50 protein-coding genes and 1 pseudogene (2 of these 51 cut by a window edge) are annotated in these 57671 nt (G+C 65.5%); 30 read left to right on the top strand and 21 right to left on the bottom strand.

Going from position 1 to position 57671, the window contains the following annotated elements; genetic code table 11:
- Window positions 1-3838, bottom strand: partial view of a non-ribosomal peptide synthetase gene (locus CAG41_RS23640; protein WP_085707533.1) — the 5' end (the start) only. 9161 nt of this gene lie to the left of the window's left edge; the window shows 3838 of its 12999 coding nt (coding positions 1-3838); the start codon lies at window positions 3836-3838; its stop codon lies off the left edge, out of view.
- Window positions 3839-4218: 380 nt separating this feature from the next.
- On the opposite strand from CAG41_RS23640, the gene CAG41_RS23635 reads away from it, so the two are divergent.
- Window positions 4219-4767 carry an RNA polymerase factor sigma-70 gene (locus tag CAG41_RS23635; protein WP_085577927.1) on the top strand — a complete coding sequence of 183 codons (549 nt, stop codon included), beginning with the start codon at window positions 4219-4221 and terminating at the stop codon, window positions 4765-4767.
- Between the two features lie 200 nt (window positions 4768-4967).
- Here the strand turns inward: CAG41_RS23635 and CAG41_RS23630 are convergent, their stop codons facing one another.
- The 3 genes from CAG41_RS23630 to CAG41_RS23620 all read right to left on the bottom strand — a co-directional run bounded on the left by CAG41_RS23630 (window position 4968) and on the right by CAG41_RS23620 (window position 7578).
- A complete protein-coding gene (locus CAG41_RS23630; RefSeq protein ID WP_085656870.1) occupies window positions 4968-5981 on the bottom strand; it encodes a GNAT family N-acetyltransferase in 1014 nt (337 codons plus the stop codon).
- A gap of 87 nt (window positions 5982-6068) precedes the next feature.
- Window positions 6069-6863 carry an ABC transporter substrate-binding protein gene (locus CAG41_RS23625; protein ID WP_085577929.1) on the bottom strand — a complete coding sequence of 265 codons (795 nt, stop codon included), beginning with the start codon at window positions 6861-6863 and terminating at the stop codon, window positions 6069-6071.
- 91 nt (window positions 6864-6954) lie between these two features.
- Window positions 6955-7578 (bottom strand): TetR/AcrR family transcriptional regulator, encoded by a 624-nt coding sequence (locus tag CAG41_RS23620; RefSeq protein ID WP_085577930.1) that lies wholly within the window; start codon window positions 7576-7578, stop codon window positions 6955-6957.
- A 184-nt stretch (window positions 7579-7762) separates the two neighbouring features.
- Here CAG41_RS23620 and CAG41_RS23615 point away from each other — a divergent pair, with 184 nt between their 5' ends.
- The 8 genes from CAG41_RS23615 (at window position 7763) to CAG41_RS23580 (ending at window position 17079) form a co-directional block, all read left to right on the top strand.
- Window positions 7763-9562, top strand: coding sequence for an acyclic terpene utilization AtuA family protein (locus CAG41_RS23615; protein ID WP_371917486.1), 1800 nt, complete (start codon window positions 7763-7765; stop codon window positions 9560-9562).
- Window positions 9563-9574: 12 nt separating this feature from the next.
- Window positions 9575-10444 carry an SDR family oxidoreductase gene (locus CAG41_RS23610; RefSeq protein WP_085629858.1) on the top strand — a complete coding sequence of 290 codons (870 nt, stop codon included), beginning with the start codon at window positions 9575-9577 and terminating at the stop codon, window positions 10442-10444.
- A 3-nt stretch (window positions 10445-10447) separates the two neighbouring features.
- Complete coding sequence (atuC, locus tag CAG41_RS23605) at window positions 10448-12064, top strand: geranyl-CoA carboxylase subunit beta (RefSeq protein ID WP_085629856.1); 1617 nt, start codon at window positions 10448-10450, stop codon at window positions 12062-12064.
- Window positions 12065-12095: 31 nt separating this feature from the next.
- Window positions 12096-13253 carry a citronellyl-CoA dehydrogenase gene (gene atuD, locus CAG41_RS23600; RefSeq protein WP_085640448.1) on the top strand — a complete coding sequence of 386 codons (1158 nt, stop codon included), beginning with the start codon at window positions 12096-12098 and terminating at the stop codon, window positions 13251-13253.
- Complete coding sequence (locus CAG41_RS23595) at window positions 13250-14047, top strand: enoyl-CoA hydratase/isomerase family protein (protein ID WP_085707532.1); 798 nt, start codon at window positions 13250-13252, stop codon at window positions 14045-14047. The genes atuD and CAG41_RS23595 overlap by 4 nt, the downstream gene beginning before the upstream one ends.
- A 103-nt stretch (window positions 14048-14150) precedes the next feature.
- Window positions 14151-16112 carry an acetyl/propionyl/methylcrotonyl-CoA carboxylase subunit alpha gene (locus CAG41_RS23590; RefSeq protein ID WP_085707531.1) on the top strand — a complete coding sequence of 654 codons (1962 nt, stop codon included), beginning with the start codon at window positions 14151-14153 and terminating at the stop codon, window positions 16110-16112.
- Between the two features lie 70 nt (window positions 16113-16182).
- Window positions 16183-16725 carry an exonuclease domain-containing protein gene (locus CAG41_RS23585; protein WP_085707530.1) on the top strand — a complete coding sequence of 181 codons (543 nt, stop codon included), beginning with the start codon at window positions 16183-16185 and terminating at the stop codon, window positions 16723-16725.
- A gap of 69 nt (window positions 16726-16794) precedes the next feature.
- Window positions 16795-17079: a pyrimidine/purine nucleoside phosphorylase gene (locus tag CAG41_RS23580; RefSeq protein WP_085577937.1), complete on the top strand. Its 285-nt coding sequence runs from the start codon at window positions 16795-16797 to the stop codon at window positions 17077-17079.
- Window positions 17080-17148: 69 nt separating this feature from the next.
- Here CAG41_RS23580 and CAG41_RS23575 read toward each other — a convergent pair whose 3' ends face one another.
- Together CAG41_RS23575 and CAG41_RS23570 are read right to left on the bottom strand one after the other, a co-directional pair.
- Window positions 17149-17955 carry an MOSC domain-containing protein gene (locus tag CAG41_RS23575; RefSeq protein ID WP_085629850.1) on the bottom strand — a complete coding sequence of 269 codons (807 nt, stop codon included), beginning with the start codon at window positions 17953-17955 and terminating at the stop codon, window positions 17149-17151.
- A gap of 91 nt (window positions 17956-18046) precedes the next feature.
- Window positions 18047-18982, bottom strand: coding sequence for a chemotaxis protein CheV (locus CAG41_RS23570; protein ID WP_085577939.1), 936 nt, complete (start codon window positions 18980-18982; stop codon window positions 18047-18049).
- Between the two features lie 451 nt (window positions 18983-19433).
- On the opposite strand from CAG41_RS23570, the gene CAG41_RS23565 reads away from it, so the two are divergent.
- The 3 genes from CAG41_RS23565 (at window position 19434) to CAG41_RS23555 (ending at window position 21943) form a co-directional block, all read left to right on the top strand.
- Entirely contained in the window at window positions 19434-19916 is a 483-nt protein-coding gene (locus CAG41_RS23565) for a hypothetical protein (RefSeq protein WP_085640454.1), read from the top strand.
- Window positions 19917-20393: 477 nt separating this feature from the next.
- Complete coding sequence (locus CAG41_RS23560; protein WP_085577941.1) at window positions 20394-21287, top strand: sensor histidine kinase; 894 nt, start codon at window positions 20394-20396, stop codon at window positions 21285-21287.
- Complete coding sequence (locus tag CAG41_RS23555) at window positions 21284-21943, top strand: response regulator transcription factor (protein ID WP_085577942.1); 660 nt, start codon at window positions 21284-21286, stop codon at window positions 21941-21943. Before CAG41_RS23560 ends, CAG41_RS23555 begins: the two co-directional genes overlap by 4 nt.
- On the opposite strand, the gene yegS is transcribed toward CAG41_RS23555, so the two are convergent.
- On the bottom strand, window positions 21927-22841 hold the full coding sequence (yegS, locus tag CAG41_RS23550) for a lipid kinase YegS (protein ID WP_085707529.1): 915 nt from the start codon (window positions 22839-22841) through the stop codon (window positions 21927-21929). The two genes, CAG41_RS23555 and yegS, sit on opposite strands and share 17 nt — an antisense overlap.
- A 317-nt stretch (window positions 22842-23158) precedes the next feature.
- Here yegS and CAG41_RS28680 point away from each other — a divergent pair, with 317 nt between their 5' ends.
- Window positions 23159-23479, top strand: coding sequence for a hypothetical protein (locus CAG41_RS28680; protein ID WP_170930300.1), 321 nt, complete (start codon window positions 23159-23161; stop codon window positions 23477-23479).
- A 41-nt stretch (window positions 23480-23520) separates the two neighbouring features.
- Here CAG41_RS28680 and glp read toward each other — a convergent pair whose 3' ends face one another.
- A complete protein-coding gene (glp, locus tag CAG41_RS23540) occupies window positions 23521-24747 on the bottom strand; it encodes a gephyrin-like molybdotransferase Glp (protein WP_085707528.1) in 1227 nt (408 codons plus the stop codon).
- The gene (moaB, locus tag CAG41_RS23535) at window positions 24731-25270 is read right to left on the bottom strand and encodes a molybdenum cofactor biosynthesis protein B (protein WP_085577945.1); all 540 of its coding nucleotides are present in this window, start codon (window positions 25268-25270) and stop codon (window positions 24731-24733) included. Before moaB ends, glp begins: the two co-directional genes overlap by 17 nt.
- 78 nt (window positions 25271-25348) lie before the next feature.
- On the opposite strand from moaB, the gene mobA reads away from it, so the two are divergent.
- Entirely contained in the window at window positions 25349-25951 is a 603-nt protein-coding gene (gene mobA, locus CAG41_RS23530; protein ID WP_085629844.1) for a molybdenum cofactor guanylyltransferase MobA, read from the top strand.
- Between the two features lie 78 nt (window positions 25952-26029).
- Entirely contained in the window at window positions 26030-26251 is a 222-nt protein-coding gene (locus CAG41_RS23525; RefSeq protein ID WP_085577947.1) for a YgdI/YgdR family lipoprotein, read from the top strand.
- Window positions 26252-26331: 80 nt separating this feature from the next.
- Here CAG41_RS23525 and CAG41_RS23520 read toward each other — a convergent pair whose 3' ends face one another.
- From CAG41_RS23520 to CAG41_RS23510, 3 genes are all read right to left on the bottom strand, one after another.
- A complete protein-coding gene (locus tag CAG41_RS23520) occupies window positions 26332-27228 on the bottom strand; it encodes a pseudouridine synthase (RefSeq protein WP_085707527.1) in 897 nt (298 codons plus the stop codon).
- Between the two features lie 80 nt (window positions 27229-27308).
- Window positions 27309-27626, bottom strand: a complete 318-nt coding sequence (locus tag CAG41_RS23515; protein ID WP_085707526.1) for a transcriptional regulator — start codon at window positions 27624-27626, stop codon at window positions 27309-27311.
- A gap of 169 nt (window positions 27627-27795) precedes the next feature.
- Window positions 27796-28032: a glutaredoxin family protein gene (locus CAG41_RS23510; RefSeq protein WP_085577950.1), complete on the bottom strand. Its 237-nt coding sequence runs from the start codon at window positions 28030-28032 to the stop codon at window positions 27796-27798.
- A 201-nt stretch (window positions 28033-28233) separates the two neighbouring features.
- Here CAG41_RS23510 and CAG41_RS23505 point away from each other — a divergent pair, with 201 nt between their 5' ends.
- Window positions 28234-29946, top strand: coding sequence for a monovalent cation:proton antiporter-2 (CPA2) family protein (locus CAG41_RS23505; protein ID WP_085640462.1), 1713 nt, complete (start codon window positions 28234-28236; stop codon window positions 29944-29946).
- Here the strand turns inward: CAG41_RS23505 and CAG41_RS23500 are convergent.
- Window positions 29943-31151 carry an ammonium transporter gene (locus CAG41_RS23500; RefSeq protein WP_085640464.1) on the bottom strand — a complete coding sequence of 403 codons (1209 nt, stop codon included), beginning with the start codon at window positions 31149-31151 and terminating at the stop codon, window positions 29943-29945. The two genes, CAG41_RS23505 and CAG41_RS23500, sit on opposite strands and share 4 nt — an antisense overlap.
- A 304-nt stretch (window positions 31152-31455) precedes the next feature.
- Here CAG41_RS23500 and CAG41_RS23495 point away from each other — a divergent pair, with 304 nt between their 5' ends.
- The 8 genes from CAG41_RS23495 to CAG41_RS23460 all read left to right on the top strand — a co-directional run bounded on the left by CAG41_RS23495 (window position 31456) and on the right by CAG41_RS23460 (window position 42805).
- The gene (locus CAG41_RS23495; RefSeq protein ID WP_085577953.1) at window positions 31456-31770 is read left to right on the top strand and encodes a YqjD family protein; all 315 of its coding nucleotides are present in this window, start codon (window positions 31456-31458) and stop codon (window positions 31768-31770) included.
- Between the two features lie 2 nt (window positions 31771-31772).
- A complete protein-coding gene (locus tag CAG41_RS23490; RefSeq protein ID WP_085577954.1) occupies window positions 31773-32162 on the top strand; it encodes a phage holin family protein in 390 nt (129 codons plus the stop codon).
- On the top strand, window positions 32159-32497 hold the full coding sequence (locus CAG41_RS23485) for a hypothetical protein (RefSeq protein WP_085577955.1): 339 nt from the start codon (window positions 32159-32161) through the stop codon (window positions 32495-32497). Before CAG41_RS23490 ends, CAG41_RS23485 begins: the two co-directional genes overlap by 4 nt.
- A 121-nt stretch (window positions 32498-32618) precedes the next feature.
- Complete coding sequence (locus CAG41_RS23480) at window positions 32619-33782, top strand: EAL domain-containing protein (protein WP_085577956.1); 1164 nt, start codon at window positions 32619-32621, stop codon at window positions 33780-33782.
- Window positions 33783-33850: 68 nt separating this feature from the next.
- Window positions 33851-35179 carry a deoxyguanosinetriphosphate triphosphohydrolase gene (locus tag CAG41_RS23475; protein ID WP_085577957.1) on the top strand — a complete coding sequence of 443 codons (1329 nt, stop codon included), beginning with the start codon at window positions 33851-33853 and terminating at the stop codon, window positions 35177-35179.
- Window positions 35180-35522: 343 nt separating this feature from the next.
- Window positions 35523-36149 carry a response regulator transcription factor gene (locus CAG41_RS23470; protein WP_085577958.1) on the top strand — a complete coding sequence of 209 codons (627 nt, stop codon included), beginning with the start codon at window positions 35523-35525 and terminating at the stop codon, window positions 36147-36149.
- Window positions 36150-36157: 8 nt separating this feature from the next.
- Window positions 36158-39811, top strand: coding sequence for a transporter substrate-binding domain-containing protein (locus CAG41_RS23465; protein WP_085707525.1), 3654 nt, complete (start codon window positions 36158-36160; stop codon window positions 39809-39811).
- 48 nt (window positions 39812-39859) lie between these two features.
- Window positions 39860-42805: an HD domain-containing phosphohydrolase gene (locus tag CAG41_RS23460; RefSeq protein ID WP_085707524.1), complete on the top strand. Its 2946-nt coding sequence runs from the start codon at window positions 39860-39862 to the stop codon at window positions 42803-42805.
- On the opposite strand, the gene CAG41_RS23455 is transcribed toward CAG41_RS23460, so the two are convergent.
- Both CAG41_RS23455 and CAG41_RS23450 read right to left on the bottom strand, forming a co-directional pair.
- Window positions 42806-43288, bottom strand: coding sequence for a GAF domain-containing protein (locus CAG41_RS23455; RefSeq protein ID WP_085577961.1), 483 nt, complete (start codon window positions 43286-43288; stop codon window positions 42806-42808).
- Entirely contained in the window at window positions 43285-44175 is an 891-nt protein-coding gene (locus CAG41_RS23450) for an ATP-binding protein (RefSeq protein WP_085577962.1), read from the bottom strand. The genes CAG41_RS23455 and CAG41_RS23450 overlap by 4 nt, the downstream gene beginning before the upstream one ends.
- Before the next feature lie 170 nt (window positions 44176-44345).
- On the opposite strand from CAG41_RS23450, the gene CAG41_RS23445 reads away from it, so the two are divergent.
- Window positions 44346-46667 carry a response regulator gene (locus CAG41_RS23445; RefSeq protein ID WP_085577963.1) on the top strand — a complete coding sequence of 774 codons (2322 nt, stop codon included), beginning with the start codon at window positions 44346-44348 and terminating at the stop codon, window positions 46665-46667.
- Here CAG41_RS23445 and CAG41_RS23440 read toward each other — a convergent pair.
- The 3 genes from CAG41_RS23440 to msrB form a co-directional block, all read right to left on the bottom strand.
- Window positions 46651-47112 (bottom strand): MarR family winged helix-turn-helix transcriptional regulator, encoded by a 462-nt coding sequence (locus tag CAG41_RS23440; RefSeq protein WP_085577964.1) that lies wholly within the window; start codon window positions 47110-47112, stop codon window positions 46651-46653. The two genes, CAG41_RS23445 and CAG41_RS23440, sit on opposite strands and share 17 nt — an antisense overlap.
- Window positions 47109-47594, bottom strand: a complete 486-nt coding sequence (locus CAG41_RS23435; protein WP_085707523.1) for a glutathione peroxidase — start codon at window positions 47592-47594, stop codon at window positions 47109-47111. The genes CAG41_RS23440 and CAG41_RS23435 overlap by 4 nt, the downstream gene beginning before the upstream one ends.
- Before the next feature lie 101 nt (window positions 47595-47695).
- Complete coding sequence (msrB, locus tag CAG41_RS23430) at window positions 47696-48091, bottom strand: peptide-methionine (R)-S-oxide reductase MsrB (RefSeq protein ID WP_085656881.1); 396 nt, start codon at window positions 48089-48091, stop codon at window positions 47696-47698.
- A 224-nt stretch (window positions 48092-48315) separates the two neighbouring features.
- Between msrB and CAG41_RS23425 the strand changes: the two genes are divergently transcribed.
- Window positions 48316-49527 carry a pyridoxal phosphate-dependent aminotransferase gene (locus CAG41_RS23425; protein ID WP_007955711.1) on the top strand — a complete coding sequence of 404 codons (1212 nt, stop codon included), beginning with the start codon at window positions 48316-48318 and terminating at the stop codon, window positions 49525-49527.
- Between the two features lie 305 nt (window positions 49528-49832).
- The gene (gene htpX, locus CAG41_RS23420; RefSeq protein WP_085577966.1) at window positions 49833-50720 is read left to right on the top strand and encodes a protease HtpX; all 888 of its coding nucleotides are present in this window, start codon (window positions 49833-49835) and stop codon (window positions 50718-50720) included.
- Window positions 50721-50941: 221 nt separating this feature from the next.
- On the opposite strand, the gene CAG41_RS23415 is transcribed toward htpX, so the two are convergent.
- Window positions 50942-51607: a thiopurine S-methyltransferase gene (locus CAG41_RS23415; RefSeq protein WP_085577967.1), complete on the bottom strand. Its 666-nt coding sequence runs from the start codon at window positions 51605-51607 to the stop codon at window positions 50942-50944.
- 104 nt (window positions 51608-51711) lie between these two features.
- Between CAG41_RS23415 and CAG41_RS23410 the strand changes: the two genes are divergently transcribed.
- Window positions 51712-52479, top strand: a complete 768-nt coding sequence (locus CAG41_RS23410) for a class III extradiol ring-cleavage dioxygenase (protein ID WP_085577968.1) — start codon at window positions 51712-51714, stop codon at window positions 52477-52479.
- A 127-nt stretch (window positions 52480-52606) separates the two neighbouring features.
- Here CAG41_RS23410 and CAG41_RS23405 read toward each other — a convergent pair.
- A pseudogene (locus CAG41_RS23405) lies at window positions 52607-54311 on the bottom strand (DEAD/DEAH box helicase).
- Window positions 54312-54698: 387 nt separating this feature from the next.
- Between CAG41_RS23405 and CAG41_RS23395 the strand changes: the two are divergent.
- Window positions 54699-55490: a crotonase/enoyl-CoA hydratase family protein gene (locus CAG41_RS23395; protein ID WP_085629831.1), complete on the top strand. Its 792-nt coding sequence runs from the start codon at window positions 54699-54701 to the stop codon at window positions 55488-55490.
- Window positions 55491-55600: 110 nt separating this feature from the next.
- Here the strand turns inward: CAG41_RS23395 and CAG41_RS23390 are convergent, their stop codons facing one another.
- On the bottom strand, window positions 55601-56356 hold the full coding sequence (locus CAG41_RS23390; protein WP_085577971.1) for a spermidine synthase: 756 nt from the start codon (window positions 56354-56356) through the stop codon (window positions 55601-55603).
- A gap of 150 nt (window positions 56357-56506) precedes the next feature.
- Between CAG41_RS23390 and CAG41_RS23385 the strand changes: the two genes are divergently transcribed.
- On the top strand, window positions 56507-57671 hold the 5' portion of the coding sequence (locus tag CAG41_RS23385) for a class II 3-deoxy-7-phosphoheptulonate synthase (RefSeq protein WP_085577972.1). 182 nt of this gene lie beyond the right edge of the window; only the first 1165 of its 1347 coding nucleotides appear in the window; it begins with the start codon at window positions 56507-56509; its stop codon lies off the right edge, out of view.

Below are 57671 nucleotides of genomic sequence, written 5' to 3'. Positions count from 1 at the left end.
CGGTGGAGCCGGAGGTGTAGATCACGTAAGCAAGGTTGTCGCCGTGCAGGTGCAGGCCCGGCGCCTGGCTCGGCCAAGTGTCCAGGTGCAGGCTGTCCATGGCGATGACGCTGACGCCGTCGCAGGCCGGCAGGCGGTCGAGCAACGTGGTCTGGGTCAGCAGCAGCCCGACGCCGCTGTCGGCCAGCATGTAGGCCAGGCGTTCGGCGGGGTAGTCCGGATCCAGCGGCACATAGGCGCCGCCGGCCTTGATGATCGCAAGCAAGCCGATCAGCAACTGCGGCGAACGCTCGGCGGCGATGGCCACGCAGACGTCCGGGCCGACGCCCTTGTCGCGCAGGTAATGGGCCAGGCGGTTGGCGCGGGCGTGCAGCTCGGCGAGGTCGAGACTGCCGCCGTCCCACACCAGCGCGGTGCGTTCCGGGGTTTGCCGCACCTGCTCGTTGAGCAGCTCCGGCAGCCATTGCTGCGCGGCGGCGCACGGCGCGCTGCTCCACTCATCCTGGCGCGACAGTTCGTGGGCCGTCAGCAGTTGCAGGTCGCCGATGGCCGCTTGCGGGCGCTCGCAGGCATCGGCCAGCAGACGGGTGAAATGCTCCGCCAGGCGCTCGACGGTGGCGAGGTCGAACAGTTCGTCGGCGTAGTCGAACGACAGGGTCAGACGCCCGTTGCGGTCTTCCTCGCTGTGCAGCTGCAGGTCGAACTTGGCCTCGCGGCTGTGCCACGGCAGCTCTTCGGCGAGCAGGCCCGGCAGGCGCTTGAGTGCGCTCAGGTCGCGTTGCTGATGGTTGAACATGACCTGGAACAGGCCTTGCTCGCGGGCCTTGGGGAAGGCTTCGAGCAGTTGCTCGAACGGCAGGTCCTGGTGGGCCTGGGCGCCGAGCGCGGCCTCACGGGTGCGGGCCAGCAGTTCGCTGAACGGCAGGCGCGGCTCCACTTCGGCGCGCAGCACCTGGGTGTTGATGAAGAAGCCGATCAGGCCTTGGGTCTCCAGGCGCGGACGGTTGGCGTTGGGCACGCCGATGCGGATGTCGCGCTGGCCGCTGTAGCGGTGCAGCAGACTCTGGAACGCCGACAGCAACAGCATGAACGGTGTCGCCGCCTGAGCCTGTGCGGCGTTGCGCACCGCCTCGCTGAGGCTGACGCTCAGCCGCACGGTATGGCGGGCGGCGCTGCCGGCCTGACGGGCCGAGCGCGGGTGGTCGGTGGCCAGCTCCAGGGTCGGTTGCTCGTCTCCCAACTGCGCTTTCCAGTAGGCCAGTTGCCGCTCGCCTTCGCCCTGGGCCAGCCACTGGCGCTGCCAGTTGCCGTAGTCGGCGTAGCGGGTCGGCAGCGGCGCCAGCTCCGCCCGCTGGCCTTGGGACGCGGCGGCGTACAGGCGCGAGAACTCGTCGATCAGCACGTTCAGCGACCAGCCGTCGGCGATGATGTGGTGCAGCGTCACCAGCAGTAGGTGGTCTTCATCGTCGAGGCGGATCAGGGTCACCCACAGCAGCGGGCCCTTCTCCAGGTCGAACTGGGTGCACGCCTCGTCTTCGCGGATCTGCTGCGCACGGGCCTCGCGCTCGGCGCCCGGCAGGTCGCTGAGGTCGATCCGCTGCAGCTCGAACCCGCCGGCAGGCAGCACCTGCTGCAGGGCCACGCCGTCGCGCTCGAAGAAGCGGGTGCGCAGGGATTCGTGGCGCTCGACCAGTTGCTGGAAGCTGGCGTTCAGGGCGTCCTCATCGAGTTCGCCGCGCAGGCGCAGGCCGCCGGGAATGTTGTAGGCGCTGCTGTGCGGGTCGAGTTGCCAGGTGATCCACAGACGGTTCTGCGCCAAGGACTGCGGCAACACTTCGTGAAGCGGCAACGCGGTGATTTCGCCCTGGGCGCTGCCGCCGTCCTGTTGCTGCTGCGCCACGGCAACGGCGAACGCGCTCAGGGTCGGGGCTTCGAACAGCAGGCGCAGGTTGAGCTCCAGGCCCAGCGCTTCGCGCACCTTGGCGATCACCTGGGCGGCGGCGATGGAGTTGCCGCCGAGCAGGAAGAAATGGTCGTCGGCGTTGACCTGTTTGACATTCAAGTGTTCGGCCCAGATCTGGCCGATGCGCGCCTCAAGTTCAGAGGCCGAGGCAACCGGTGCCTGACCTTCTGCGGTCGCGGACGGGAACACCGCGTAGCTGTCGAGGCTGCCGTCGGCCAAGCGGTTACGGCATGCCGAGCGTTGCAGCTTGCCGCTGGAGGTCTTCGGCAATGCGCCCGGATTGAGCAGCACCACCACGCTCGGCGCTTCCTGATAGGCCTCGGCCACGGCCTGGCGGATCGCTTTGATCAGCGCCTCCGGCGGCAGGATTTTCTGTACGCTGCGGCTGATCTCCGCCGCGATGCCGATGCCCTCCTCGCCGTTCCGGGTGACCGCGAACGCCGCCACGCGGCCCTTGCGCACCACTTCCACTTCGTTCTCGACGGTCTTCTCGATGTCCTGCGGGTACAGGTTGTGGCCGCGCACGATCAGCATGTCTTTCAGGCGGCCGGTGATGAACAGCTCACCCTCGCGGAAAAAGCCCAGGTCGCCGGTGCGCAGCCAGGTCTGGCCGGCGTGCTGGACGAAGGTCTTGGCGGTGGCCTCGGGGTTGCGCCAGTAGCCGTGGGCGATGCTCGGCCCGGCCGCCCAGACTTCGCCGACGGCGTTGTCGGCCAGCTCTTGCAGGGTGACCGGATCGACGATCAGCACCGCGTGCTGCGGCTGGCTGATGCCGCAGCTCATCACCGGGCTGCCCTCTCCCGCTTCGGCGCGGTTCTGCGCCAGTGCCGCGTCGTCCACGCGCAGGGCCGGAATGCCCTGGCCGCGCGGCGTGCCGGCGACGAACAGGGTCGCTTCGGCCAAGCCGTAGGACGCCATGAAGCTGTCCTCGCTGAAGCCGCAGGCGGTGAATTTCTCGGCAAAACGCTCCAGGGTGTCGAGGCGGATCGGCTCGGAGCCGGAGTACGCCACGCGCCAGCGGCTCAGGTCCAGGCGCTCAAGCGCCGATTCGCTGACCCGCTCGCTGCACAGCCGGTAGGCGAAGTCCGGGCCGCCACTGATGGTGCCGCCGTATTGGCTGATCGCTTCGAGCCAGCGCAGCGGACGGCCGAGAAAGTACGCCGGCGACATCAGGATGCACGGCACGCCGCTGAAGATCGGCTGCAGCAGGCCGCCGATCAGGCCCATGTCGTGGTACAGCGGCAGCCAGCTGACGATCACATCGTCCGGGTTCACGTCGATGCCGAAGCCGTGGCGGATCAGCAATTCGTTGGCCACCAGGTTGCCGTGGCTGACCTGCACGCCCTTGGGCAGCGCGGTGGAGCCGGAGGTGTATTGCAGGAAGGCGATGTGGTCGCCAGGCAACACCGGCTCGACCCAGCGTTCGGCCAGCGCGTCGTCGAGGGTGTCGACGCACAGCAGCGGCGGCGCGCCTTCGATCTGCTGCAAGGCGTCGCGCAGGCCGGCGCTGGTCAGCAGCAGGCGCGGCTCGGCGTCGGCGATGATCGACAGCAGGCGTTCCTGGTGATGGCGCTTGGCAGACTCCGGCGGATAGGCCGGCACGGCGATGACGCCGGCATACAGGCAGCCGAAGAACGCCGCGACGTAATCCGGGCCGCTGGGAAACAACAGCACCGCACGCTCGCCGAACCCGGCCTCGGCCTGCAGCGCCGCGGCGATCGTGCGCGCACGCCGGTCGAGTTCGGCAAAGCTGAGCACCACGGCCTGTTCCTCGGATTCGGCGAGAAAGCGCAAGGCCAGCCGGTCCGGCGTCAGGGCCGCCCGGCGCTGAAGGGCTTGGACCAGGGTGCTGGGGAGTTCGAACGCGTCGGTCATGAGGTTTCCTGCCTGAATTCGGCTTGCTAGTGGAATCGGGTTCTGCGTCACGCCCGGCGAGGGCGTGCAGGGCGCGGTCTGTGCCGACCGCGCAAGGCATGGGAATGCTGTGTGGCCGGGGCTGCGTGCCCGGAACCATTCACCAATGAGAACGGATGACGTCTTGAAATAATTAGTCGGCAGGCTGGAACCCCCAATGGGGCCGGGAGAGGGGCAATCGCTGCGGCGGTGTGTCGCAGTTCTCGGTTTGCACCGTCATGGATCATTAGTTCTCTTTCTCAATTGACAATCATTATCATTCAACATAATTTGTCGCTCGATGTGTAGGACGGCCCCGTCCCCAGGCGTCCCACTAACCTATTGGCAGCAAGGTGATTTCCATGACGGAACAAGTATCCACAAGCAGGTGCGATTCACCGCTACTTCAGGCCTTCGTCGACAACCGACTGATCCTGGTCAAGATTGCAGCCCGAATCACCGGCTGCCGGTCACGTGCCGAAGATGTGGTGCAGGATGCGTTCTTCCGACTGCAGTCGGCGCCGCCGATCACGTCGTCGATCAAGGCGCAATTGAGTTATCTGTTCCAGATCGTGCGCAACCTGGCCATCGACCACTACCGCAAGCAGGCGCTGGAGCAGAAGTACGCCGGCCCCGAAGAGGAAGGACTGAACGTGGTCATCCAGGGCGCTTCGCCGGAAACCTCGCACATCAACTTCTCGACCCTCGAAAACATTGCCGATGCGCTGACCGAGCTGCCCAGCCGCACCCGCTACGCCTTCGAGATGTACCGCCTGCACGGCGTGCCGCAGAAGGACATCGCCAAGGAACTGGGCGTATCGCCGACCCTGGTCAACTTCATGATCCGCGACGCCCTGGTGCACTGTCGCAAAGTGTCGGGCAGCCGTCCCGCCATGGCCGCCCGCGGCTGACCGCACAAGCCTGCCCGCGAAAGCCTGCGGCCAGGCATCGCTGCACCGGCCGCCGATCTGCCTTCAACCAAGATCCCTGCGGGAGCCAGCCTGCCGGCGATGGCGTCACCGAAAACGCCATCGCCAGCCGTTGCTTGCGCAGGGATTTCGCTCACCTGCGGCAGCGGCAAAACCAGGCCCGGGAATCCCGGGCCCGCCCCTCACGCCAACGAACACCGGTCGAAGAACCGCTCACGCCCCAGAATCATCAGCGCCGCGCGCTTGTGCGGGAAATCGAATTCCTTTTCGCAGTGGAAGCACTGGTTGTGCATGTGGCCGATCATCTTCGCGTTGTCGGCACGCGGCTCGGCGACCACCCGCTGGGTGCGCGGATCGTCCAGGAACAGGTAATGCACCAGCGCCGACAGCCAGCTCGCCACCTTGTGCGGCCCGCGGTGGTTTTCCTCGCCGACCAGCATGTGGATGCCGCGGTCGTAGTTGTCCGCCTCGTAGAAAGGAGCGATCCGGTCTTCCTTGGCCCAATAGGCCTCGAAATAGGCGAACGGCTGATCGTCGAAGCAACCGATCAGGGTCAGGGTGTGCGGATCGGCATCGAGTTTGGTCAGGTACTCGCGGTGCTGTTCGAGCGTGCCCTCCTCCTGCCAGAAGCTGGCCACCCGCGGGCTGTTCTGCCAACGGTTGAAACGCGCCAGATCCCGTTCGATCTCCACGGTGCGCAAGGAAATCCACGCGCCCAGGCGCGCATCGAAACGCCGGTACACCTCGCCGCGGGGCTTGGGCGGACGAAGCGGATGGCGCTTGCCTTGGCTGATGACCATCTGCTGCGGGTAGCTGCCGGTCATCGATGCCCCCAGCCAGGGCTGCGGCAATTGCCAGAACAGCGTGCGTTCGCAGCGGTATTCGCCGGCGGTCTCGGTGGCCACCAGCAGGCCGCTGAGCAAGGCCTCGGTCGGCGGCTGCTCCAGTTGCCAGACCAGTTGCCGGCGTGCCGGGTCACGGGCGAACAGCCAATAGCAGGCCGCCCACAACGCTTGCCCCAGCGGCAGCGCAAAGCGCTCATCGATCCGGATCGGCCCCTGCAGCTCGATGTCGACGCGCAGGCGGATCAAGGGTTGTCCGTCCAGGCTCAGGCTCAGACGGCTTTCGGTGGCATCGGCTATCAATTGGCTGCCCGAAGGCAAGGCCAAGGCAACCAGATCATTCAGATTGGACATGGGTCGGGCTCACGGTAATCGTCGACAGTTCAACGATGGGACGTGAGCCGGGGCAGGAAATTTAGGCTGCAGGCAAAAACCTGCGGGTCAGGGGTGAGGCACCGGCACCACGGCGATCTTGTACGGATCGAAGATCTTCAGCATCTGCCCGTTGTCGCGCAGCCCTTGCAGCAGCTTGCCGAAGGTCTCACCGGTGATCGGCGCCACCGGTCGCAGGATGGCGTAGTGGTGGTAGATCTGGTCGATGCGCTGCGACACCAGCAGCTCGCCGCGCACCTTCTCGTTGCGCAGCAGGTAATCGCTCAGGTAGGAACGGGTAACCAGCGCGATGTCGGCGCGCCCGCGCAGCACCATCAGCAGGTTGCTGTCGTGGGAGTAGGTCAGCGTGGCGTTGTAGTTCTGCGCCAGGTACTTGGGGTCGGCATTGAAGTTGGCGAATTCGTAGTGGTAGCCGCTGTACAGCGCCAAACGCTTGCCGCCGAGGTCGGCGAAGTAGCTTTGCTGCCGCCCGGGCGCCTGCTGGGCGACGAATATCTCGGCGTCCTCCAGGCCCATGTCGACGCTGGTGTGGGGAATGTCCTTCCAGCCCCACTCGGGGTTCTCGAAGATGGCCATGTCGATCCGGCCTTGCTCGAAATCGCCGAAGCGCCGGGGAATCGACGTCGGCACCAGGACAAACTGATAGTCGCCCTGCAAGCGGTTCAGCGCCTCGACCAGTTGCGGCAGCAGGCCGGTGTCGGCCCCGTTCTCCGGGCGGATGGTGTACGGCGGAAAGTGCGCAGCGCCCACCCGCACCAATTGCGCCGCCTCAACCGGCAGCACCGAACACGCGAGCGCTGCGAGCAGAAACCCGGCGGCCTTGCGAACTGGCAAAGACTTCAAATCACCCCACTCCCCGAAAAAGAAACGTTCCCTGCATTCAAACTAGGCGTTTTCGCCCAGTTAGCCAGTTTCCCGGCCCCATAGAAAGCGCTCAGCGCTCTTCGAGCACCAGGATCAAGGCCTCTTCGGCCAACTGATCCAGGCTCAGGCCGCCGCCTTCGCGGAACCAGGTAGTGGTCCACGACAACGCCCCCGTGAGAAAACGTCGGGTCACGAACACGTCGCCGCGGATGAACCCGGCCGCCTTGGCTTCGCCCAGCACCTGCAGCCAGAGGGCCTCGTAGATGTCGCGCAGGGCCAGCACCCGCGCCTGGCCTTCGTCCGACAGCGAACGCCATTCATAGACCAGCACCGCCATGGCCTCGCCGCTGCCGCCCATGATGGACTGGAGTTCGCAGCGGATCAGCGCCAGCACCCGTTCGCGCACGTTGCCGGCCTCGGCCAGCGAGGCGCGCATCAGGGCGGTGTTGTAGCGGATGGTCTCTTCCATCACCGCCCGCAGGATCTCGTCCTTGCTCTTGAAGTGATGGAAGATGCTGCCCGACTGGATGCCCACGGCACCGGCCAGGTCGCGCACGGTGGTGCGTTCGTAGCCTTTGTTGCGAAACAGGTGGGCCGCCACTTGCAGCAGCTTGCCGCGGGCGCTGTCCGGGTCGGTCAACTGGCCTGCGTCGACCAGTTCACGCATGACCCCCAGGGCTTTTTGCTCGTCCACCCGTTCTCTCCTACAGTCGATCAGTCTGCTGCGCCGGGAAACGCAGGGTTGCGCGGGCAATTTAAGCCGCCGGCCGCGCCCAAGCAAGCGCTTGGGCGGAAGATGATTCCACTGTTTACAAACCAAGCGCTTGCTTGGTAGCCTCGACGCACTTCTGTCGCAGGTTCCTGAGTCGGAGACAACGATGCCAACTGTGCCCACCGCTATCCGCATCGGATGCGCCAGCGCCTTCTGGGGCGACACCTCGACCGCCGCCGAGCAACTGGTCAAGGGCGGACGCCTGGACTACCTGGTGTTCGACTACCTGGCCGAAATCACCATGTCCATCATGGCCGGCGCCCGCCTGAAAGACCCCCAAGCCGGCTTCGCCGGCGACTTCATCGACATCCTCACTCCGCTGTTGCCGCAGTTGGCGCAGCAGCGCATCCGCGTCATCAGCAATGCCGGCGGGGTCAACCCCACCGCGTGCGCCGCCGCGCTGCAGGCCGCCTGCGACCGGGCCGGCGTGGACCTGAAGATCGCCGTGCTGCTGGGCGATGACCTGCAACCGCAGTTCAAGGGGCTCGGCACCCAAGGCATCACCGAGATGTTCAGCGGCGCCCCGCTGCCGCCCCTGTGCGTCTCGACCAACGCCTACCTCGGCGCGCCGGGCATCGTCGAGGCCCTGCGCCTGGGCGCCGACATCGTCATCACCGGGCGGGTGGTCGACAGCGCCGTGGTCAGCGCGGCGCTGGTGCACGGCTTCGGCTGGTCGTGGCACGACTACGACCGGCTGGCCCAGGCCGCCCTGGCCGGGCACATCATCGAATGCGGCGCCCAGTGCACCGGCGGCAACTTCACCGACTGGCGCGAGGTGCCGGACTACGAGCACATCGGCTTTCCGATCGTCGAAGTCGGCGCCGACGGCCAGTTCACCGTCAGCAAGCCCGAAGGCTCCGGCGGGCTGGTGACGCCGCTGACCGTGGGCGAGCAGATGCTGTACGAGATCGGCGATCCGCAGGCCTATCTGCTGCCCGATGTGATCTGCGACTTCACCCAGGTCAAACTCCAGCAGCAAGGCAAGAACGCCGTCCGCGTGCACGGCGCCAAAGGCCTGCCGCCCAGCGGCAAGTACAAGGTCAGCGCGACGTATCCGGACGGTTTCCGCTGCACCGCCAGTTGCCTGATCGCCGGCCTCGATGCGGTGGACAAGGCGCGGCGGGTCAGCCAGGCGATCATCGGCAAGACCGCGCAGATGCTGGAGCAGCGCGGCTGGGGCCCCTACAGCGAAGTCAACGTCGAATTGCTGGGCAGCGAAGCCACCTACGGCCCCCACGGCCGGCGCCGCGACAGCCGCGAAGTGGTGATCAAGCTCGCGGTGCGCCACCCGAACAAGCAGGCGCTGGTGCTGTTCTCCCGGGAAATCGCCCAGGCCGCCACCGGCATGGCGCCGGGGCTGACCGGCATCGTCGGCGGACGGCCGACGGTGTATCCGCTGATCCGGCTGTTCTCGTTCCTGATCGACAAGGACGCCTGCACCCTGCAGGTCGACATCGCCGGCGAACGTCATCCCTGCACGTTGCCACCCCCGGACACCTTCAGCAGCGGCGACCTGCCCGTGCCCCACGAACCGCCCAAGCCCCAGGGCCGCGCCGACGCCAGCGTGCCGCTGGTGAAACTGGCCGTGGCGCGCTCCGGCGACAAGGGCGACCACAGCAACATCGGCGTGATGCCGCGCCGCCCCGAATACCTGCCGTGGATCGCCGAAGCGCTGACCCCGGCGGTGGTGGTGGACTGGATGGGCCATGTCCTCGACCCGATCCACGGGCGGGTCGAACGCTGGTACCTGCCTGGCACCCACAGCCTGAACTTTCTGCTGGAGAACGCCCTGGGCGGCGGCGGTGTGGCCAGCCTGCGGATCGACCCGCAAGGCAAGGCCTTCGCCCAGCAACTGCTGGAGATCCAGATCCCGGTGCCGCGAAGCATCGCCGAACAATTCGAATAAAAGGATGGCGCCATGGCTTACCGATCGATATTCAACGCCGGGCTGTTCGACGGCCAGACGGTCATCGTCACCGGCGGCGGCAGCGGCATCGGCCGCTGCACGGCCCATGAGCTGGCCGCCCTCGGGGCCACGGTGCTGCTGATCGGCCGCAAGCCCGAGAAGCTGCAGAAGGTCGCCGCCGAAATCACCGAGGACGGCGGCCGCGCACACTGGAAAGCCTGCGACATCCGCGACGAAGAAGCCGTGAAGGCAACGGTCGGCGAAATCATCCGCGAGCACGGGCCGATCCACGGCCTGGTCAACAACGCCGGCGGCCAGTACCCGTCGCCGCTGGCCTCGATCAATCAGAAAGGCTTCGAGACCGTGCTGCGCACCAACCTGGTCGGCGGTTTCCTGATGGCCCGGGAAGTGTTCAACCAGTCGATGGGCAAGCACGGCGGCAGCATCGTCAACATGCTCGCCGACATGTGGGGCGGCATGCCCGGCATGGGTCACTCCGGCGCTGCGCGCTCGGGCATGGAAAACTTCACCAAGACTGCCGCCTTCGAATGGGGCTGCGCCGGCGTGCGGGTCAACGCCGTGGCGCCGGGCTGGATCGCCTCCAGCGGCATGGACACCTATGAAGGCGCGTTCAAGGCCGTGATCCCGACCCTGCGCGAGCACGTGCCACTCAAACGCATCGGCACCGAATCAGAGGTCAGCGCAGCGATCGTGTTCCTGTTGAGCCCGGCCGCCGCGTTCATCAGCGGCAGCACCGTGCGCATCGACGGCGCCGCCAGCCTCGGCAACCGCGCCTGGCCGCTGCACAAGGCAAGCCACAGCGAACCGTTCAACGGCTTCCACCGCGCCTACCTGCCCGACGTGCTCAAGGACAAGGAATAAGCCATGCCGTCCATTCAGTCCCTTCTCGATCCCCACAGCGAAGCCTTCACCCGCAACCGCGCCGCGATGCTGGCCGCCGTCGAGCACGTGCAGCAGCTCGAACGCAACCTGCTGGACAAGGCCGCCGAAGCCAAGCCGAAATTCGACAAGCGCGGCCAGTTGCTGCCCCGCGAACGCCTCAACCTGCTGCTCGACCCCGGCTCGCCGTTCCTCGAACTGGCCAGCCTGGCCGGCTACAAGCTGCATGACGACAAGGACGGCAGCGCCGCCGGCGGCGGCCTGATCGCCGGGATCGGCCAGGTGTCCGGCGTGCGGGTGCTGGTGGTGGCCAACAACAGCGCGATCAAGGGCGGCACCATCTCCCCTTCCGGCCTGAAGAAATCCCTGCGCCTGCAACAGATCGCCCAGGAAAACAAACTGCCGGTGATCACCCTCGCCGAAAGCGGCGGCGCCAACCTCAACTATGCGGCGGAGATTTTCGTCGAAGGCGCGCGCAGCTTCGCCAACCAGGCGCGGATGTCGGCCATGGGCCTGCCGCAGATCACCGTGGTGCACGGCTCGGCCACCGCCGGCGGCGCCTACCAGCCGGGGCTGTCGGATTACGTGGTGGTGGTGCGGGGCAAGGCCAAGCTGTTCCTCGCCGGCCCTCCGCTGCTCAAGGCGGCCACCGGCGAAGTGGCCACGGACGAAGAACTGGGCGGCGCCGAAATGCACGCGCAGGTGGCGGGCACCGCCGAATACCTGGCGGAAAACGACGCCGACGGCATCCGTCAGGTGCGCGAGATCGTCAGCCTGCTGAACTGGAACGAACACCTGCCGTGGCGGCCCGCGCCGCCGTACAAGGAACCGCTCTACCCCATCGACGAACTGCTCGGCCTGATCCCGGACGACCCGAAGAAGCCCTATGACGTGCGCGAGATCATTGCGCGGATCGCCGACGAATCGCGCTTCCTGGAATTCAAGGGCGAGTTCGACTCGCAAACGGTCTGTGGCCACCTGAAGATCCAGGGCCGGGCCTGCGGCTTCATCGGCAACAACGGCCCGATCACCCCGGACGGCGCAAGCAAGGCGGCGCAGTTCATTCAACTGTGCGACCAGAGCCGCACGCCGTTGCTGTTCTTCCACAACACCACCGGCTTCATGGTCGGCACCGAGTCGGAACAGCGCGGGGTGATCAAGCACGGTTCCAAGCTGATCCAGGCGGTGGCCAACGCGCGGGTGCCGAAGCTGACCCTGGTCGTCGGCGGCTCCTACGGCGCCGGCAACTACGCGATGTGCGGGCGCGGCCTCGACCCGCGCTTCATCTTCGCCTGGCCCAACAGCCGCACCGCCGTGATGGGCGGCGCCCAGGCCGGCAAGGTGCTGCGCATCGTCACCGAAGCCCGGCAGCTCAAGGACGGTCTGGAGCCCGACCCGAAAATGCTCGACATGCTCGAACAGGCCACCGCGCAGAAACTCGACAGCCAGTCCACCGCCCTCTACGGCAGCGCCAACCTGTGGGACGACGGCCTGATCGACCCCCGCGACACCCGCATCCTGCTCGGCTACCTGCTGGACATCTGCCACGAGGCCGATCTGCGCACGTTGCAGCCCAACAGCTTCGGCGTCAGCCGGTTCTGACCCCCAACGGATCCTGAGGAGAACAACAACAATGATCTTCACCCCGGAACACGAAGCCCTGCGCCGCACCGTGCGCCAGTTCGTCGAACACGAGATCAACCCCCACGTCGAGGAATGGGAAAGGGCCGGACGCTTCCCGATCCACGAGATCTTCCGCAAGGCCGGCGAGCTGGGCCTGCTGGGCATCTCCAAGCCGGAGAAGTTCGGCGGCATGGGGCTGGACTACAGCTATTCGATCGTCGCCGCCGAAGAGTTCGGCACCATCCATTGCGGCGGCATCCCGATGTCCATCGGCGTGCAGACCGACATGTGCACCCCGGCCCTGGCCCGCTTCGGCTCCGATGAGCTGCGCGAGCAGTTCCTGCGCCCGGCCATCAGCGGCGAACAGGTGGGCTGCATCGGCGTCTCGGAGGTCGGCGCCGGGTCCGACGTCGCCGGGCTCAAGACCACCGCCCGCAAGGACGGCGACGACTACGTGATCAACGGCAGCAAGATGTGGATCACCAACTCGCCGAGCGCCGACTTCATCTGCCTGCTGGCCAACACCTCGGACGACAAGCCCCACGTCAACAAATCCCTGATCATGGTGCCGATGGACACGCCCGGTATCAGCCTCAGCCCGCACCTGGACAAACTCGGCATGCGCAGCTCGGAGACCGCCCAGGTGTTCTTCGACGACGTGCGCGTGCCGCAGCGCAACCGCATCGGCCACGAAGGCGCCGGGTTCATGATGCAGATGCTGCAGTTCCAGGAAGAACGCCTGTTCGGCGCGGCGAACATGATCAAGGGGCTGGAGTATTGCGTCGACAGCACCATCGAGTACTGCAAGGAACGCAAGACCTTCGGCAACGCGCTGATCGACAACCAGGTGATCCACTTCCGCCTCGCTGAGCTGCAGACCGAAATCGAATGCCTGCGGGCACTGGTCTACCAGGCCACCGAACAGTACGTGAAAGGTCAGGACGTCACCCGCCTGGCGTCGATGGCCAAGCTCAAGGCCGGGCGCCTCGGGCGCGAGGTCAGCGACAGCTGCCTGCAGTACTGGGGCGGCATGGGCTACATGTGGGACAACCCGGTGGCCCGCGCCTACCGCGACGTGCGGCTGGTGTCGATCGGCGGCGGCGCCGACGAGATCATGCTGGGGATCATCTGCAAGCTGATGGGCATCCTGCCGGGGAAACGCCCATGAGCGCCCTGCCCGATTGCGCGACGCTGCTGCTGGAGCCGCACAACGGCGTGCTGCACATCACCCTCAACCGCCCCGACAGCCGCAATGCCATGAGCCTGCAGATGGTCGCCGAACTGCGCGCCGCACTGGCGGCGGTGCGGGACGACCGCAGCGTGCGGGCGATCGTGCTCAGCGGCGCCGGCGGCCATTTCTGCGCCGGCGGCGACATCAAGGACATGGCCAACGCCCGCGCACAAGGCGGCCAAGCCTACCGCGACCTGAACCGTGCGTTCGGCGCCCTGCTGCAAGAGGCCCAGCACGTGCCGCAAGTGCTGATCACCGTGCTGCAAGGCGCCGTGCTGGGCGGCGGTTTCGGCCTGGCCTGCGTCAGCGACATCGCCATGGCCGACCATCAGGCCCAGTTCGGCCTGCCGGAAACCAGCCTCGGCCTGCTGCCGGCGCAGATCGCACCGTTCGTGGTGCAGCGCATCGGCCTCACCGAAACCCGGCGCCTGGCCCTGACCGCCGCCCGCTTCGACGGCCACCAGGCCCGGCGCATGGGGCTGGTGCACTTCGTCGAGCAGGATCCGCAGGCCCTGGCCGAGCGGCTGGATGAAGTGCTCGAGCACGTGCTGTGCTGCGCCCCGGAAGCGAACGCCATGACCAAAAAACTATTGCTGGCCAGCGCCGGGCAACCTGGCACCGAGTTGCTGGACGAAGCGGCGCAATGGTTCAGCGAGGCGGTGACCGGCGCCGAAGGCACCGAAGGCACGTTGGCCTTCCTGCAAAAGCGCAAGCCGAAGTGGGCGACTTGAACCACGCTCCCGCCGTGCCGACCTGCACCGCAAACCCATGTGGGAGCGCGCCTGCTTGCGATGAGGCCCGCCCTTCCAACGCGACATTCCAGGGAAAACCGTCATGCCCGCCCTCCACAAGATCCTGATCGCCAACCGCGGCGAGATCGCCTGCCGGATCCAGCGCACCGCCCAGTCCCTCGGCTATCGCACGGTGGCGGTGTTCAGCGACGCCGACGCCAACGCCCTGCATGTGCAGATGGCCGACCAGGCCGTGCACATCGGTCCTGCGCCGGTGCAGCAGTCTTACCTGAACATCGCCGCGATCCTCGACGCGGCCCGGCGCAGCGGCGCCGATGCGGTGCATCCCGGCTACGGCTTCCTTTCGGAGAACGCCGACTTCGCCCGGGCCTGCGAACAGGCCGGCCTGACCTTCATCGGCCCGGACGCCGACGCCATCGAACTGATGGGCAGCAAGCGCCGCTCGAAAATCGCCATGCTCGCCGCCGGCGTCCCCTGCGTCGCCGGCTACCAAGGCGCGGAACAGGACGACGCCACGCTGCTGCGCGAAGCCGAGCGCATCGGCTATCCGCTGATGATCAAGGCCAGCGCCGGCGGCGGCGGACGCGGCATGCGCCTGGTGGAGGACGCGCAAGCGCTGCCCGCGCAACTGCGCACCGCCCGCTCCGAAGCGCTCAACGCCTTCGGCAGCGACGAGCTGATCCTGGAACAGGCGCTGGTGGAGCCGCGCCACGTCGAGTTTCAAGTGTTCGGTGACCGCCACGGCCACCTGATCCACCTGGGCGAACGCGATTGCTCGGTCCAGCGCCGCCATCAGAAGGTCATCGAAGAAGCCCCTTGCCCGGTGATGACCCCGGCCCTGCGCGAAGCCATGGGCGCGGCGGCGATCAAGGCCGCACGCGCCGTCGACTACGTGGGGGCCGGCACCGTGGAGTTTCTGCTCGACGCCCAGGGGCGCTTCTACTTTCTGGAGATGAACACCCGGTTGCAGGTCGAGCACCCGGTGACCGAACTCATCACCGGACAAGACCTGGTGGCCTGGCAATTGGCGGTCGCCGAGGGCCGGCCGCTGCCGCTGACCCAGGAACAGGTCAGGCTCGACGGCCATGCGATGGAGGTGCGCCTGTATGCCGAAGACCCGGCACAGGGCTTTCTGCCGCAGACCGGGCGCGTCCTGGCCTGGGAGCCGGCGCTGGGGCACGGTGCGCGCATCGATCACGGCCTGACGGAAAACCGGCTCATCAGCCCCTTCTACGACCCGATGCTCGGCAAACTGATCGCCCATGGCGCCACGCGGGAAGAGGCGCGGCGCAAGTTGCTGCGGGCGGTGCAGGACAGCGTGCTGCTCGGCGTGCACAGCAACCAGCGCCTGCTGGCCGGCCTGCTGCAGCACCCGCAGTTCATCGACGGCCGTTTCGACACCGGGTTCATCCCCCGGCATTTCACCGATCACCCCTGCCTGCGGCCGCAGACGCCGGGCGCCGAGGAACTGGCCATCGCCACCGTGCTGTTCCATCGGCGCAGCGCCCAGGCGCATCGCCCGGCGCTGGCCGACTGGCGCAACAACACGGGCGTGGCGGTCGGCTACCGGCTCGGCCTGGAGGAACAGACCTGGAACGTGCAACTGCTGGCCGGCCCCGGTGGCCGGTTTGAGGTCGAGACGCCCGGACGCCGCCTCCAGGCGATACTCGTCGAACAGGACGAACGCCACGTGACGCTGCAGATCGACGGCCTGCGCCAGCGCCATGCCTATCGCCTGGAGGACGAGCGGCTCTGGCTGTTCACCGACGCCTGCAGCCTGTGCCTGGCGGATCGAACTCATGCGGTGATCGACAGTCAGACCAGCGTCGGTTCCGGCACGCTGAAGGCACCCATGGACGGCGCCATCGTCGACGTGCTGGTCAGCGAGGGCAGCCCGGTCAGCAAGGGGCAGCTGCTGGTGGTGCTGGAGGCGATGAAAATGGAGCACCCGCTCAAGGCCGGCATCGACGGCGTGCTCAAGCGGGTGCAGGTCAAGGTCGGCGATCAGGTGAAGAATCGTCAGGTTCTGTTGCAGGTCGAGTGAGTCGCCAGGCGCATCCGCAGGGTTTGGCTACGCTCTGAACTATCGGAACGTACACATCAGGAACCCTGCGATGCCCCATTGGCTGGTCATTGATCTGGAAGCCACCACCGACGAGGGTGGCTGGCCGGTTACGGAAATGGAGATCATCGAGATCGGCGCCACCCTGGTCGACCGCGCCGGCCGCGAGCGCGATCACTTCCAGCGCTTCGTCAAACCGCTGCGCCGGCCCTTGCTGACGCCGTTCTGCCGCGAACTCACCCACATCACCCAGGCCAACATCGATTCGGCGCAGATCTTGAGCGAGGTCTGGCCGGCCTTCGAACGCTGGCTCGGCCAGCACCGCACGCGCCTGGAAGGCTGGGCCAGCTGGGGCGACTACGACCGCAAGCAGCTGCTCCAGGAATGGCAGCGCCTGCAACTCGACAGCGCCCTGAGCCAGGTGCCGCACATGAACCTCAAGCAGCGCTTCGCCAAGGCCCGGCGCCTGGAACGGCCCCTGGGGCTCAACGGCGCCCTGCAACTGGCCGGCCTGCAGTTCAGTGGCCAGCAGCACCGGGCCCTGGAAGACGCCCGCAACACCGCCCGTTTGCTGCCGCTGGTGCTGCCGCTTTAGACAGATGACGGCGTCGGATGCCTTGTGCATACTGGCCGGCCCTTTTTGACCCTTTTCGAGGAATCGCCCATGTTCAAAGTCAACGAGTACTTCGACGGCACCGTCAAGTCGATCGCGTTCGGCACCGCTGAAGGCCCCGCGACCATCGGCGTCATGGCTCCGGGCGAATACGAATTCGGCACGGCCCAGCGCGAAATCATGCACGTGGTGTCGGGTGCGCTGACCGTCAAGCTGCCGGACAGCAACGAGTGGGAAACCTTCGCCGCCGGCAGCCAGTTCAACGTACCGGCCAACAGCAAGTTCCAGCTGAAAGTGGCCGTCGACACCGCCTACCTCTGCGAATACCGCGGCTGATCTGACGGATCGCGCCACAAACAAAAATGCCCGTGTCCAAGGACACGGGCATTTTTGTTCAGGGGCCGGTTACTCGAGGATTTCCACCGGCATGCCGACTTCCAGCCGGCCGTTGCCGTCGTTCACCAGGTTCTGCCCGAACATCGCGCCGTCGGCCTGGGCGCGGGTCTTCTGCAGGGTCGCAAGCGGTTCGCGGTCGGCGCTGCGCTCGCCGGTCTTGGGATCGATCGTCGTCAGAATGCAGCGGGAGCAGGACTTGACCACGCGCAACTCCACCTCACCGATGCGGATCCGCTTCCAGCCGTCCTCGGCATAGGCCTCGCTGCCTTCGATCACCAGGTTGGGCCGAAAGCGCAGCATTTCCAGGGGACGCCCGACCTCTTGCGACAAATGCTGCAAGGACGCTTCACCGATCAGCAACAGCGGGAAGCCGTCGGCGAACGCCACCTGGTCATCATCCTTGCCGTAGCCGGCCTGGGTGATGCGGGCGCGATCCAGGGGCACCTGCACCAGCCGCGTCGGTTTGCCGATGAAGTCGCTGACCCACCGGGCCGCCTCGTCGCCGGCATCCGGCACGCGCAGGGTGTCGCGCCAGATGGTCACGCCGCGCAGCTCGGCCGCGTCGCCGGGCACCGCGACATCGATGGCCCCGTGGCCCGCAGCGCTGAGGGTCAGCCCGCCTGCGGGATTCCACAGCGCCGACAGCTGGCTCATCTTCGCTTCGGCGCGCTGGGTGAGGAAACGCCCGCTGGGCTCGTCCACCAGCATCCAGCGTCGGTCCCCTTCAAGCCCCAGCTTGTCCAGGCCGATCCCTTGCAGGACCTCGGCCTTGCCGGATTTCAACGGGTAACGGTAAAGCGCGCTCAGACGCAGCATGGCCAACTCCCTGGAGGGTAAAGAACGCCACCCTATACGAGCCGGCCGTTGAATCAAAGCCCCAATGCGGCGACGCAGAACCCGCCCGTGATCAGGCCGGCACTTCGTCGAGCATCAGCCGTTGGCGCACCACGTCGACCAGCTTGTCCGGCTGGAACTTGGAGAGGAAGTTGTCGCAGCCCACCTTCTTCACCATCGAGTCGTTGAAGCTGCCGGACAGCGAGGTGTGCAGTACCACATACAGGCCACGCAGGCGCGGGTCGTTGCGGATTTCGGTGGTCAGACGGTAGCCGTCCATTTCCGGCATTTCCGCGTCGGTGAAGACCATCAGCAGTTTGTCGGTCATGTTCGCGCCGCTGTCGGCCCAGGACTTGAGCAGGTTCAGGGCCTTGAGGCCGTCGCTGGCGATGTGCATCTTCACGCCCAACTGGCCGAGGGTGTCGCGCAGTTGCGACAGGGCGACGTTGGAGTCGTCCACCAGCAGTACTTCGCGGCCCCGGGCACGTTCCAGCACCGGATCGTCAAGCTTGTCCCGCGACACTTTGGCGTTGTAGGGCACGATTTCGGCCAGCACCTTTTCGACGTCGATGATTTCCACCAGTTGATCGTCGACCTTGCTGATCGCGGTCAGGTAATGCTGGCGGCCGGCGCTGGTCGGCGGCGGCAGGATGGCTTCCCAGTTCATGTTGACGATGCGGTCCACGCCGCCCACCAGGAACGCCTGCACCGAACGGTTGTATTCGGTGACGATGATGGTGCTGTTCGGGCCCGGCACCAGCGGGCGCATGCCGATGGCCTGGGACAGGTCGATCACCGGCAGGGTCTGGCCGCGCAGGTTGACCACGCCGCAGACGAACGGGTGACGCTGGGGCATCAGGGTCAGCTTGGGCAGTTGCAGGACTTCCTGCACCTTGAATACGTTGATCGCGAACAGTTGGCGCCCGGCCAGCCGAAACATGAGAATTTCCAGGCGATTCTCACCCACCAGTTGCGTGCGTTGGTCTACCGTGTCGAGAATGCCGGCCATCAATGACTCCTGGGCTTGTTCTGATGAATTCACTAAAAGGGGTTATCGGCTGCACGGGCCGGATCTTGATCCCCGGCCGCAAGACTGCAAAATGCCACGTCAAAGCATTGATGTCACATTAACATCATGGTTTACTGGCCCCGTGTTTTCATCTGCTGAACTCCCACAGGCGCGACCTCGATTTTCGCGCCAGGTTCCCGTGCCTAAGGGAATCCCCTAGTAACAATCAGGCCCAACCTGATGTTCGCAGTATCCAATAGCCATTAATGTGACGCCATTCTCATTGCATGAACGGAGTCAGGCTTTTGTGTGCGATCGCAGGTCAGTGGTTCACCACCCTCCCAAAGTCCCCAGCCCCTGCCCGGGCGCACCGGGGTGCGGCCACTCGACGGTGCATGATCGGCGGCACACACGACATTCGCTCATCCGACACGACGTTGCGGAGATAAGCATGCCGATCGACCGTAAAGAGTGGGCGCAGCGGTTCCCCGAATTTCTTGTCGAAGCCGAAACGCTCCTGGCCAAGTCCGAAGAATGCCTCAGCCATCTGCAACTGATCAGCAACGACCGGGACGCCATCGACTGCATGCTCGGCACGCTCCTCAAGCTGGCGCACAAGGCCAACGACCTGGCGCTCAAGGCGATCTCCGAGTTTTCGTTGACCCTTCACCGGCTGCTCAACCAGGCGCTGGAACAGGTGAACCTGCACGCCGAGGCGCTGGGCGCCCTGCAGGACTGCTTCACCCTGATGGCCTGGCAACTGGAGTTGGTCGATCAGCACACCGGCCAACTGGGCCTCGATGAAAGCGAGCAGACGTCGCTGATCGAAGCCTTTGCGTTTCAAGTCGGTCAGCCGTGCTTTCCGTCGCCCCTCGGCGCCAAGCCGATGACCCGGGTCGGTTACCCGGAGCGACAGGCCCAAATCGGCCGCTGACCCTGACGCGCAGGCGCATGCCACCCGCCTGATGTGCCCATGCGCAGGTCGCATTCAGACCGTTCGCATATCTACCAGCGACAAATCCACAAAAACAATAATCGCCGTCCGACAAAACTTTCCTTGTCGACATCGGGGATTGCCTGTACATGAAACTTCGGAAAAAGCCGATATCTATCGAGTCTTGAATATCAACTTTTCCATTATGGAACAGGCGTCCAACAAAGCATGTTTCCTGACTTGCTGGACATATATCGCAAACGCGACCAACGGTATCCGAAGTGGTATTATGCCGCCCGCTAGTTGCTTTCAATTAATGGCACGGTGACGCCCACCGCAACATAGACCGAAGTTAACGATCACTTTCGCCCGGTCGCCACGTTGAAGCATTGAACCGAACGACAATATTTAAGACAGAGATCCGCCAGCCCCCATGGCCGGTCTGCCCGCAGCGATCATCCATTGGCTCCATCCGCTATGCACGCCAGCCTCAAGTCAATCACCACATGGCCGCCCTCCCGGGAAAACGCACGCCGGTTCACCCTGACGCTGTGCATTTGCTCTGCGGCAGGCTGCGCGCTGACCTATGGCCTGTCGGCGCCGATGTCGCTCGGCCTGCTGCTGGTCAATGTCGTGGCCGCCGGTTGCGTCGCGGTGCAGTACCGGCTTTCGCGCAAGTCGATCAAGTTTCAGCCCCAGGAACTGGCCGACCGCTTGCTGGAAGTCCAGGAAAACGAGCGCCATCGCCTCAGTCGCGAACTGCACGACGACATCGGCCAATTGCTGACCGCCGCCAAACTGCAGAGCGAATGGCTCAAGCGGCGCCTGCCGGACGACCTGCAGACCTCCTGCTCGGCGCTGTGCGACACCCTCGAAGAGACCCTGAACAAAGTGCGGGACGTGTCGGCGATCCTCAACCCGCGGCAATTGACCAGCCTGGGCCTGGAAGCCAGTTTGCGCGCCCACCTGCTCAAGACCCTGGGCAGCACGGCCATTCACTGGAGCCTGGACTGCCAGCAGCGCCTGAACGGCATTCCCGAGGAAATGGCGGTGGCCGCGTTCCGCATCACCCAGGAAGCCGTGACCAACATCCTGCGCCATGCGAACGCCCGCAACCTGCTGATCCGCATCCAGCGCTTGCCCCAGGGCCTCACCCTGATGATCAGCGATGACGGCCAAGGGTTTTCGCCGGCGCAGAACCCCGGCCGCGAAGGGCAGCGTGGCATGGCGGGCATGTCCGAACGGATCGAACAGCTGGGCGGCAAACTGACCGTCACCAGCGAGCCAGGCAAAGGCACTCAAATCGAAGCACTTTTCCCCTGGGCGCCCCGCGCGCTTGAGCGGGCCAGCACCCATAAGGTTTTGCGTTGACTTGTAACTTACTCCTGGTGGATGACCACTCGCTGATCAGGGCCGGCGTGCGCGCTCTGGTGCTCGACATTCCCGGCTACGCCGTCATCGGCGAGGCCAGCGACGGCTCGCAGTTGCTCGAACTCGTCGAACGGCTGATTCCGGATATCGTGCTGCTGGACATCTCGATGAAGGAGACCGGCGGCCTGGAAGCCTTGCAGCAGCTCAAGCGGGTGCGCCCGCAAAGCAAGGTGCTGATCCTGTCGATGCACACCGATCCTGCGCTGATCATGCAGGCGCTGGAGTCCGGCGCCCACGGCTACCTGCTCAAGGACACCACGGCCACCGAACTGGAACACGCCCTGGAGGCCCTGCGCAACAACGAGCGCTACCTGAGCCCGGCCATCGCCCACACGGTGATCAACCAGGCGCTTATCCGCACCCAGAAGAGCCAGCCCGAGACGACCGACACCCACAACCTGACGGCCCGTCAGCTGGAGATCCTGCGGCTGATCGTCCGGGGCAAGTCCACCCGGGAAATCGCCAACGGCCTGGGGCTGAGCATCAAGACCGTGGAGACCCACCGCTCACAGATCATGAAACGCCTGCAGATCTACGACGTGGCCGGCCTCGTGCTGTTCGCGGTGCGCGAGCAGATCATCAGCCTGGACGATTGACCGCCGCACCGCCCAGCAAGGGCGAGTCCGGCGGCAGGTGCACCCGCAACGCACCGGGGCGTGCCTCGAACCGCAGGTTGTCGCCCTCCAGCGGCTCGCCGTCGAGGTTGATGCACAGCCCCTCGGCGACCTTGATCTCGACCCAGGGCAGGCGGGTCCTGACGAACAGGTTGTCCAGGCCGAAACCATCGCTGAGCAATGTCTTCAGCGTGCCCACCACCTCCTGCGGCGCCGGCAGGATGCCGATGTCCAGCATCCCGTCGTCGACCACCGCCTGCGGGCACAGCACATGCCCGCCGCCGGCCTGTCGGCCGTTGCCGATGCCCAGCGCCAGCAGCTCGCCGCTCCAGTAGAAATCCGGCCCCTGCAGTTCGCCGTAGGCGGCGTGCAGCTCACTGAACCGCGACAATCCGGTGAACAGGTAAGCGGCGCCGCCGAGCACCTTCTTCAGGTCTTCGGACGTATTGGCGGTCACCTGGCTGCCGAAGCCGCCGGTGGCCATGTTGAGGAACACCTGCCCCCCCACTTCGCCCAGGTCGATGTCGCACGCCGGCACATCCAGCAAAGCCAATGCATCCGCCACCTCCAGCGGAATGCCGGCGGCACGGGAAAAGTCATTGGCGGTGCCCAACGGAAGCAGGACCAGACTTGCCTTGCGCCCATGGCCCGCCAACGCCTGGGCCACATCGCGCAACGTGCCGTCCCCTCCGCCGGCGATGATCTGCGTGTAGCCGGCCTCCAGCGCCTCCTCCACGATCCGCTGCGCATCTCCGGCTTCCCAGGTCAGGCGCACCGCCAGCGTCCAGCCGTCCTTGCGCCTGCTTTCTACAGCGGCACGCACCTGCTCGTTGAGTGCCTGTTTGCCATGCAATATCAAAAGCGCCTTGCGTTCACTCATGCCAGTCTCCCTCCGGACAAAGACGGTACAGGCCATGTTGACCATCGTTGAAGGCAAAAATCCCGAACGCGTTCGGCAGGCCGGGAAGCTCAACGGCCTCGTCCTACAGAACAAAGATCTTTCTTACAAAACCTGAGGAATCGGCTCAATTGACCTGATTCCGGCAATGGGAGACCGTGTGCGGGCTGTATCAATCACAATCTGACCACAACACAAGGATGTGCATGAAATGAGCGTAGACACCTCATGGGCGCTTGAAGGGTTGGGCGACCTCAACGGTTGCCCAGGCGACAACCAGGCAGAAGGCGGGCGCTGTCATGTTGAGCCATGAAGCCAGAATGCCGTTGAGCCCTGTGCCCTCCCTCACCGAGAACCGCCCCGGTCAAAAGAGCGAACACAAGAACAACGACAGGAAAACCGGAGAGGCCGAAATGGAACCACGTGTCGTCGAACTGGAAACCCACCTCAAGTACATCCGCCGGGATATGGACGAGATCCGTGAGGACGTCAAATCCATCAAGTACCGATTGGCCTATTCGGCGGGAGCGACAGCGGTTGTGCTGGGGATGCTGGGATGGGTGGCCAACAGCCGGTTCGACCAGCTCGTATCGCTGCTGAGCCCTTTAATGTCCGGGTGAGTGCCAAGCCTTGCCGACGGCTTCGCACCCACCCGGAAAGATCAGGCCAACAGCTCGCTCAGGGGGATGAAGGACACTTCGTCTCCCGCAGACAGGGTGCGTCCCTCCATGACTTCCACCAGCCCATCGGCCCACGCCGCACTGCGCAGGACGCCTGAGCTTTGGTTGCGGTAAATGATTGCGCCGCCCTGATCGAGGCGGCCACGCAGATACTCGCGGCGGTTACCGGCCTGAGGCCAGTCAAACCGTGCAGGCACCCGGAACTTCAAGGGCGTGACATCCTGAACGCCTTGTCGCCGCAAGATGTAGGGTCGCGCCAGCAAGGCAAACGTCACCAGCGTCGAGGCCGGGTTTCCGGGCAGGCCAATCACCGGCACGCCCCGGAAATGGCCGAACGTCAGCGGTTTTCCAGGTTTGATCGCCAGTTTCCAAAGCGCCAGCTCACCCTCTTCCCTCAAGGCGACCCCAAGGAAATCGGCCTCCCCCACCGAGACCCCGCCCGTGGACAGAATCAGGTCGACGTCCTGCAACTGCCCCAGACGCACACGGGTGGCATCGAGGTCGTCCGGAAGAATGCCGGCATCGATCACCTCGCAGCCCATGCGCTGCAGCCAACTGCACAGCAGCACCCGATTGCTGTTGTAGATCTGCCCCGCCCCCAGAGGCTGGCCAGGTTCGATCAACTCGTCCCCCGTCGACAGCACGGCGACACGCACCTTGCGCACCACATCCAGCCCGGCGCATCCCAAGGACGCCGCGAGGCCCTGCTCAATCGGCCCGAGGCGGGTTCCCGTCGTGAGGATCAACTCGCCGGCAGTGGTTTCCTGACCTTGGGGCCGGATGTTCTGCCCGGCCACCAGGGGTTCGAGGAAACGCACGCGCCCGTCGGCCTGAACCTCGCTGTTTTCCTGCATCTCCACGCAATCGGCACCGGCCGGCACGGGAGCCCCGGTAAAGATCCGTGCGCAGGTGCCGGGCTGCAAGGGTGCCGGCGCCTGCCCCGCGAACACCTTCTGGCTGACCGGCAGGGGCTGCCCTGTCCAGTCGCTCAGGTTCAGGGCATAACCGTCCATGGCGCTGTTGGGCCAAGGCGGCAGATCCAGCGTCGACAGCAGGTCGGCGGCCAGCACCCGCCCCTCCACCTGCGCCAACGGCAAATGCTCGCGCTCAACGATCGGTGCGGCTTCGGCCATGTCCAGCAATCGCGCCAACGCCGTTTCCACGGGCATCAGGCTGCCGGTCTTGCCCGGCTTACCCGCGGGATTCACAAGGCACCGCCTGTTTCAGGTGAGGCACGAAGTTGCACGGGCGGTGCCGTGCATCCAGCTGCTCCGCGAGAATGCCGTCCCAACCGGTGCGCACCGCGTTGGTCGACCCCGGCAGGCAGCAGACCAGCGTGCCGTTGGCCAGGCCCGCCAGCGCCCGAGACTGCACAGTGGACGTGCCGATGTCCGCCACCGAGATCTGACGGAACAGCTCGCCGAACCCGTCGACCTGCTTGTCGAGCAGACACGCGACGGCCTCCGGGGTGCTGTCGCGACCGGTGAAGCCGGTGCCCCCGGTGATCAGCACCACCTGCACGACATCGTCGGCGATCCACCCGGCCACTTGCGCGCGGATTTTGTACAGGTCATCTTTGAGCAGCACCCGCTCGGCCAGACGATGGCCGGCCGCCGTCAGCCGATCGACGAAGACCTGGCCTGACGTGTCGGTTTCCAGGGTGCGGGTATCGCTGACAGTCAGCACCGCGATGTTGAGCGGTGCGAAAGGTACATCGGCCTTGGCTTTCATAGGCTCGTCCAGTTGTGGGAGAAACAGCCCGGTGTTATATCACAGCGCCCCCTTTTTCTGCCCCACCGGAGAGCCGCCATGAACACCAACCCGCCGTTGCCGCCCTGCTCCATCCTGTTGCTGGCCGGTGGTCGCGGCCAACGCATGGGCGGCCAGGACAAGGGGCTGGTGGAGTGGCAGGGCGCGCCCCTGATCGCTCACCTGCACCGCAAGGTGCGCCCGCTGACGGACGACCTGATCATCTCCTGCAACCGCAACCGGGAACGCTATGCGCCATTCGCCGACCAATTGGTGACGGACGACGAAACCGACTTTCCCGGCCCGTTGGCCGGGATCCGCGCGGGCCTGATGGCTGCGCGCCACCCGCACCTGTTGGTGCTGCCCTGCGATGTGCCGGGCATCGATGCGGCGTTGCTGCACAGCATGCGCGAAGCCGCCGCCCTGGATTCTGACAAACCTTTAATGTTGCGCCATGACGGGCACTGGGAACCCCTGCTCTGCGTGATTCCCACCCGCCTCTCGCCAGCCTTCGACGCCGCCTGGGACGCGGGTGAGCGCAGCCCCGGCCGGGTGATGCGCGACCTGGGCGCCGTTGCCCTGCAATGTCCGGACAACGATCCCCGGCTGGCCAATCTCAACACGCCCGAACTGTTAAGCGCACATAACACTGTGTCAGACTGACACCCAGCAAGGAACTTGCACGCCGTGCATACGTCTCAAGCTCAGTAACCAAAAGAATTTCCCTTCGGAGACAAACACATGACTCAACGGACCCTCGCCACTCTCATGCTCGCTCTGGGCCTGGCCACGCTCGCCGGCTGCGCTTCGCCGACCGTGATCACCCTGAATGACGGTCGTGAGATCCAGGCCGTCGACTCGCCGAAATTCGACAAGGATTCGGGCTTCTACGAGTTCGAACAGCTGGATGGCAAGCAGACCCGCATCAACAAGGATCAAGTGCGCACCGTCAAAGAGCTGTAAACCTTCAGCACGCGCCGGATACGAAAAAGCCCGCATCATGCGGGCTTTTTCATGCCTGCCGGAAACATCCCCGGCAACGGTCACCACTGCAGCGTGATGCGGCTTTCGAACTCGCGCTCCTGCCCCGTGACCGGATCGATGAACCGCAGCCCCTGGGCCAGCAGCTTGAGCGGCTTATCGTAGTCGTCCTCGGCGTCAGCGTCGGCCGATACCTGCGGATAGAACGGATCGTTGCAGATGCTCGCGCCCAGCGCCGTCATGTGCACGCGCAACTGATGCTTCTTGCCGGTCACCGGGAAGAGGCTGTAGCGCCACAGGTCGCCGTTCTTTTCCCGCACCTGCACGAGGGTTTCCGAATTGCAGGTGCCCTCGATCTCCTGGGTGCGGAAGAAAGGCACGCCATCGACCAGACGGCTCTTGTGCACCAGCGGAAAGCTCAACTGGGGCAAGGCCGGCGCAATCGCTTCATAGCGCTTTTCGATCTGCCGGGTCGGGAACAGCGATTGGTACGCCGAACGGCTCTGCGGGTCGGCGGAAAAGATCACCAGCCCCGCCGTATGGCGGTCGATGCGGTGCAGCGGCACCAGATGCGGATTGTCCAGGCGCCGGATCAAGCGGCGCAGCAACGTCTGCTCGACATAACCGCCAGACGGGATCACCGGCAGGAAATGCGGCTTGTCGACCACCACCAGATGGTCGTCGGCGTAAAGAATCGACTCCTCCACCGGAATCGGCTTCTCGTCCGGCACCTCGCGGAAGTAGTGGATCCGCAGCCCTTCCTTGTAAGGCAAGTCCACCGAAATCGGTCGGCCCTCGCCGTCGAGCACCCGACCACGGGCGATCCGGTCCAGCCATTGCTCGCGGCTGATGGCGCCGAAGCGTTCGCACAGGCAGTCGAGCACCGTCATCCAGGCGCCGGGCGGCAGGTGAAGGGTGCTGGCCTGATGCCGGGCCGCGGAAAATGTTGATGTGGACATACGGAACTCGAACCCTCAATGCAGGCGCGCATTATCCAACAGGGAACGAAACGAACCTAGCGCCGATTCCGGAATCCGCCTCAGGCCGGTGCAGGTTCGGCGGCCGCCGCTTCGGTGAACTCCTTGAGCCAGCGCAACACGTCGACAGCCTCCCAGCGACCCGGGTCGTACAGGGCGTACAGCAACCCCTGATAACCGACGACGTCCAGTTGCCTGTAGTAGCCGGCCCGCTGGAACAGGGCCTCGATCTCGGCGAAGCACGTATTGAAATGCAGTTTGCTGAACGGCGTCTTGCCTTCCGTGACCAGTCCGTCCAGGCGCAGTTCGAGGACGGCCTCGCGCACCACGTCAACCGACATCCGGTTCACGCTGTTCTTCAACTGTTCGACATTGACCACGGCTCATCCCTCTGACGTCCGGTGCGCCTGCCGTCTGCCCGAAAGGGACATGGCATGGCGAACCCGCTCATTTACTGTATGCGCATACAGTATAGAAGCAAACGGAAATTGCCAAGGGACGCGTCGGCGAGCGCGACAAGCGGAAGTGACGGCAGGCAGGAATCAAAGGCTAACGCAGGAACGCCACCACCTGATCGGCGCTGAACGGCCACCCCAGTTCGGCCCCGGTGTCCGTGCGACGCAAGACCGGAATCCGCAGGCTGTAGGCCTCGAACCAGGACTCGTCGTCTGCGATGTCCACCAGTTCGACCAACAGCCCGTTCTCGACGAAGGGCATCAGCAGGGACTCGGCGACCTCGCACAGATGGCACCCCAGGGTGCCGAACAGCTGACATTCCGGAAGCATGTGCGCTCTTCCCAAAAATTGAACGGACATTCTAGGCCCGCCCCGAAAACCCGTCGAGCCACCCCGATGGCAGCGCCCGCACATCGCCCCCTTCCGCCGATGCCCTGACACAGATCACGGCGCCGAAACGCGTTTCAGCCGATGCTCCGATGTTTTTTGCCTCTACGCTTCCATGGCCTGCCCATCCGACCGGAGTGTTTCGTGTTCGCCAACCTGCTGATCATTCTTGCCTCATCCTTGCTGGTGATTGCCCTGTTCCGCCGCCTGCGCCTGCCACCGGTGCTGGGCTACCTGTGCGTGGGGCTGATGGTGGGCCCGACGGCGTTCGACTGGGTCAACGAAAGCGAACACCTGCCGGATCTGGCCGAGCTGGGCGTGGTGTTCCTGCTGTTTTCCCTGGGCCTTGAGTTTTCCCTTTCGAAGATGATCGCCCTGCGCAACGTGGTGTTTCGCCTGGGCAGCCAGCAGGTGCTGTTCAGCACGGCGCTGCTGGGCGGTGTCCTGATGTTGCTGGGCATGCACGCCCTGCCGGCCTTGCTGCTGGGCGCCGGACTGTCGCTGTCGTCCACGGCGATCGTCACCAAGGAGCTGGGCAGCCTGGGGGAAGTGTTCAGCAGCCACGGCCAGAATGCGGTGGGCGTGCTGCTGTTCCAGGACGTGGTGGCGGTGTTGCTGCTGACGCTGGTGCCGGCGTTCGCCGGAAGCGGCGGGCAAGCCTGGTACTGGGCCTTGCCGCTCACGCTGCTCAAGACCGTTGTGCTGTTCTTCGGGTTGCTGCTGGCCAGCCGCTGGCTGTTGCCGCGGCTGTTCCACGAGGTGGCCGCCTCACGCTCGGCCGAACTGTTCGTGTTGCTGGCGCTGGTGATCGTGCTGTTGACGGCATGGCTGACTCACTTGCTCGGCCTGTCCCCCGCCCTGGGCGCGTTCCTGGCCGGCATGCTGCTGGGCGAAAGCCACTACCGGCACCAGATCGAGGCCGACATCCGGCCGTTCCGCGACATCCTGCTGGGCCTGTTTTTCGTCAGCATCGGCATGCTCATCGATCTGCGACTGTTCGCCAGCCACAGCCTGGCGATCGTCGGCCTGACGTTGGGTTTGCTGCTGATCAAGGGGGCAGTGGTGGCGGCGCTGGTGAAATGGCGCGGCAGCGACAGCGAAACCGCCTGGCGCAGCGGCCTGGCGCTGGCCCAGGGCGGCGAGTTCTGCTTTGCGCTGATGGCCCAGATGCAACAGCACAGCCTGCTGCCCGAAGGGCTCGGCGCCCTGCTGCTCGCCGCAACCTTCTGCTCGATGCTGCTCACGCCGCTGCTGCTGCGTGCCGCCCCGCGCATCGCCGCCCGCCTGCACCGCAAACCTAACCAGACCGCGCAGATCGAAGAAATCAGCGCCCTCAACGCCGGGTTCGACCGGCACGTGGTGATCTGCGGGTACGGCCGTGTGGGCCAATCCATCGGCCGTTTCATGCGCAACGCCGGGCAAGCCTACGTCGCGCTGGACAACGACCCGGTGCGCGTTCAAGAGGCCGCCGCCACCGAACGGGACGTGCATTACGGCGACTCCGCCCGCGGCGACCTGCTGACCGCCGTCGGGCTGCTGCGCGCCCGGCTGCTGGTGATCGCCGTAGACCAGAGTGATGTCGCGCTGCGGGTGCTCAAGGAAGCCCGGCGCCTCAACGCCAAGGTACCGATCCTGGTGCGCACCCGCGACGACAGCCAATGGGCGGAACTGAAGGCCGCCGGCGCCAGCGAAGTGGTGCCGGAGCTGCTGGAGTCGAGCCTGATGCTCGCCTCCCACGCGTTGATCCTGCTGGGCCTGCCTGCGCACAAGGTGCAGGAGAAGGTCGATCAGGTGCGCATCGACCGCTATCGCCTGCTGCACGGGTTCTACCCCGGCAGCGAAGACGAAGAGACCTAGTCCTGACTGACCGCACCGATCTTGTGCAGCGACAGGTCCGCGCCGTAATACTCCTGCTCTTGGGTCAGGCGCAGGCCGTGCAGCGCGCGGATCGCCCCATAGACGGCGAACCCGCCGGCCAGCGCCACGACCACGCCCAGCGCCGTGCCGATCAATTGGCTGGCGACGCTGACGCCGCCGAGCCCGCCCAAGGCGGTCTGGCCGAAAATCCCGCAGGCCACCCCGCCCCACACGCCGCACAGTCCGTGCAGGGGCCAGACGCCGAGCACGTCATCGATCCGCCATTTGACCTGGGCGGCGGTGAAGCACCACACGAACAAGGCGCCGGCGATCGCCCCGGTCGCCAGGGCGCCGACCGGGTGCATCAGATCGGAACCGGCGCACACCGCCACCAGCCCGGCCAAGGGGCCGTTGTGCAGGAAGCCCGGGTCGTTGCGTCCGACGATCAGCGCCGCCACCGTGCCGCCGACCATCGCCATCAGCGAGTTGACCGCCACCAGCCCGCTGACGCCTTGCAGGGTCTGCGCGCTCATCACGTTGAAGCCGAACCAGCCGACGATCAGGATCCACGACCCCAACGCCAGGAACGGAATGCTCGAAGGCGCGAACGCCACCAGACGGCCGTCGCGGTAGCGGCCGTTGCGCGGGCCCAGCAACAGCACCGCCGCCAGCGCCAGCCAGCCGCCCACGGCATGCACCACCACGGAGCCGGCGAAGTCATGGAAGCCTGCGCCGAACGTCGCGGCCAGCCAGGCCTGCAGGCCATAGTTGCCGTTCCAGACCATGCCCTCGAAGAACGGGTAGATGAACGCCGTGATCAGCGCCGTCGCGCACAGTTGCGGCACGAACCGCGCCCGCTCGGCGATGCCGCCGGATATGATCGCCGGAATGGCCGCCGCGAACGTCAGCAGGAAGAAGAACTTGACCAGCCCGTAGCCGTGGTCGGCGCTGAGCACCGCCGCCGGCTGCAGAAACGTCACGCCGTAGGAAATCCAATAGCCTATAAAGAAATAGGCCAGGGTCGAGACCGCGAAGTCGCTGAGAATCTTCGACAATGCGTTGACCTGGTTCTTCTGGCGGACCGTACCGACCTCCAGAAACGCGAACCCTGCGTGCATGGCCAGCACCATGACCGCGCCGATCAGAATGAACAACGTGTTGGAGCTGTGAACCAGCGTGTCCACAGCGCTTTGCAGATTTTCCATGAGGAGGCAGACCCAAGGCTGAAAATGGCACCAAAGCGGTTCACGCGGGCATTTCTTGCACCAAGTTGCGCCCGGCGGATCCGCGAACCCAAGGTTCGTGAACCGCATTGGCGCACCCGGCCGATGTCCTGACACAAACCGTTATCATCCGGGCCGGGATTTTCCCGGCTCCGCGCCCGGCAACAGCGCACAGCGGCCGGATCGCGCACCACGACACAGCAAGAGTTGTACCAGCCGATTGCGCTGAACCTTCGCGCAAGGCCCATACTCGAACGCTTCAGAACGCCACTAACGGAGATTCCCCATGGCCGGCACCAAGGCAAAGACTGCTCAAGAGATCCTGATGGACGATTTCCAGACCCTGGTCAGCGACACCGAACGCTTGCTCGAACACACCGCGACCCTCGCCGGCGACCAGGCCGACGAGCTGCGCGCCCAGATCCACGAAAGCCTGCTGCGTGCCCGGGAGACCCTCAAACTCACCGAAGACAGCCTGCGCGAGCGCGGTCAGGCAGCGGTCGCCGCCACCGAGGAATACGTGTCGGCCAACCCTTGGCAATCGGTGGGCATCGCCGCCGGCGTCGGCTTCCTGCTTGGCCTGCTGGCCACTCGGCGCTGATCATGTCGATCGGTGAATCGGGCCCGTCCTCAACGGGAACAAGCTCTTCCACGCGGCGCCTGGGCGCCGCCTTCCTTGGCCTGCTGCACAGTCACGTCGAACTGTTCGGCATCGAACTGCAAGAGCAGAAGGCGCGCACCGTCAGCCTGCTGCTGTTCGCCGGCCTGGCCCTGGTGTTCGCGCTGCTGCTGTTGGTGGGCCTGTCGGCGCTGGTGCTGATCGTGCTCTGGGACACGTATCGCCTGGCCGCGATCATCGGCCTGTGCGTGTTCTATGCCCTGGCGGCGATCTTCTGCGCGTTGCGTCTGAAGGCGGCCGTCTTCGATGAATCCTCGCCCTTCCACGGCACCCTGGAAGAGCTGGCCAACGATCGGGAGCGCCTGCTGCCATGAGCCTGCCTGAACTTCCGCGCAACAGCTCGCGCCAGGAAATGCGCAAGGCCCTGATCCGCCTGCGCATGGAAATGCATCGCCAGGAGATCCGCCACGAAGCCGGCCAGGTGCTGCAGCCGCTGCAGCGCATGCGCGGGATGACGCAAAACCTGCAGGACGGTTTCGGCATCAAGCATGCGCCGCTTTGGGGCATCGCCGCGGTCACGCTGCTCGGCTTCCTCACCGGCAAAGGCGCCAAGGGCGGCGGCGTCGGTGGATTGAGCCGCCTGATCCGCCTGGGCAGCGCGCTCGGGCCGCTGATCCGGCTGGTGATGCAGAACGCCAACAAGCGCTGAGCCGCTGTCTGGCTGCATTCTTGCAACGGCGCCGGGACCGGACTCCGCAGCCTGGAGTTCCGGCCCTGCCCGCCTGCCCGGCGGGCATCCGAACCCGAACAAGAATAACTAAGGAGGCCTCGTGATCGACGGGCAACCGCTCGCCTGCTTTCAGCCTTTCATCGATACCGCCACCGGACGCATCGCAGGCGTCGAGGCACTGGGGCGCCTGCGTCAGGCCGATGGCCGGTTGACCTCGGTCGGGCCGCTGTTCTCCGACCCGCGCACCCCCGCCATCGCCCTGCGGCGCCTCGACCGGCAGATCCGCGACAACGCCTTGAGCCGCCTGCACGAAGCGCCGGCGGACTGGTTCCTGAGCCTGAACATGTCGCCGCGCTGGATCAGTCGCCTGCGCCCTGAGCAAGCCTTGCCCAGCCTCAAGCAGCTGGCCCGGCACGGCGTCGATGCGCAGCGGATCGTCTTCGAGATCACGGAACTGGGCGGCAACAGCCAGCGCCTGGCGCAAGTCGTCGCACGCTACCGCGACGCCGGGGCACGCATCGCCATCGACGATTTCGGCGCCGGCCACTCGCAGCTCGACCGGGTGCTGGCCCTGCAGCCGGACATCCTCAAGCTCGACATGCGCCTGTTCCAGGCCGCCGCGCTCGGCGGGCCCAGCAGCGATGTGGTCAAGGCCCTGGCCCAGATGGCCGAGAAGACCGGTTGCCGGATCATCGCCGAAGGGGTGGAGACCGAGGCCCAGCTCAACTACGCGCTGGAGTGCGGCTCGCGCTATGTGCAGGGCTACCTGTTCGCCAGGGCGCAGGAAGCGTTTTTCGAGACGGATGCCTTCGTCGAGCGCTTCGCGGCGCTGCGTCAGCGTTATGTGCGCCAGAAGCTGGACGAACGCAGCCGGCTGATGGAGCTGCGTCGGCAACTGGCCGAATGGATGGCGGCCCTGCAAGCCTGGGCCGGGGCCGGCGCACCGGTCAGCGCCCTGCCGCAGCCGCAGGCCTTTGCCTGGCTGCTGCGGTTCTACCTGTGCGATCGCCAAGGCACGCAACTGACGCCGAACCTGGAATGGCGCCACGGCGCCTGGACCGCCGACGACCGCTACATGGGCCATAACTGGTCGTGGCGACCGTACTTCCATCATTTGCTGGCCGAGGGCCGGGAGGAGCGGCGCCTGATCCTGTCCGACACCTACCGCGACGCCACCAGCAACCAGTACTGCCTCACCGCCGGACAGTTCTTCGACGACGGCGAACGCCTGCTGCTGATCGACATCGACGCTGCCGGACTCTAGCCGGACTTGCGCAGGCCAGCCCGAACCGGGAAGCTAGGCCATCACTCATCCGATGGAGAGCCCCCGCCTTGGATTGGCACACCCTGCTCAACCGCGAACGCCTCGGCAAACCGCTGCACAGCCCGCAGGAACTGGGCCGCAGCCCGTTCCACAAGGATCACGACCGGATCATCTTCTCCGGCGCCTTCCGCCGCCTGGGGCGCAAGACGCAGGTGCACCCGGTGTCGAGCAACGACCACATCCACACGCGCCTGACCCATTCGCTGGAAGTCAGCTGCGTCGGGCGCTCGCTGGGCATGCGCGTGGGCGAAACCCTGCGCGGCGTCCTGCCCGAATGGTGCGAACCGAGCGACCTGGGCATGGTGGTGCAGTCGGCTTGCCTGGCCCATGACATCGGCAACCCGCCGTTCGGCCACTCCGGCGAAGACGCCATCCGCCACTGGTTCCAGCAGGCCGCCGGACGCGGCTGGCTGGATGCGATGAGCGAGGCCGAACGGGGTGACTTCCTCAACTTCGAAGGCAACGCCCAGGGTTTCCGCGTGTTGACGCAGTTGGAATATCACCAGTTCGACGGCGGCACCCGACTGACCTACGCCACCCTCGGCACTTACCTGAAGTACCCGTGGACCGCCAGGCATGCGGACTCCCTGGGCTACAAGAAGCACAAGTTCGGCTGCTACCAGAGCGAACTGCCCCTGCTGGAGCAGATCGCCCACAAGCTCGGCCTGCCGCAGCTCGAGGAACAGCGCTGGGCCCGCCACCCGCTGGTGTACCTGATGGAGGCGGCGGACGACATCTGCTATGCGCTGATCGATCTGGAAGACGGCCTGGAGATGGACTTGCTGGACTACGCCGAAGTCGAGTCCCTGCTGCTGGGCCTGGTGGGCGACGACCTGCCGGAAACCTATCGCCTGCTCGGCCCCCAGGATTCGCGGCGGCGCAAGCTGGCGATCCTGCGCGGCAAGGCCATCGAACACCTGACCAACGCCGCGGCCCGGGCCTTCGTCGAACAGCAGGACGCCCTGCTCGCCGGCACCCTGCACGGCGATCTGGTGGAGCACATGCACGGCCCGGCCAAACGCTGCGTGCTGAACGCCAAGGACATCGCCCGCAAGAAGATCTTTCAGGACAAGCGCAAGACCCTGCACGAGATCGGCGCCTACACGACGCTGGAGATTCTGCTCAACGCCTTCTGCGGGGCCGCGCTGGAACAGCACAACGGCCGCACCCCGTCCTTCAAGAGCCGGCGCATCCTCGACCTGCTGGGCAACAACGCGCCGGATCCGCGCGGCCCGCTGCACACCTCGTTCCTGCGCATGATCGACTTCATCGCCGGCATGACCGACAGCTACGCCAGCGACATGGCGCTGGAGATGACCGGTCGCTCCAGCCATTGACCGGACGCCTGAACGGTCGCCCCGCCGACCGTTCAGGCGCCCGGCACCCTGGCCGGTTTGCCGGGAGGTGAAGGACATTAAACAACCGCCCCCACCGCCGCCCCGGCCCGATCCGTGCCCTCTGGATCGGGGAAAACAAATGGACGCAGACCGTTAACACTTAGAGTAAACAGTGAAGGGCGATTTACTCTTCCTTACTCCACACCCAGCCCAACAGTAGTCGCATTCCCTTTTAAATGTAGGAACATTCCTATATTGCCGTTAGAGCCAAGTCAGTCCCTGCGGGCGCTTATTCATCTGAGCTAATGTGCGCGCTTTATTCGTGCTTGCATGGGACTTGAATATGAACTCCGTTTTTATTGTCGACGATCACCCGGTCATCCGTCTTGCCGTTCGCATGTTGCTGGAACATGAAGGCTACAAAGTCGTCGGTGAAACCGATAACGGGGTCGACGCCATGCAGATGGTGCGGGAGTGCATGCCCGACCTGATCATTCTCGACATCAGCATTCCCAAGCTGGACGGGCTGGAAGTCCTCGCACGCTTCAACGCCATGGGGTCGCCCCTCAAGACACTGGTGCTGACGGCCCAATGCCCAACCCTCTTCGGCATCCGTTGCATGCAGTCGGGGGCCTCGGGCTATGTCTGCAAACAGGAAGACCTGAGCGAACTGGTGAGTGCGATCAAAGCGGTGCTGTCCGGTTACAACTACTTTCCCAGCCAAGCATTGAATCCCGTGCGCAATGACGATGTCCGTTATGCCGAACTGGAACTGTTCAAGTCCGTCAACGACCGCGAACTGATGGTATTGCAGTTGTTTGCCCAAGGCCGGACAAACAAGGAAATCGCCAAGGGCATGTTTCTGAGCAACAAGACCGTCAGCACCTATAAAAAGCGCCTGATGCAAAAACTGAAGGCCCGGTCTCTGGTGGAACTTATCGAAATGGCCAAACGCAACGCATTAGTGTGAGAGCCCGCATGCCCAGCCGACTCCTGCTCACACTGACGACCTGGTGCGCAGGCCTGTGCCTGGCCGTGCTCGCGTTCGTCGCGTTTGCCTCCCCGCCGCACTACGTCCTGCTCAGCCGCGCGACGCACATGGCGCCGCCGATCACCCTGGACGCCATGCAACGGCAGTGGCTGCAGACCCGCAAGGCCCTGGTTCTGGGCACTTCCGCCCCGGACTACCCGCCGTTCGACATGACCTCCAGCGGCCGCGACTACGAAGGGCTCACCGCCGACTACGCAGGTCTGCTGGGCCAGGCGACCGGCCTGCCGGTGCGCATCCGTCATTACGCCTCGCGGGATGAGGCGGTGCAGGCCCTGGTCGACGGCGAGGTCGACCTGCTGGGCACCGCCAACGGCTTCGAAGCCGCCAACCCCGACGTGGTGCTCTCCACACCCTACGCCATCGACCAGCCGGTGCTGGTCACCCGCGAGGGCGAAACCCGATCGCTGACCGAAGGCCTCGCCGGGCTGCGGCTGAGCATGGTCTATCACTACCTGCCGCTCGACGAAGTCAAGGCGCTCTACCCCAAGGCCGTCCTCACGGTCTACCCGTCGTACCAGAACGCCCTCAACGCCGTGGCGTTCGATCAGGCCGACGTGTTCCTCGGCGACACGGTCTCCACCCATTACATGATCAACAAGGGCTACCTGAACAACATCCGCATGGCCAACTTCGGCAAGCACGAAGCCCATGGGTTCAGCTTTGCCGTCCACCGTGACAACCCACAGTTGCTGAGCATCGTCGATACGGTGCTCAAGGGCGTGCCCGGCAGCGAACGGACGAACATCGCCAAACGCTGGAGCGCCGGCAGCGACATCCTGCTGACCGACCGCAAACTGCAACTGACCCGCCGCGAAGAGGACTGGCTCAAGCGCCACCCGGTGGTGCGCGTGGTGGTCAACGAAGCCTTTGCCCCGCTGACGTTCTTCGACAGCGACGGCAACCTGCGCGGGATCTCCGCCGACCTGCTCGAACTCATCCGCCTGCGCACCGGCCTGCGCTTCGACATCCGCCGCGGCCGCAGCGACAGCGACATGATCGAGCAGCTCGAAAACGATCAGGCCGACCTGATCGCCGCGCTGCTGCCCAGCGCCAAACGCGAACGGCACCTGAGCTTCAGCCGCCCGTACCTGGAGAACTCCCACGTCCTGCTGACCCGCAAGGCCGCCGACAGCCCCACCCACCCGGGGCAACTGAAGGGCCGGTCGGTGGCGATCGCCCAGGGCAACCCGATGATCGACTACCTGCGCCGCGAGTTTCCGCGCATCGACCTGGTCGAGACGCCGGACACCTTCAGCGCCGTGGCGATGCTGGCCGGCGGGCAGGTCGACGGCGCGGTGACCTCGCTGGTGATCGCCAACTACTTCATCTCGTCGCGGATCTTCGAGCACCGGCTGCAGATCACCACGACCCTCGGTACGCGCCAGGCCGCGTTCTCCCTGGCCACCACCCACGCCAACCCGGAACTGGTGGCGATCCTCGACAAGGCGCTGCTGAGCATCTCGCCCGAGGAACTCGGCATCATCAACAGCCGCTGGCGCGGCTACTCGGAAGCCTCCCAGGGCGCATGGCGCGACTACCGGCGCCTGTTCTACCAGGTGGCGACCGGCGCCTGCCTGCTCCTGCTGCTGTCGCTGGCCTGGAATGCCTACATGCGACGCCAGATCAAACAGCGCCAGGCCGCCGAACGGGCCCTCAACGACCAATACGAGTTCATGCGCTCGCTGGTCGACGGCACTCCCCATCCGATCTATGTGCGCGACCGCAACGGGTTGCTGCAAAGCTGCAACGACAGCTACCTCAAGGCCTTCAACGCCCGGCGCGAAGACGTGATCGGCAAAAGCGTCATGCACAGCGCCCAGGGCAACGCCTTCGAGGCCCAGGCCTATCAGGCGGACTACCGCCGGGTGCTGGCGCAAGGCAAGCCGCTGATCCAGGACCGTCCGCTGCACATCGGCGGGCTGCGCCTGACCATCTACCACTGGATCCTGCCCTACCGCGACTCCAGCGGCGACGTCCAGGGCATCATCGGCGGCTGGATCGACATCAGCGAGCGCCGGCGCCTGCTGGACGAACTGCGCACGGCCAAGGAACAGGCCGACAACGCCAACCGGGCCAAAAGCACCTTTCTGGCGACCATGAGCCACGAGATCCGCACCCCGATGAACGCGGTGATCGGCATGCTCGAACTGACGCTCGAACGCCTGGACGCGCATCACCCTGACCGCTCGTCCATCGAGACGGCCTACCGCTCGGCCCGGGATCTGCTGGGCCTGATCGGCGACATCCTCGACATCGCCCGGATCGAGTCCGGGCGCTTGAGCCTGAGCCCCGAATGGGTCGGCCTGGTGGAGACGGTCAGCTCGGTGACAAGGATCTTCGACGGCCTGGCCCGCCAGAAGAAGCTCTCCCTGCAACTGACGGTCAATCCGCCTGGACTCGCGGCGGATGTGTACCTGGACCCGCTGCGCTTCAAGCAGATTCTGTCCAACCTGATCAGCAACGCCATCAAGTTCACCGACGCCGGGCAGATCCAGGTCACACTCGACCTGCCGGATGCCGACGGGTCCGAGCGGCCGATCATGCGATTGACCGTTCAGGACAGCGGCGTCGGCATCAGCGCCGAAGACCAACAGCGGCTGTTCACGCCGTTCGCCCAGGCCGACCACGGCCTGCAGAGCCACGGCGGTGCCGGGCTGGGGCTGGTGATCAGCCGCAGCCTGTGCGAAATGATGGAAGGCCGGCTGCAGTTGAACAGCCAGCCCGGCGTCGGCACGCAGGTCAGCGTCTCCCTGCCGCTGGAAGCCCGCCCCGCCAGCCCCGTCGTCGAGCGCCGCGATGAACCGGTGCGGCGCGCCGGCGCGCCCCTGAACGTGCTGGTGGTGGATGACCATCCCGCCAACCGCCTGCTGATGTGCCAGCAACTGGAGTTCCTCGGCCATGCCTACAGCGTTGCGGAAGAAGGCCGCAGCGCCCTGGAGGTCTGGAAGGCCGGCCGCTTCGATCTGGTGATCGCCGACTGCAACATGCCGATCATGAACGGCTACGAGCTGACGCAGGCCATCCGTCGGCTTGAGCGCCAGACCCGGCGCCCGCCCTGCAAGGTGCTGGGGTTCACCGCCAACGCCCAGCCCGAAGAGCTGCAACGCTGCCGGCAGGCGGGCATGGACGATTGCCTGTTCAAGCCCTTGAGCCTGAGCGTCCTCAGCCAATGGGTGGACGGCATCGCGCCCGCCGCGCCTGCCGCGGTCGCGGCGCCGGCGCTCAGCCTTCAAGGGCTCAAGCCGTTGACGGGCGGCAATCCGTCCCAGACGCGACGCTTGCTCGCCGAACTGCTCAACAGCAACCGTCGGGATCGCGAGCAGATGCAGGCGTTGGCCGAAGCCGCCGACCGCGAAGCGCTGGCCGTGCTCGCCCACAAGATCAAGGGCGCCGCACGCATCGTCCAGGCCGGCTGCGTGATCGACTGCTGCGAGGCGTTGGAGCAAGCCTGCGCGCAAGCGTTGCCGGCCACCGAGATCCGCCTTCGCTGCCGACGCAGCGATCTTGCCCTGCTCGAACTGGACCGGGCGCTGCAGCAGCAGTTGGACCGGCTCGCGTACGGCAGAACGGTCGAGCCTTAACTATGCTTGAGCGCTGAGCAGTGTGTTTCCCATCACGGAGTGACCGCAATGCCCAGCCCACTGCGCCCGGAACGACGCCGGTTCCCCCTGCACGTGCACATCAGCGTGATGTTCACCTTTTTGCTGTTGCTCACGGGCGTGGTGCTCGGTCTCTTCAACTATCGCCAGACCACCCAGATCATCTTCGCCAGCAGCGAGAAACTGTTCGACCGCATCGAGCAGGATGTGCGCCTGGACCTGCAGAACACCTATGAGCCGATCCGCCACCTCTTGAGCCTGTTGGCGGACAGCCCCGCAACCCGCACCACCAGCCTCGAAGCCCGCATGGCGCTGCTCAAGCCGTTCAGCCAGGCGCTCATGGACAACCCTGACCTGGCCTCGCTGTACCTGGGTTACGGCAACGGCGATTTCTTCATGGTGCGGCCCCTGCGCACCGACGGGCTTAAGGCCTTGCTCAAGGCGCCGGAGGCGGCCGCCTACCAGGTCTGGAGCATCGAGCGCGACAGCGGCGGCAAGGTCCGCTCGCAATCGCTGTTCGTCGACCGGGCCCTGAACCCGGTCGGCCGCCAGGACAACCCTGACGATCCCTACGACCCCCGCGAACGGGCCTGGTACGTCAGCGCCACGCAGCAGGCCGGGCAGATCACCACCGAGCCCTACGTGTTTTTCTCCACCCGCCACGTCGGCACCACCCTGGCGCGGCGCAGCGGCGGGGACGCCGTGATCGCCGCCGACCTCACGCTGGCGGCACTCTCGGCGACCTTGAGCAAGCACGTCGTGACGCCTTCCACCCAGGTCGCCCTGTTCGACGCCGCCGGCAACGCCGTGGCCTACCCGGACAGCGCCCGCCTGATCGTCGACGACCGCAGCGCGCGCCTGGCGAAGGCCGCCGACCTGAGCCCGGGCCTGCACGCGCTGCTGAACGGCGGGCAACGGGGCAACCGTCTGGAGGCCGACGGCCGGCAATGGATCGTCGCCCGCAGCCACCTGGCCGAAGGCGGCCCCAATGGCCTGCAACTGGCGTTGCTGGTGCCGGAGGACGAACTGCTGGCCGATGCCTACCGCCTGCGCTGGCAAGGTGCACTGATCACCCTCGCCACGCTTCTGCTGTGCCTGCCGCTGGGCTGGCTGACGTCGCGGATTCTGGTCAAGCCCCTGCATGCGCTGGTCAGGGAGGCCGATGCGATCCGCAGCTTCGATTTCGGCTTCCCCCTGACCCGCCGCTCTCCGGTGCTGGAGGTCGACCAGTTGAGCCTGTCGATGGCGCGCATGAAAGACACGCTGGCCAGCTTCTTCCGCATCACCGACAGCCTGACCGCCGAAACCCGCTTCGCGCCGTTGCTGCAACGGGTGCTGTTCGAGACGGTGCAGATCGCCCAGGCCCAGGGCGGCCTGATTTATCTGCGCGAAAACGACGGCAACCGGATGGAGCCTTCCGGGCTGGTGCTCGACGGGGTCACCCAGCCGCTGGCCAGGTTCGGCATCACCGGCCGCCAGCTGGACTCGGCCCACAACCCGGCCTGGTTCGCGCAACTGGCCCAAGCCGACAACGTGGTGAGCGACCTGGGGTTCGAGCAGGCCGAAGACCTGCAGAAAGTGCTGCTGGCCATGGCGGCACCGCGGGTGCACCTGATCGGCATCCGCCTGCGCAACCGGCACAACGAGACGGTCGGCCTGCTGGTCCTGCTGGTGAACGACAGCGGCACCGCCGCCGACCGGGAAAAACTGCGGCCCGACCGCATCGCCTTTCTGCAGGCGGTGTCTGGCGCGGCGGCCGTGAGCATCGAAAGCCAGCGTCTGCAGGCGCGCCAGAAACAACTGCTCGACGCCTTCATCCAGTTGCTCGCCAGCGCGATCGACGCCAAGAGCCCCTACACCGGCGGGCACTGCCAGCGCGTGCCGGAGCTGACCCTGATGCTCGCCCACGCCGCCGCGGCGAGCCAAGCGCCGGCGTTCAGCGGGTACCGGCCGAACGAAGACGAGTGGGAAGCGCTGCACATCGCTGCCTGGCTGCACGATTGCGGCAAGGTCACCACGCCCGAATACGTGGTGGACAAGGCCACCAAACTTGAGACCCTGAACGATCGCATCCACGAAATCCGCACCCGCTTCGAGGTGCTCAAGCGCGATGCCTGGATCGCCTATTGGCAAGCCTTGGCCCAGGGCGGCGACGAAGCGCAGCTGGCCGGCCTGCGCGATGCCGCGCTGGCCGGGCTGGATGACGAGTTTGCGTTCGTCGCCCGCTGCAACCTCGGCGCCGAGGCTATGGCCGAAGAAGACCTGGCGCGCCTGGCAAGCATCGCCCGGCGCACCTGGACGCGCACGCTGGATGACCGCCTGGGGGTGTCGTGGGAAGAGAACCGGCGCCAGGAGCGCACGCCGGCGCCGACGCTGCCGGTCAGCGAGCCGCTGCTGGCCGACAAGCCCGAGCACCTGCTCGAACGGTCCGACAGCGAGCTCATCGCCGAAGACAATCCCTGGGGGTTCAAGATGGAAGTGCCGCGCTACAAGTACAACCGCGGCGAACTCTACAACCTGAGCATCCCTCGGGGCACCCTGACCCGCGAAGAACGCTACGTGATCAATCACCACATGGTGCAGACCATCCTGATGCTCAGCCACCTGCCCTTCCCCGGGCACCTGAGCAACATCGCGGAGATCGCCGGCGGCCACCACGAGAAGATGGACGGCACCGGCTACCCGAAACGCCTCAAGCGCGAGGAAATGAGCCTGCCGGCCCGGATGATGGCGATCGCCGACATCTTCGAGGCGCTCACCGCCGCCGACCGGCCCTACAAGAAGGCCAAGAGCCTCAGCGAAGCGCTGGGCATCATGGCCACCATGTGCCGGGAGGCGCACATCGACGCCGACCTGTTCGGGCTGTTCATCGGCGAAGGCATCTACCTGCAATACGCCCGGCGCTTCCTCGATCCCCGGCAGATCGACGCGGTGGATTCCGCCGGCCTGTTGCGCAAGGCCGGCCTGGCGGCCTGATCAGCAGTCGGTCAGGCGCAGGAAAATGTCGGCCAGACGCTCGATGCCGGCCTGATCCGCGACGCCGAAACGCGACAGCTTCGGGCTGTCCAGATCCAGTACGCCGATCAGGCGCCCGTCCTTGACCAGCGGCACCACCAATTCGCTGTTCGACGCGCTGTCGCAGGCGATGTGGCCGGGGAACGCATGGACGTCCTCGACGCGCTGCGTCTGCCGGCTGGCCGCCGCCGTGCCGCACACGCCCCGGCCGAACGGGATCCGCACGCAGGCGATCTGGCCCTGGAACGGGCCGAGCACCAGCTCTTCGTTGCGGTTGAGGTAGAAGCCGGCCCAGTTCAGGTCATCGAGCTGGGTGAACAGGAACGCCGAGAACTGCGCGGCGTTGGCGATGAAATCGCGCTCGTCCGCCAGCAGCGATTCCAGTTGCGCGGCCAACAGGCCGTAGCCTTCAAGACCCTGGCCGCTCTGCTTCAAATCAATCATGCCTTGTGCTCCAACAATTTCAGTCCCACCCAGTAACGGGCGAATTGGTACGCGCAACGTCCGTTGCGGTTGCCGCGGCCGGTGGCCCAGCGCACGGCGAGGATGTCCAGCGCTTCGTCGCGCTGCCAGGCCAGCCCGGCCTTGGCGGCCAGCTGGCCGATCCAGTGCTCGACGACGTTGAGGAAATGTTCCTGGGTGAACGGATAGAACGACAGCCACAGGCCGAAACGGTCCGACAGGGCGATCTTGTCCTCAACCGCTTCGCTGGGGTGCAGTTCGCCTTCGACGCGCTTCCAGTTTTCGTTGTCGCTTTCCTTTTCCGGCACCAGATGGCGACGGTTGGAGGTGGCGTACAGCAGCACGTTGTCCGGCGCCTGCTCCAGGGAGCCGTCCAGCACGCTCTTGAGCACCCGGTAGTCGCCTTCGCCGGCCTCGAACGACAGGTCATCGCAGAACAGCACGAAGCGCTGCGGCAGTTTGGCGATCTGCTCCACCACCCGCGGCAGGTCCGCCAGGTGATCGCGCTCGATCTCGATCAGCCGCAGCCCGGCGCCGGCATGCTCGGCCAACAGCGCCCGCACCAGGGACGACTTGCCGGTGCCGCGCGAACCCCACAGCAGCGCATGGTTGGCGGGCATGCCGTCGAGGAACTGGCGGGTGTTCTGCCCCAGTTGCTCCAGTTGCCGCTCGACCCCGATCAGGTCGGACAGGCGCATGTCGAGGCTGACCTCCAGCGGCAGCAGAAAGCCGCTGCGGCCGTCGCGTTGCCAGCGTGCCGCCAGGCAGGCGCTCCAGTCGATGACGGGGCGCGGCGCCGGCAACAGCGGCTCGATCCGCGCCAGAACCGACTCGGCACGCTCAAGAAAGGCATTCAATCGGGAATCCACGTCTTTTCCTCGGGCTCGTTCACAGAGATGATGACGATGCAGCGATGCGCGTCCTACCACGTTCGACCCCCGCTCCTGACCTTGTCACAAGGCGATTCGGGAACCCCGGTATCCATACATGATCGACTATGCTTGAGCAGCGAAGGGAAACGGAAGTGATTCAACACCCCATGGATATCAAATTCACCCACCGGCTGTCATACAAGCAAGCCAGGCTCACCGTGCTGGTCGGGTTCATTCTGGGCACGCTGCTCAGCCTGCTGCAGATCGGCATCGATTATGCCAGCGAAGACGCCTCCATCAACCGGGAAATCCTGTCGCTGCTGGAAATCAGCCACAACCCGGCGTCGCGCATCGCCTACAACATCGACGCCGAACTGGCCCAGGAGCTCACCCTCGGCCTGCTGCGCTCGCCGGCCATCATCTCCGCGCAGTTGACCGACAACAACGCCAACGTGCTGGCCAGCGTCAAGCGCCCGGAGTTCCAGAGCGGCTACCGGATGGTCAGCGACTTCCTGTTCGGCGCCAAGCGCCGCTTCGAGGACCGTCTCTACCTCGACCACTTGCCCAACGAGTCCCTCGGCACCCTGAGCCTGGAAGTGGACACCTACGCGTTCGGCAGCCGCTTCCTGCGCCGGGCCGAAGTCACCCTGCTCAACGGCTTCGCCCGCAGCCTGATCCTGACCGGTATCCTCTTGGCGCTGTTCTACGTGATGCTGACCAAACCGCTGGTGCGGGTGATCCGCGAGCTCAGCGGCCGCGATCCGCGCAGCGCCCAACCCAAGCCGCTCGAATGCCCGAACGGGCACGGCAACGACGAGATCGGCGTGCTGGTCGAGGTCGCCAACCAGCAGTTCGAGAACATCGCCACGGAGATCCAGCAGCGACGCAACGCGGAGAACCGCCTGACCGACTACCTCGCCCAGCTGGAAGACATCGTCTCGGCCCGCACCGCCGAGCTCAAGGCGATCAACAGCCGGCTCAGCCAGTCCAACCAGGAGCTGGAAGTGGCCCGCAGCACGGCGCTGGACATGGCCGAAGCGCGCTCGGCGTTCCTCGCCAACATGAGCCATGAGATCCGCACGCCGCTCAACGGCCTGCTGGGCATGATCGCCCTGTCCCTCGACGGCCCCCTGAGCGCCGAACAGCAACAACAGCTGTCGATCGCCCACGACTCGGGCAAGGTGCTGGTGGAACTGCTCAACGATATCCTCGACCTGTCGAAGTTCGACGCCGGCCAGCTGGAGCTGGAGAACATCCCGTTCGACCTCGGCTCGCTGATCGAGGACACCGCCAACCTGCTGTCGCAGAACGCGGCGCCGAGCGTCGAGCTGACCTGCCTGATCGACCCGCACTTCCCCGCGCTGGTGCTGGGCGACCCGACCCGGGTACGGCAGATCGTCAGCAACCTGCTGTCCAACGCCCTCAAGTTCACCCGCTTCGGCCGGGTCGATGTGCGCCTGACCACCCACAAGGACGGCGTGCGTATCGAAGTCTGCGACACCGGCATCGGCATCGCCCGGGAAGCCCAGGTGAAGATCTTCCAGCCGTTCACCCAGGCCGGCGCCGGCATCACCCGGCAGTTCGGCGGCACCGGTCTGGGCCTGGCGCTCACGCACAACCTGTGCGAAGCCATGCAGGGCCGCCTGACGATCAGTTCCGAAGTCGGTTTCGGCAGCCAGTTCTGCGCCGAACTGCCGCTGCCCTGCCACACCCGCGCCGTGGCGCCGGCGCCGCTGCACGGCAAGGTGCTCGCCATCACGGCCGCCAGCAGCGGTCTGGCGGAGCTGCTGAACAACCTGCTGCCGACCTGGGGCCTGGCGTACGAGCGGCGCTCGATCGAGGATTCGCTGCTGGGCCTCTCGCCGGACGTGCTGATCACGGACTGTCCGGAATGCCTGTTCGGCCTGCGCCCTACTCTCAAAGCCCCGATCCTGCTGGTGACCGCCTACGGCAGCTTCATGCCTTCGGAAGAGGCCGCCGCCCTTGCGCCGCTGCAGCAGCAGGGCCGTCCGTTGGCCCGCAATGCGCTGTACCAGACCCTGCGGCGGATCCTGCAGCCGAACGTCGCCACCCTCGACGAGGCCCGCCTGGAGACCCTGCCGACCCAGCGACGCGGCCGCGTGCTGCTGGTGGAGGACAATCCGGTCAACCAATTGGTGGCCAAAGGCATGCTCGGCAAGCTCGGCTGCGATGTCGTGGTGGCCGCCCATGGCGCCGAGGCGCTGGATCAACTGGAGAACGACGCCTTCGACCTGGTGCTGATGGACTGCAACATGCCGGTGATGGACGGCTACGAGGCGAGCCGGCAGATCCGCCGCAGCGGTCGCTGGCCCCATCTGCCGATCGTGGCCCTGACCGCCAACGCCATGTCCGAGGAGCGCGAGCGCTGCCGGGCGGCGGGGATGAGCGACTATCTGGCCAAACCGTTCCGCCGCGAGGAGCTGGCGGCGCTGCTGGACCAGTGGATACCGACTATGACGCCGCTTTGATCAGGCCCAGCAGTCGGTCGAGGCCGTCGCGCAGTTCGCCGAGCCGGTCCAGGTCGACCCCGCTGTCGCACAGCAACCGCGCCTTGAGCGGCCCGACCTGCTCGCGCAGCGCCTGTCCGGACGGCGTCAGGCTCAGGTGCACCTCGCGCTCGTCCCGTGCCGAACGCCGGCGCTGCACCCACTCCAATTGCTCCAGACGCTTGAGCAGCGGGGTCAGCGTGCCGGAGTCCAGCGCCAGGCGCTCGCCCAGCGCCTTGACGGTCGGCTGTTCGGGCGCCTCGTCCTGCCACTCCCACAGCACCAGCATCACCAGGTACTGCGGGTAGGTCAGGCCGAGCTCATCGAGCATCGGCCGGTAGGCGCGGATCACCGCCCGGGAGGCGGCGTACAGCTTGAAGCACAACTGGGTGTCGAGCTTCAGCGCGTCGGCGGGCAAGTCGGTCATTTGAGCAGGTCTTCGATCTCGCGGCGCAGGTCCTGCGGCTTGGTGGCCGGGGCGAAGCGCTTGATCAGGCTGCCGTCCTTGCCGATCAGGAACTTGGTGAAGTTCCATTTGATGCCTTGGGAGCCCAGCACCCCCGGCGCACGCTTCTTGAGCTGCACGAACAACGGGTGCGCAGCGGCGCCGTTGACGTCGATCTTCTTGAACAGCGGGAAACTGACGCCGTAGTTCAGCTCGCAGAACTCGCTGATCGCGCCTTCGTTGCCCGGTTCCTGCTTGCCGAACTGGTTGCACGGGAACCCCAGCACCACCAGGCCGCGATCCCTGTAGCTCTGCCAGAGTTCCTCCAGCCCTTTGTACTGCGGGGTGAACCCGCACTTGCTGGCGGTGTTCACCACCAGCACCGCCTTGCCGGCGAAATCGGCGAGGGTCTTCTGCTCGCCCTTGATCGTGGTGCACGGGATGTTCAGCAGGCTGTCGCTCATGGTGCGCACTCTTGGAAGTTAAGGAGCCGTAAAAATAGCGATCAATTGAATTGCGTGCAATTTAATTTACCGAACGGCGACCCGTGGATCGCCGGCGACACCTACCCGCGCGGCACCAGATCCAGGCACACCGAGTTGATGCAGTAACGCAGCCCGGTGGGCGGCGGGCCGTCGGGGAACACATGGCCCAGATGCGCGTCGCACCGGGCGCACTTCACTTCGGTGCGGATCATGCCGTGGCTCAGGTCGCGGATCTCGATCATGGCGCTTTCGCCGATCGGCGCGTAGAAACTCGGCCAGCCGCAACCGGAGTCGAACTTGGTCTGCGAATCGAACAGCGGCTCGTTGCAGCACACGCAATGGTAGACGCCATCGGTCTTGGTGGCGTTGTACTTGCCGGAGAACGGGCGCTCGGTGGCGCTCAGCCGGCACACGTTGAACTGCTCGGGATCGAGCATCGCACGCCATTCCTCCAGGGTTTTTTCGATCTTTTCCATCATCACACCTCAGCGGCTGAAAAAGCCCGATCTGTACCTTTTCCACGGATCGGGCGGCACGTATGATTGCGCCTCGTCACACGCCAGTCTGGCAGCGGGTTCCTGCGCATTCAAACGAATTCCGGAAACCGCCGCCCAGAATGCCTTCCTGTGCGAAGACGCAGGAATCCCAGCCCGGTTGTCCACCCGCCGCCTGGATCGTTCATTTTCGGGATCACATCGCCATGCAGTTCAGCAAATCGAACAAGCTCGCCAACGTCTGCTACGACATTCGCGGCCCGGTGCTCAAGCACGCCAAACGCCTGGAAGAGGAAGGCCACCGCATCCTCAAGCTGAACATCGGCAACCCGGCGCCCTTTGGTTTCGAAGCGCCGGACGAAATCCTCCAGGATGTGATCCGCAACCTGCCGACCGCCCAGGGCTACAGCGACTCCAAAGGCCTGTTCAGCGCGCGCAAGGCCGTCATGCAGTACTACCAGCAGAAGCAGGTCGAAGGCGTCGGCATCGAAGACATCTACCTGGGCAACGGCGTGTCCGAGCTCATCGTGATGTCGCTGCAGGCGCTGCTCAACAACGGCGACGAAGTGCTGGTGCCGGCGCCGGACTACCCGCTGTGGACCGCCGCCGTGAGCCTGGCCGGCGGCAACGCGGTGCATTACCTGTGCGACGAGGGCGCCGACTGGTTCCCGGACCTGGCCGACATCAAGGCCAAGATCACCCCGAACACCAAGGCGATGGTGATCATCAACCCGAACAACCCCACCGGCGCGGTGTATTCGAAGGAAGTGCTGCTGGGCATGCTCGAACTGGCCCGTCAGCACAACCTGGTGGTGTTCTCCGACGAGATCTACGACAAGATCCTCTACGACGACGCCGTGCACATCTGCACCGCTTCGCTGGCGCCGGACCTTTTGTGCCTGACCTTCAACGGTCTGTCCAAGTCGTACCGCGTGGCCGGTTTCCGCTCCGGCTGGATCGCCATTTCCGGGCCGAAACACAACGCTCACAGCTACATCGAAGGCATCGACATGCTGGCCAACATGCGCCTGTGCGCCAACGTGCCGAGCCAGCACGCCATCCAGACCGCCCTGGGCGGCTACCAGAGCATCAACGACCTGGTGCTGCCGCAAGGCCGCCTGCTGGAACAGCGCAACCGCACCTGGGAGCTGCTCAACGACATTCCGGGCGTCAGCTGCGTCAAGCCGATGGGCGCGCTCTACGCGTTCCCCAAGATCGACCCGAAGGTCTGCCCGATCCACAACGACGAGAAGTTCGTCCTCGACCTGCTGCTGTCCGAAAAACTGCTGGTGGTGCAAGGCACGGCGTTCAACTGGCCGTGGCCTGACCACTTCCGCGTCGTCACCTTGCCGCGGGTCGATGACCTGGACATGGCCATCGGCCGGATCGGCAACTTCCTCAAATCCTACCGCCAGTGACCGGCGGTCCGCTGCGCAACGCGCCGAACGTTGCGCACTGACGGATTCAGCAACACTTCTGCGTCACCCGCCCCGAAACAGCTTCTAGACTTGCGATGCGCACCGGCCATGCACGGCCGGTGCCGCGTCGGCGGGTGGCCGTCGTCCGACGCCCCGGTGCCGACGGATGACGGAAAACGCGGCGAACGTCACGGAATCCGCTGTAGGACACAGTTTGAAATAGTCACCCGGTTGAATCGCCAGGTGCCGCACCTTATATACCCCGCAGTACGCTACATCTTTAGCTTGAGGAGATTTCTACAACCATGATGCGCATCCTGCTGTTCTTGGCCACTAACCTGGCGGTCGTGCTGATAGCCAGCATCACCCTGAGCCTGTTCGGCTTCAACGGGTTCATGGCGGCCAACGGGGTTGACCTCAACCTCAATCAGCTGCTGGTCTTCTGTGCCGTCTTTGGTTTCGCCGGCTCCCTGTTCTCGCTGTTCATCTCCAAGTGGATGGCGAAGATGAGCACCGGCACCCAGATCATCAGCCAGCCGCGCACCCGGCACGAGCAATGGCTGCTGCAAACCGTCGAGCAACTGTCCCGGGAAGCCGGGATCAAGATGCCCGAAGTCGGGATCTTCCCGGCCTACGAGGCCAACGCCTTCGCCACCGGCTGGAACAAGAACGACGCACTGGTGGCCGTCAGCCAGGGCCTGCTGGAGCGCTTTTCGCCCGATGAAGTGAAGGCCGTGCTGGCCCACGAGATCGGCCACGTCGCCAATGGCGACATGGTCACCCTGGCGCTGATCCAGGGCGTGGTGAACACCTTCGTGATGTTCTTCGCCCGGATCATCGGCAACTTCGTGGACAAGGTCATCTTCAAGAACGAAGAAGGCCAGGGCATCGCCTACTACGTGGCGACCATCTTCGCCGAACTGGTGCTGGGCATCCTGGCCAGCGCGATCGTGATGTGGTTCTCGCGCAAGCGCGAATACCGTGCCGACGAAGCCGGCGCACGCCTGGCCGGCACCAGCGCGATGATCGGCGCCCTGCAACGCCTGCGCGCCGAACAGGGCCTGCCGGTGCACATGCCCGACACCCTGAACGCGTTCGGCATCAACGGCGGCATCAAGCAGGGCCTGGCCCGCATGTTCATGAGCCACCCGCCGCTGGAAGAACGCATCGACGCCCTGCGCCGTCGCGGTTGATTTCCACGCAACAACAGAAAGGCCCGCAGCGATGCGGGCCTTTTTTTGATACGGTTCATAGGCGTGACCGAACCGGTTTCCTCGTCGAGCCGCGGCCCTGGGCCTGTCCGCTTTCACATGCTTTCTGGTCGACAGATAAAGGCTCGCAGGCTGTAAGGCCGTCATCGCCAGCAGGCTGGCTCCCACAGAGGTGCAAGCACAGACCGGATCCCCCGATTCCCTCAAGAAATCGAAAGACCGGAAACCCGATACACCCGCTCCTCAAGCCGCGTCACCCCGGCCTGCACAAACTTCCAGCTGTCCCCCAGCACGTCCTGCTCCTCCAGCATCCGCACCTGCCACGCGGCACCCAAAAGGCGCTGCACTTCAGCGTCCGCCACCGCAAACGGCGGCCCGGGCATCTGCGCCTGGTCGTAATCCAGCGTGATCAGCAACCCATGCAGGTCCGTAGGCAGAATGACCTGCAGATGCGCCGCATAGCGTTCACGCATCGGCGCAGGCAAGGCAATCAGCGCCGCCCGGTCATACAGCGCGGCGCAGTCCGCCACGTCCTCCGCCGTCAAGGCAAAGAAGTCCCCGCACATCAACTCAATCGCACCGGCCCGGTAGACCTTGAAGGCGCCCTCCTCGCTGACCTGGGGCTGCAACCGCTGCTCGCCGAAAAAGTCCTCGACGGCCTTCTGCGACAACTCCACGCCCAAGACCCGGTGACCGCGCCCGGCCAGCCACAGCAAGTCGAGGCTCTTGCCGCACAAGGGCACCAGCACACGCGCCTGCTGCGGCACGGGCAAACCCGGCCAATGCCGCTGCAGATACGGGTTCACCTGCGACAGATGAAAACCGATCTGATTGGATTCCCATTTCTTGTGCCAAAACTCGGGCTGCATGGATCACTCCCAAAAAATCGATAAGAACGCGTTAAAACTTATATTAGATTTAGATCAATGATCTGAATGAAGATGAGCCCATCTTAACGCTCAGGAACCCCTTCATGTTTCCAAGCCTGTTCATTTCGCACGGCTCGCCCATGCTCGCGCTCGAGCCCGGTGCCAGCGGCCCCGCCCTCGCGCGACTGGCCGCCGATATGCCTCGGCCCAAGGCCATCGTCATCGTTTCCGCCCATTGGGAAAGCCATGAACTGCTGGTCGGCAGCCACCCGCAGCCAGAGACCTGGCATGACTTCGGCGGCTTCCCCCGTGCCCTGTTCGAGGTGCAGTACCCGGCACCGGGCCATCCGCAACTGGCCGGCGAAGTCGCCGAACGGCTGACCGCCAACGGCCTGCCCGCCCGCCTCGACCCGCAACGTCCGTTCGACCATGGCGTGTGGGTGCCGCTGTCGCTGATGTATCCGCAGGCCGACATACCGATCGTGCAGGTGTCGTTGCCCACCCGCGGCGGCCCGGCGCTGCAGACCCGGGTCGGCCAGGCGCTGGCCGGCCTGCGCGCAGAAGGCATCCTGCTGATCGGCTCCGGCAGCATTACCCACAACCTGCGCGAACTGGACTGGCATGCCGGCCCGGACAGCGTCGAACCCTGGGCCCGTGACTTCCGCGACTGGATGATCGACCGACTGGTGGCGGACGACGAGACCGCGCTGCACGACTACCGCCGGCAAGCACCGAATGCGGTGCGCAGCCACCCCAGCGACGAACACCTGCTGCCGCTGTACTTCGCCCGTGGCGCCGCAGGCAAGTTCAGCGTTGCCCATCAGGGCTTCACCATGGGCGCACTGGGCATGGACATCTACCGCTTCGACTGACCGCCCTTCGCGAGCAGGCTCGCGCCTACAGAGGTTCGGGGTGCACGCAGACCCGAACCGCAGGCAAAAAAAAATCCCCGAACCGGTCGGGGATTTTTTTCGCTCGATCAATCAGCCCGCAGGCCGATCAATCTTCGCGGTAGCGACGCAGTTTCAGCTGCTTGCCTGCAACGCGAGTGTCCTTCAGCTTGGCCAGGAGACGATCCAGGCCTTCTTCCGGCAGCTCGACGAGGCTGAAGCTGTCACGCACCTGGATGCGACCGATGGCGTCACGTGCCAGGCCACCTTCGTTGAGGATGGCACCCAGCAGGTTCTTGGCCGCGATACCGTCACGCGCGCCCAGCGCGGTACGGCAACGGGCACGGCCTTCGCCCAGCGGCATCGGCGCACGGCGCTCGCGGTCACCGCGATCCGGACGCTCGCCACGGTCAGGGCGCTCGCCGCGCGGTGCGCTGTTCGGCACCAGCGGACGCTCCTTCTCGATGGCTGCCAGGTTCAGCGCCTGACCGTTGGTGGCCTTGCGCAGCAGGGCGGCAGCGAGGGCACGCGGGCTGCAACCGATGTCGGCGGTCAGACGATCCAGCAGATCGCCGTGAGTCGCTTCGGCATCGGCCACCAGCGGCGCCAGGCTGTTGGTCAGCTTCTTGATGCGGGCATCGAGAATCGCCGGGGCGTCCGGCAGGCGCACTTCGGCCACTTTCTGGCCGGTCACACGCTCGATCACCTGCAGCATGCGGCGCTCGCGCGGCGTCACCAGCAGCAGCGCCCGGCCTTCGCGACCGGCACGGCCGGTACGGCCGATACGGTGCACGTAGGATTCCGGATCGTACGGCATGTCCACGTTGAACACGTGGGTGATGCGCGGCACGTCCAGGCCACGGGCGGCGACGTCGGTGGCGACGACGATGTCCAGGCGGCCGTCCTTGAGCGAGTCGATCACGCGCTCACGTTGGTTCTGGGCGATGTCGCCGTTCAGCGCCGCGGCCTTGTAGCCTTTGGCGTCGAGGGCGCTGGCCAGATCCAGGGTCGCTTGCTTGGTGCGCACGAACATGATCAGGGCGTCGAAGTCTTCCACTTCCAGCAGGCTGAGAACAGCGGAAGTCTTCTGGTCGGCGTGAACCAGCAGGTGGGCCTGCTCGATCGCGGTGACGGTCTGGGTCTTGCTCTGGATCTTGACGTGCTTCGGATCCTTGAGGTGACGCTCGGCGATCGCACGGATCGACTGCGGCAAGGTGGCCGAGAACAGTACGGTCTGGCGGGATTCAGGCATGGCCTTGAAGATGACTTCGAGGTCGTCCATGAAGCCCAGTTTGAGCATTTCGTCCGCTTCGTCGAGAACCAGGTGGTTCACGGTGGCGAGGACTTTTTCGTCGCGACGCAGGTGGTCGCACAGACGGCCCGGGGTGGCGACAACGATTTGTGCGCCGTTCCGGATGGCTTTCAGTTGCGGGCCCATCGGCGCACCGCCGTAGACGGCCACAACAGTCACGCCCGGCATTTGCTTGGCGTAGGTTTCGAAAGCGGTTGCTACTTGCAGCGCCAACTCGCGGGTTGGGGCCAGGATCAGAGCTTGCGGCTCGCGCTTGGACGGATCGATGCGGTGCAGGATAGGCAGGGCAAAGGCAGCGGTCTTGCCGGTGCCGGTTTGCGCCTGGCCAATCATATCGTGACCGGCGAGGATGATCGGGATCGACTGCTGCTGAATGGCCGAAGGCTCTTCATAGCCGGTGGCGACTACTGCAGCGACAATATTGGGATGAAGTTCAAGAGCGGCGAAGCCGCCGATTTCCTGGGTCATGGGTCTGCCTCAAAGTGCATCCGCAAAGACCCATGCTCCAAAGCTGCACATGCCGTGTTGAGACTCAAGAGTCGCCCTGGCAGCTTTGTCGGCGGGGATTTGCGAAAACGAATGGATGGAAAAAAGAGTCGTCAGGAAGAGCCCGCAATGCGGACGAGCAACCGAATCTGACTTCGGGAATGCGCTACCTGGACGAGGCCCTGTTAAAGGCCGGCGCGCACTATACCGGAATTTGCCCAAAAGTGGAGCTTTTTTTGTCGGCCCGACAGGTTTGTCACCGCGATGTAACGGGGTTTTGCGGATAATCCGGCGAAGGTCTATTTTTCCAAAGGCCCGGCCCTGCGGGCGATGACGCTTAAACGATTCATCTACCTGCGGCACGTGGTCGCTGCCCCTCATTTTCCCGTCCGAGGAAATCCCCATGAATCAGCCCGCCGCCGGTCGCGTCAGCCGTGAACGACTCGGACATGTGTACCTGATCGGCCTGGACCGCGCCGCTAAGCGCAATGCCTTCGACCTGGACCTGCTCAATGACCTGAGCCTGGCCTATGGCGAATTCGAGGCCGACAGCGACGCCAGGGTCGCAGTGGTGTTCGGTCACGGCGAGCATTTCACCGCCGGGCTCGACCTGGTCAACGCCAGTGCCACCCTCGCCCAAGGGTGGCAGGTGCCCAGCGGCGGTTGCGATCCGTGGGGCGTGTTCGCCGGCCCCAGGGTCAGCAAACCGGTGATCGTCGCGGCCCAAGGCTACTGCCTGACCATCGGCATCGAGTTGATGCTCGCCGCCGACATCAATCTGTGCGCGAGCAACACCCGGTTCGCCCAGATGGAAGTCCAGCGCGGGATCTTTCCGTTCGGCGGTGCGACGTTGCGCTTTCATCAGGTGGCCGGCTGGGGCAACGCGATGCGCTGGCTGCTGACCGGCGACGAGTTCGATGCCCATGAGGCGTTGCGCCTGGGGCTGGTGCAGGAAGTCATGGCCAGCGAAGACTTGTTGCCCCGGGCCGTCGAACTGGCCGAGCGGATTGCCCGCCAGGCGCCTTTAGGGGTGCAGGCGACGCTGATGTCGGCGCGCCAGGCCCGTTATGAAGGCGAGACGGCGGCGGCCCAAGGATTGCCGCCGCTGGTGAAGAAACTGCTGGCCAGCGAGGATGCACGGGAAGGCGTGCGGTCTTTGGTGGAGCGGCGGGCCGGGGTCTTCAAAGGGGTCTGATAACGCGGCGCCTGTAGATCCGTCATCGCCAGCAGGCTGGCTCCCACAGGGGATCGCGTTTCACGGCCGGGGCCAGCCTGCCCGTGAAGGAACCGCGGCATCCCGCAGGGCTAGGTCGCCGGACGAATCGCGTTGATCAACGACTGCAGCGAATAACCCAGCCTCGGCAACAGCGCTTCGGCCCGTGCGGTCAGCGCCGGCAAGTCCAGTTCCTGGTCAAGGTCCGCCGGGACGATCAGGATCACGTTGCCCTCCTTCACCGGCAGTTCCCAGTAATGCCGGTGATAGAGGCCGCGCAGCAACGCCGCGCCCAACGGCTTGCCGTCATCGGTGGCCCACTGGTTGATCACCAGCCAGCCGCCGGGATTCAGGCGCTTCTGGCAGTCGCCGAGGAAATTCCAGGCCAGGTGCCCGGCGCCGGGGCCCACGTCGGTGTACAGGTCGACGAAGATCAGATCCGCCGGCTCTGCGGTCGGCAACAGTTCAAGGGCATCGCCCACGCGGATGTACAGGCGCGGATCGTCGTCCAGCCCCAGGTATTCGATGGCCAGGCGCGGCACGTCCGGGCGCAACTCGATGGCCTCGACGTCTTCCAGCGGCAAGAACTTCAGGCAGGCCTGGGTCAGCGTCCCCGCGCCCAGCCCCAGAAACAGCGCACTCTCCGGCTGCTCGTGGCACAAGGCGCCGATCAGCATCGCCCGGGTGTAGTCGTACTCCAGCCAGCTCGGGTCGGCGGTGAACACGCAGCTCTGCTCGATGGCGTCGCCGAACTCCAGAAAGCGGTAATCGGCCACTTCCAGCACGCGGATCACGCCAAACTCGTCCTGCACTTCGGCGAGCAACCGCTCGACGCGCTCCTCAGTCATTTCATCTCCTGACGGTCACCGGGCGCGGTGACGCGATGGCACCCGTGCGGCGCCGTGGCAAAGCGGCGATTGTCGGCCAATCGGCAGGAGCAGGTCACGCACTAATTGCTGCTACCATGGGGGTCCGTGCGTAGACCCCTAGAGACCGTGATGAGCCAACACTGGAGCCCTGACAGCTGGCGCGCCCTGCCGATCCAGCAACAACCCCGCTACCCCGACGCCGCGCACCTGCGCCAGGTCGAACAGACCCTGGCCAGCTATCCGCCGCTGGTGTTCGCCGGCGAGGCCCGCGAATTGCGCCGCCAGTTCGCCGAAGTCACCCAGGGCCGGGCGTTCCTGCTCCAGGGCGGCGACTGCGCCGAAAGCTTCGCCGAGTTCTCGGCGGCGAAGATCCGCGACACCTTCAAGGTGCTGCTGCAGATGGCGGTGGTCATGACCTTCGCCGCCGGCTGCCCGGTGGTGAAGGTCGGGCGCATGGCCGGCCAGTTCGCCAAGCCCCGCTCGGCCAACGACGAGACTATCGACGGCGTGACCCTGCCGGCCTACCGCGGCGACATCGTCAATGGCATCGGCTTCGACGCCGCCAGCCGTGTGCCGGATCCCGAGCGCCTGCTGCAGTCCTATCACCAGTCCACCGCGACCCTCAACCTGCTGCGCGCGTTCGCCCAGGGCGGCTTCGCCGACCTGCACCAGGTGCACAAGTGGAACCTGGACTTCATCGCCAATTCGGCGCTGACCGAAAAGTACAGCCACCTGGCCGACCGCATCGACGAGACCCTGGCCTTCATGCGCGCCTGCGGCATGGACAGTTCGCCGCAACTGCGCGAAACCAGTTTCTTCACCGCCCACGAGGCGCTGCTGCTGAACTACGAAGAAGCCTTCGTGCGCCGCGACAGCCTGACCAACGACTATTACGACTGCTCGGCGCACATGCTGTGGATCGGCGACCGCACCCGTCAGCTCGACGGTGCCCACGTCGAGTTCCTGCGCGGGGTGAACAACCCGATCGGGGTCAAGGTCGGCCCGAGCATGGATCCCGACGACCTGATCCGCCTGATCGACGTGCTCAACCCGGACAACGATCCGGGCCGCCTGAACCTGATCGCCCGCATGGGCGCGAACAAGGTCGGCGACCACCTGCCGGCGCTGATCCGCGCCGTGCAGCGTGAGGGCAAGCAGGTGCTGTGGAGCTCCGACCCGATGCACGGCAACACGATCAAGGCCAGCAGCGGCTACAAGACCCGCGACTTCGCGCAGATCCTCGGCGAGGTGAAACAGTTCTTCCAGGTGCACCAGGCCGAAGGCAGCTACGCCG

Origin of the sequence: Pseudomonas sp. B35(2017) (assembly GCF_002113645.1) — a bacterium.
Lineage (GTDB): Bacteria > Pseudomonadota > Gammaproteobacteria > Pseudomonadales > Pseudomonadaceae > Aquipseudomonas > Aquipseudomonas ekonensis.
The sequence above is the reverse complement of the archived record's forward strand: the minus strand, read 5'-3'. Positions and strand labels throughout refer to the sequence as shown.

Coding starts and splice junctions, on each gene's coding strand:
- atuD (WP_085640448.1), top strand. CDS start 12,096: ATGATCTTCACCCCGGAACACGAAGCCCTGCGCCGCACCGTGCGCCAG.
- CAG41_RS23415 (WP_085577967.1), bottom strand. CDS start 51,607: ATGCAGCCCGAGTTTTGGCACAAGAAATGGGAATCCAATCAGATCGGT.
- CAG41_RS23580 (WP_085577937.1), top strand. CDS start 16,795: ATGTTCAAAGTCAACGAGTACTTCGACGGCACCGTCAAGTCGATCGCG.
- moaB (WP_085577945.1), bottom strand. CDS start 25,270: ATGAAAGCCAAGGCCGATGTACCTTTCGCACCGCTCAACATCGCGGTG.
- CAG41_RS23500 (WP_085640464.1), bottom strand. CDS start 31,151: ATGGAAAATCTGCAAAGCGCTGTGGACACGCTGGTTCACAGCTCCAAC.
- CAG41_RS23435 (WP_085707523.1), bottom strand. CDS start 47,594: ATGAGCGACAGCCTGCTGAACATCCCGTGCACCACGATCAAGGGCGAG.
- CAG41_RS23510 (WP_085577950.1), bottom strand. CDS start 28,032: ATGCTTCCGGAATGTCAGCTGTTCGGCACCCTGGGGTGCCATCTGTGC.
- CAG41_RS28680 (WP_170930300.1), top strand. CDS start 23,159: ATGTTGAGCCATGAAGCCAGAATGCCGTTGAGCCCTGTGCCCTCCCTC.
- mobA (WP_085629844.1), top strand. CDS start 25,349: ATGAACACCAACCCGCCGTTGCCGCCCTGCTCCATCCTGTTGCTGGCC.
- CAG41_RS23525 (WP_085577947.1), top strand. CDS start 26,030: ATGACTCAACGGACCCTCGCCACTCTCATGCTCGCTCTGGGCCTGGCC.
- CAG41_RS23610 (WP_085629858.1), top strand. CDS start 9,575: ATGGCTTACCGATCGATATTCAACGCCGGGCTGTTCGACGGCCAGACG.
- CAG41_RS23425 (WP_007955711.1), top strand. CDS start 48,316: ATGCAGTTCAGCAAATCGAACAAGCTCGCCAACGTCTGCTACGACATT.
- CAG41_RS23570 (WP_085577939.1), bottom strand. CDS start 18,982: ATGGCCGGCATTCTCGACACGGTAGACCAACGCACGCAACTGGTGGGT.
- yegS (WP_085707529.1), bottom strand. CDS start 22,841: ATGAGTGAACGCAAGGCGCTTTTGATATTGCATGGCAAACAGGCACTC.
- CAG41_RS23485 (WP_085577955.1), top strand. CDS start 32,159: ATGAGCCTGCCTGAACTTCCGCGCAACAGCTCGCGCCAGGAAATGCGC.
- CAG41_RS23595 (WP_085707532.1), top strand. CDS start 13,250: ATGAGCGCCCTGCCCGATTGCGCGACGCTGCTGCTGGAGCCGCACAAC.
- htpX (WP_085577966.1), top strand. CDS start 49,833: ATGATGCGCATCCTGCTGTTCTTGGCCACTAACCTGGCGGTCGTGCTG.
- CAG41_RS23460 (WP_085707524.1), top strand. CDS start 39,860: ATGCCCAGCCCACTGCGCCCGGAACGACGCCGGTTCCCCCTGCACGTG.
- CAG41_RS23465 (WP_085707525.1), top strand. CDS start 36,158: ATGCCCAGCCGACTCCTGCTCACACTGACGACCTGGTGCGCAGGCCTG.
- CAG41_RS23560 (WP_085577941.1), top strand. CDS start 20,394: ATGCACGCCAGCCTCAAGTCAATCACCACATGGCCGCCCTCCCGGGAA.
- atuC (WP_085629856.1), top strand. CDS start 10,448: ATGCCGTCCATTCAGTCCCTTCTCGATCCCCACAGCGAAGCCTTCACC.
- CAG41_RS23445 (WP_085577963.1), top strand. CDS start 44,346: ATGGATATCAAATTCACCCACCGGCTGTCATACAAGCAAGCCAGGCTC.
- CAG41_RS23590 (WP_085707531.1), top strand. CDS start 14,151: ATGCCCGCCCTCCACAAGATCCTGATCGCCAACCGCGGCGAGATCGCC.
- CAG41_RS23575 (WP_085629850.1), bottom strand. CDS start 17,955: ATGCTGCGTCTGAGCGCGCTTTACCGTTACCCGTTGAAATCCGGCAAG.
- CAG41_RS23490 (WP_085577954.1), top strand. CDS start 31,773: ATGTCGATCGGTGAATCGGGCCCGTCCTCAACGGGAACAAGCTCTTCC.
- CAG41_RS23615 (WP_371917486.1), top strand. CDS start 7,763: ATGCCAACTGTGCCCACCGCTATCCGCATCGGATGCGCCAGCGCCTTC.
- CAG41_RS23470 (WP_085577958.1), top strand. CDS start 35,523: ATGAACTCCGTTTTTATTGTCGACGATCACCCGGTCATCCGTCTTGCC.
- CAG41_RS23565 (WP_085640454.1), top strand. CDS start 19,434: ATGCCGATCGACCGTAAAGAGTGGGCGCAGCGGTTCCCCGAATTTCTT.
- CAG41_RS23390 (WP_085577971.1), bottom strand. CDS start 56,356: ATGACTGAGGAGCGCGTCGAGCGGTTGCTCGCCGAAGTGCAGGACGAG.
- CAG41_RS23585 (WP_085707530.1), top strand. CDS start 16,183: ATGCCCCATTGGCTGGTCATTGATCTGGAAGCCACCACCGACGAGGGT.
- msrB (WP_085656881.1), bottom strand. CDS start 48,091: ATGGAAAAGATCGAAAAAACCCTGGAGGAATGGCGTGCGATGCTCGAT.
- CAG41_RS23630 (WP_085656870.1), bottom strand. CDS start 5,981: ATGTCCAATCTGAATGATCTGGTTGCCTTGGCCTTGCCTTCGGGCAGC.
- CAG41_RS23395 (WP_085629831.1), top strand. CDS start 54,699: ATGAATCAGCCCGCCGCCGGTCGCGTCAGCCGTGAACGACTCGGACAT.
- CAG41_RS23495 (WP_085577953.1), top strand. CDS start 31,456: ATGGCCGGCACCAAGGCAAAGACTGCTCAAGAGATCCTGATGGACGAT.
- CAG41_RS23635 (WP_085577927.1), top strand. CDS start 4,219: ATGACGGAACAAGTATCCACAAGCAGGTGCGATTCACCGCTACTTCAG.
- CAG41_RS23410 (WP_085577968.1), top strand. CDS start 51,712: ATGTTTCCAAGCCTGTTCATTTCGCACGGCTCGCCCATGCTCGCGCTC.
- CAG41_RS23440 (WP_085577964.1), bottom strand. CDS start 47,112: ATGACCGACTTGCCCGCCGACGCGCTGAAGCTCGACACCCAGTTGTGC.
- CAG41_RS23520 (WP_085707527.1), bottom strand. CDS start 27,228: ATGTCCACATCAACATTTTCCGCGGCCCGGCATCAGGCCAGCACCCTT.
- CAG41_RS23455 (WP_085577961.1), bottom strand. CDS start 43,288: ATGATTGATTTGAAGCAGAGCGGCCAGGGTCTTGAAGGCTACGGCCTG.